This is a genomic window from Streptomyces sp. NPDC058195 (assembly GCF_042883525.1).
Classification (GTDB): Bacteria; Actinomycetota; Actinomycetes; order Streptomycetales; family Streptomycetaceae; genus Streptomyces.
In genome coordinates, this window is sequence record NZ_JBHVVM010000004.1 from 1 (window position 1) to 56,710 (window position 56,710).

The 56,710-nt window shown below is 72.8% G+C and carries 52 protein-coding genes and 1 pseudogene (1 of these 53 cut by a window edge); 43 read left to right on the plus strand and 10 right to left on the minus strand.

The genetic code is table 11. The features are described 5' to 3' along the window. A pseudogene (locus tag ACFVWY_RS06015) lies at positions 1 to 592 on the plus strand (hypothetical protein); the annotation flags it as partial. Then, the gene (locus ACFVWY_RS06020) at positions 532 to 1,329 is read left to right on the plus strand and encodes a hypothetical protein (protein ID WP_389868330.1); all 798 of its coding nucleotides are present in this window, start codon (positions 532 to 534) and stop codon (positions 1,327 to 1,329) included. The pseudogene ACFVWY_RS06015 and the gene ACFVWY_RS06020, both read left to right, overlap by 61 nt. Positions 1,330 to 1,393: 64 nt before the next feature. On the opposite strand, the gene ACFVWY_RS06025 is transcribed toward ACFVWY_RS06020, so the two are convergent. Further along, entirely contained in the window at positions 1,394 to 2,677 is a 1,284-nt protein-coding gene (locus ACFVWY_RS06025) for a DUF1015 family protein (protein ID WP_389867759.1), read from the minus strand. Positions 2,678 to 2,748: 71 nt separating this feature from the next. Here ACFVWY_RS06025 and ACFVWY_RS06030 point away from each other — a divergent pair, with 71 nt between their 5' ends. Together ACFVWY_RS06030 and ACFVWY_RS06035 are read left to right on the plus strand one after the other, a co-directional pair. Next, positions 2,749 to 3,777, plus strand: a complete 1,029-nt coding sequence (locus ACFVWY_RS06030) for an HAD hydrolase-like protein (protein ID WP_389867761.1) — start codon at positions 2,749 to 2,751, stop codon at positions 3,775 to 3,777. Between the two features lie 140 nt (positions 3,778 to 3,917). Then, entirely contained in the window at positions 3,918 to 4,736 is an 819-nt protein-coding gene (locus tag ACFVWY_RS06035; RefSeq protein WP_389867763.1) for an ABC transporter ATP-binding protein, read from the plus strand. 59 nt (positions 4,737 to 4,795) lie between these two features. On the opposite strand, the gene ACFVWY_RS06040 is transcribed toward ACFVWY_RS06035, so the two are convergent. Beyond that, a complete protein-coding gene (locus ACFVWY_RS06040; protein WP_389868332.1) occupies positions 4,796 to 5,143 on the minus strand; it encodes an SCP2 sterol-binding domain-containing protein in 348 nt (115 codons plus the stop codon). A gap of 43 nt (positions 5,144 to 5,186) precedes the next feature. On the opposite strand from ACFVWY_RS06040, the gene ACFVWY_RS06045 reads away from it, so the two are divergent. From ACFVWY_RS06045 to ACFVWY_RS06070, 6 genes are all read left to right on the plus strand, one after another. Further along, a complete protein-coding gene (locus ACFVWY_RS06045) occupies positions 5,187 to 5,477 on the plus strand; it encodes a hypothetical protein (RefSeq protein WP_389867765.1) in 291 nt (96 codons plus the stop codon). Between the two features lie 7 nt (positions 5,478 to 5,484). Next, the gene (locus tag ACFVWY_RS06050; RefSeq protein ID WP_389867766.1) at positions 5,485 to 6,300 is read left to right on the plus strand and encodes a TlyA family RNA methyltransferase; all 816 of its coding nucleotides are present in this window, start codon (positions 5,485 to 5,487) and stop codon (positions 6,298 to 6,300) included. Between the two features lie 17 nt (positions 6,301 to 6,317). Next, positions 6,318 to 7,220, plus strand: a complete 903-nt coding sequence (locus ACFVWY_RS06055; protein ID WP_389868334.1) for an NAD kinase — start codon at positions 6,318 to 6,320, stop codon at positions 7,218 to 7,220. 106 nt (positions 7,221 to 7,326) lie between these two features. Beyond that, positions 7,327 to 9,072, plus strand: coding sequence for a DNA repair protein RecN (gene recN, locus ACFVWY_RS06060; RefSeq protein WP_389867768.1), 1,746 nt, complete (start codon positions 7,327 to 7,329; stop codon positions 9,070 to 9,072). Positions 9,073 to 9,139: 67 nt separating this feature from the next. Further along, entirely contained in the window at positions 9,140 to 9,907 is a 768-nt protein-coding gene (locus ACFVWY_RS06065; protein ID WP_389867770.1) for a hypothetical protein, read from the plus strand. 253 nt (positions 9,908 to 10,160) lie between these two features. Further along, entirely contained in the window at positions 10,161 to 11,255 is a 1,095-nt protein-coding gene (locus ACFVWY_RS06070) for a glycosyltransferase family 4 protein (protein ID WP_389867772.1), read from the plus strand. Positions 11,256 to 11,264: 9 nt separating this feature from the next. Here the strand turns inward: ACFVWY_RS06070 and ACFVWY_RS06075 are convergent, their stop codons facing one another. Further along, positions 11,265 to 12,890 (minus strand): PucR family transcriptional regulator, encoded by a 1,626-nt coding sequence (locus ACFVWY_RS06075; protein WP_389867774.1) that lies wholly within the window; start codon positions 12,888 to 12,890, stop codon positions 11,265 to 11,267. A gap of 265 nt (positions 12,891 to 13,155) precedes the next feature. Between ACFVWY_RS06075 and ACFVWY_RS06080 the strand changes: the two genes are divergently transcribed. Next, positions 13,156 to 14,043, plus strand: a complete 888-nt coding sequence (locus tag ACFVWY_RS06080; protein ID WP_389867776.1) for a sulfurtransferase — start codon at positions 13,156 to 13,158, stop codon at positions 14,041 to 14,043. A 9-nt stretch (positions 14,044 to 14,052) separates the two neighbouring features. Here ACFVWY_RS06080 and ACFVWY_RS06085 read toward each other — a convergent pair whose 3' ends face one another. Further along, positions 14,053 to 15,855 carry a glycoside hydrolase family 15 protein gene (locus ACFVWY_RS06085; RefSeq protein ID WP_389868336.1) on the minus strand — a complete coding sequence of 601 codons (1,803 nt, stop codon included), beginning with the start codon at positions 15,853 to 15,855 and terminating at the stop codon, positions 14,053 to 14,055. 418 nt (positions 15,856 to 16,273) lie between these two features. Between ACFVWY_RS06085 and ACFVWY_RS06090 the strand changes: the two genes are divergently transcribed. The 14 genes from ACFVWY_RS06090 (at position 16,274) to ACFVWY_RS06155 (ending at position 31,570) form a co-directional block, all read left to right on the plus strand. Beyond that, positions 16,274 to 17,935, plus strand: a complete 1,662-nt coding sequence (locus ACFVWY_RS06090) for a CTP synthase (RefSeq protein WP_389867778.1) — start codon at positions 16,274 to 16,276, stop codon at positions 17,933 to 17,935. A 92-nt stretch (positions 17,936 to 18,027) separates the two neighbouring features. Continuing rightward, positions 18,028 to 18,654, plus strand: coding sequence for an NUDIX domain-containing protein (locus ACFVWY_RS06095; RefSeq protein WP_389867780.1), 627 nt, complete (start codon positions 18,028 to 18,030; stop codon positions 18,652 to 18,654). Positions 18,655 to 18,853: 199 nt separating this feature from the next. Next, complete coding sequence (locus tag ACFVWY_RS06100; RefSeq protein ID WP_389867782.1) at positions 18,854 to 20,914, plus strand: tetratricopeptide repeat protein; 2,061 nt, start codon at positions 18,854 to 18,856, stop codon at positions 20,912 to 20,914. Positions 20,915 to 21,057: 143 nt separating this feature from the next. Continuing rightward, positions 21,058 to 22,173, plus strand: a complete 1,116-nt coding sequence (gene ald / locus ACFVWY_RS06105) for an alanine dehydrogenase (RefSeq protein WP_389868338.1) — start codon at positions 21,058 to 21,060, stop codon at positions 22,171 to 22,173. A gap of 369 nt (positions 22,174 to 22,542) precedes the next feature. Then, positions 22,543 to 23,658 carry a ParA family protein gene (locus ACFVWY_RS06110; protein ID WP_389868340.1) on the plus strand — a complete coding sequence of 372 codons (1,116 nt, stop codon included), beginning with the start codon at positions 22,543 to 22,545 and terminating at the stop codon, positions 23,656 to 23,658. Next, the gene (locus tag ACFVWY_RS06115) at positions 23,655 to 24,272 is read left to right on the plus strand and encodes a hypothetical protein (protein ID WP_389868342.1); all 618 of its coding nucleotides are present in this window, start codon (positions 23,655 to 23,657) and stop codon (positions 24,270 to 24,272) included. The genes ACFVWY_RS06110 and ACFVWY_RS06115 overlap by 4 nt, the downstream gene beginning before the upstream one ends. 110 nt (positions 24,273 to 24,382) lie before the next feature. Continuing rightward, positions 24,383 to 25,399 carry a segregation/condensation protein A gene (locus tag ACFVWY_RS06120; protein WP_389867784.1) on the plus strand — a complete coding sequence of 339 codons (1,017 nt, stop codon included), beginning with the start codon at positions 24,383 to 24,385 and terminating at the stop codon, positions 25,397 to 25,399. After that, positions 25,396 to 26,043, plus strand: coding sequence for an SMC-Scp complex subunit ScpB (scpB, locus tag ACFVWY_RS06125; protein WP_389867786.1), 648 nt, complete (start codon positions 25,396 to 25,398; stop codon positions 26,041 to 26,043). The genes ACFVWY_RS06120 and scpB overlap by 4 nt, the downstream gene beginning before the upstream one ends. Beyond that, positions 26,043 to 27,164: a pseudouridine synthase gene (locus ACFVWY_RS06130; protein ID WP_389867788.1), complete on the plus strand. Its 1,122-nt coding sequence runs from the start codon at positions 26,043 to 26,045 to the stop codon at positions 27,162 to 27,164. The genes scpB and ACFVWY_RS06130 overlap by 1 nt, the downstream gene beginning before the upstream one ends. Positions 27,165 to 27,295: 131 nt before the next feature. Next, positions 27,296 to 27,949, plus strand: a complete 654-nt coding sequence (gene pnuC / locus ACFVWY_RS06135; RefSeq protein ID WP_389867790.1) for a nicotinamide riboside transporter PnuC — start codon at positions 27,296 to 27,298, stop codon at positions 27,947 to 27,949. Further along, the gene (locus tag ACFVWY_RS06140) at positions 27,946 to 29,025 is read left to right on the plus strand and encodes an AAA family ATPase (RefSeq protein WP_389867792.1); all 1,080 of its coding nucleotides are present in this window, start codon (positions 27,946 to 27,948) and stop codon (positions 29,023 to 29,025) included. Before pnuC ends, ACFVWY_RS06140 begins: the two co-directional genes overlap by 4 nt. Continuing rightward, positions 29,022 to 29,756 (plus strand): NUDIX domain-containing protein, encoded by a 735-nt coding sequence (locus ACFVWY_RS06145; RefSeq protein WP_389867794.1) that lies wholly within the window; start codon positions 29,022 to 29,024, stop codon positions 29,754 to 29,756. The genes ACFVWY_RS06140 and ACFVWY_RS06145 overlap by 4 nt, the downstream gene beginning before the upstream one ends. Further along, positions 29,753 to 30,775: an ADP-ribosylglycohydrolase family protein gene (locus tag ACFVWY_RS06150; protein WP_389867796.1), complete on the plus strand. Its 1,023-nt coding sequence runs from the start codon at positions 29,753 to 29,755 to the stop codon at positions 30,773 to 30,775. Before ACFVWY_RS06145 ends, ACFVWY_RS06150 begins: the two co-directional genes overlap by 4 nt. A 3-nt stretch (positions 30,776 to 30,778) precedes the next feature. Beyond that, positions 30,779 to 31,570 carry a DNA polymerase beta superfamily protein gene (locus ACFVWY_RS06155; protein ID WP_389867797.1) on the plus strand — a complete coding sequence of 264 codons (792 nt, stop codon included), beginning with the start codon at positions 30,779 to 30,781 and terminating at the stop codon, positions 31,568 to 31,570. Here ACFVWY_RS06155 and ACFVWY_RS06160 read toward each other — a convergent pair. After that, positions 31,567 to 32,322 (minus strand): DNA polymerase beta superfamily protein, encoded by a 756-nt coding sequence (locus ACFVWY_RS06160; RefSeq protein WP_389867799.1) that lies wholly within the window; start codon positions 32,320 to 32,322, stop codon positions 31,567 to 31,569. The two genes, ACFVWY_RS06155 and ACFVWY_RS06160, sit on opposite strands and share 4 nt — an antisense overlap. 135 nt (positions 32,323 to 32,457) lie before the next feature. Here ACFVWY_RS06160 and aroH point away from each other — a divergent pair, with 135 nt between their 5' ends. From aroH to der, 5 genes are all read left to right on the plus strand, one after another. Continuing rightward, positions 32,458 to 32,820: a chorismate mutase gene (gene aroH, locus ACFVWY_RS06165; RefSeq protein WP_389867800.1), complete on the plus strand. Its 363-nt coding sequence runs from the start codon at positions 32,458 to 32,460 to the stop codon at positions 32,818 to 32,820. Then, complete coding sequence (locus ACFVWY_RS06170) at positions 32,817 to 33,902, plus strand: prephenate dehydrogenase (protein WP_389867801.1); 1,086 nt, start codon at positions 32,817 to 32,819, stop codon at positions 33,900 to 33,902. Before aroH ends, ACFVWY_RS06170 begins: the two co-directional genes overlap by 4 nt. Before the next feature lie 121 nt (positions 33,903 to 34,023). After that, the gene (gene cmk / locus ACFVWY_RS06175) at positions 34,024 to 34,725 is read left to right on the plus strand and encodes a (d)CMP kinase (RefSeq protein ID WP_389867803.1); all 702 of its coding nucleotides are present in this window, start codon (positions 34,024 to 34,026) and stop codon (positions 34,723 to 34,725) included. Beyond that, the gene (locus ACFVWY_RS06180; RefSeq protein WP_389867805.1) at positions 34,683 to 35,387 is read left to right on the plus strand and encodes a lysophospholipid acyltransferase family protein; all 705 of its coding nucleotides are present in this window, start codon (positions 34,683 to 34,685) and stop codon (positions 35,385 to 35,387) included. The genes cmk and ACFVWY_RS06180 overlap by 43 nt, the downstream gene beginning before the upstream one ends. Positions 35,388 to 35,451: 64 nt before the next feature. Beyond that, complete coding sequence (gene der, locus ACFVWY_RS06185; protein ID WP_389867807.1) at positions 35,452 to 36,921, plus strand: ribosome biogenesis GTPase Der; 1,470 nt, start codon at positions 35,452 to 35,454, stop codon at positions 36,919 to 36,921. 97 nt (positions 36,922 to 37,018) lie between these two features. Here der and ACFVWY_RS06190 read toward each other — a convergent pair whose 3' ends face one another. Beyond that, entirely contained in the window at positions 37,019 to 37,405 is a 387-nt protein-coding gene (locus tag ACFVWY_RS06190; protein WP_389867809.1) for a hypothetical protein, read from the minus strand. A 137-nt stretch (positions 37,406 to 37,542) separates the two neighbouring features. Beyond that, positions 37,543 to 38,334, minus strand: a complete 792-nt coding sequence (locus ACFVWY_RS06195) for a hypothetical protein (RefSeq protein ID WP_389867811.1) — start codon at positions 38,332 to 38,334, stop codon at positions 37,543 to 37,545. A 365-nt stretch (positions 38,335 to 38,699) separates the two neighbouring features. Here ACFVWY_RS06195 and ACFVWY_RS06200 point away from each other — a divergent pair, with 365 nt between their 5' ends. The 4 genes from ACFVWY_RS06200 to ACFVWY_RS06215 all read left to right on the plus strand — a co-directional run bounded on the left by ACFVWY_RS06200 (position 38,700) and on the right by ACFVWY_RS06215 (position 42,454). Continuing rightward, positions 38,700 to 39,983, plus strand: a complete 1,284-nt coding sequence (locus tag ACFVWY_RS06200) for a glycosyltransferase (protein ID WP_389867813.1) — start codon at positions 38,700 to 38,702, stop codon at positions 39,981 to 39,983. Beyond that, a complete protein-coding gene (locus ACFVWY_RS06205; RefSeq protein ID WP_389867815.1) occupies positions 39,980 to 40,825 on the plus strand; it encodes a transferase in 846 nt (281 codons plus the stop codon). Before ACFVWY_RS06200 ends, ACFVWY_RS06205 begins: the two co-directional genes overlap by 4 nt. A 61-nt stretch (positions 40,826 to 40,886) precedes the next feature. Next, positions 40,887 to 41,846: a helix-turn-helix transcriptional regulator gene (locus ACFVWY_RS06210; protein ID WP_389867817.1), complete on the plus strand. Its 960-nt coding sequence runs from the start codon at positions 40,887 to 40,889 to the stop codon at positions 41,844 to 41,846. A 392-nt stretch (positions 41,847 to 42,238) separates the two neighbouring features. Further along, entirely contained in the window at positions 42,239 to 42,454 is a 216-nt protein-coding gene (locus tag ACFVWY_RS06215; RefSeq protein WP_389867818.1) for an I78 family peptidase inhibitor, read from the plus strand. 106 nt (positions 42,455 to 42,560) lie between these two features. On the opposite strand, the gene ACFVWY_RS06220 is transcribed toward ACFVWY_RS06215, so the two are convergent. After that, complete coding sequence (locus ACFVWY_RS06220) at positions 42,561 to 43,589, minus strand: phosphatase PAP2 family protein (protein WP_389867820.1); 1,029 nt, start codon at positions 43,587 to 43,589, stop codon at positions 42,561 to 42,563. Between the two features lie 532 nt (positions 43,590 to 44,121). Between ACFVWY_RS06220 and ACFVWY_RS06225 the strand changes: the two genes are divergently transcribed. After that, positions 44,122 to 45,831: an MFS transporter gene (locus tag ACFVWY_RS06225; RefSeq protein ID WP_389867822.1), complete on the plus strand. Its 1,710-nt coding sequence runs from the start codon at positions 44,122 to 44,124 to the stop codon at positions 45,829 to 45,831. A gap of 74 nt (positions 45,832 to 45,905) precedes the next feature. Then, a complete protein-coding gene (locus tag ACFVWY_RS06230; protein ID WP_389867824.1) occupies positions 45,906 to 47,102 on the plus strand; it encodes an acyl-CoA dehydrogenase family protein in 1,197 nt (398 codons plus the stop codon). 106 nt (positions 47,103 to 47,208) lie between these two features. Here the strand turns inward: ACFVWY_RS06230 and ACFVWY_RS06235 are convergent, their stop codons facing one another. Then, positions 47,209 to 47,646: a cell division protein SepF gene (locus tag ACFVWY_RS06235; protein WP_389867826.1), complete on the minus strand. Its 438-nt coding sequence runs from the start codon at positions 47,644 to 47,646 to the stop codon at positions 47,209 to 47,211. 367 nt (positions 47,647 to 48,013) lie between these two features. Here ACFVWY_RS06235 and ACFVWY_RS06240 point away from each other — a divergent pair, with 367 nt between their 5' ends. The 7 genes from ACFVWY_RS06240 (at position 48,014) to ACFVWY_RS06270 (ending at position 56,613) form a co-directional block, all read left to right on the plus strand. Then, a complete protein-coding gene (locus tag ACFVWY_RS06240) occupies positions 48,014 to 49,180 on the plus strand; it encodes a DUF5685 family protein (RefSeq protein ID WP_389867828.1) in 1,167 nt (388 codons plus the stop codon). Positions 49,181 to 49,656: 476 nt separating this feature from the next. Then, positions 49,657 to 51,489: an FAD/NAD(P)-binding protein gene (locus ACFVWY_RS06245; RefSeq protein WP_389867830.1), complete on the plus strand. Its 1,833-nt coding sequence runs from the start codon at positions 49,657 to 49,659 to the stop codon at positions 51,487 to 51,489. An 88-nt stretch (positions 51,490 to 51,577) separates the two neighbouring features. Then, on the plus strand, positions 51,578 to 52,645 hold the full coding sequence (locus ACFVWY_RS06250; protein WP_389867832.1) for an LLM class flavin-dependent oxidoreductase: 1,068 nt from the start codon (positions 51,578 to 51,580) through the stop codon (positions 52,643 to 52,645). Next, positions 52,642 to 53,943, plus strand: a complete 1,302-nt coding sequence (locus tag ACFVWY_RS06255; protein WP_389867834.1) for an NtaA/DmoA family FMN-dependent monooxygenase — start codon at positions 52,642 to 52,644, stop codon at positions 53,941 to 53,943. The genes ACFVWY_RS06250 and ACFVWY_RS06255 overlap by 4 nt, the downstream gene beginning before the upstream one ends. Positions 53,944 to 53,947: 4 nt before the next feature. Then, the gene (locus ACFVWY_RS06260) at positions 53,948 to 54,763 is read left to right on the plus strand and encodes a DUF1684 domain-containing protein (RefSeq protein ID WP_389867836.1); all 816 of its coding nucleotides are present in this window, start codon (positions 53,948 to 53,950) and stop codon (positions 54,761 to 54,763) included. 253 nt (positions 54,764 to 55,016) lie between these two features. Then, positions 55,017 to 55,916 carry a S1 family peptidase gene (locus tag ACFVWY_RS06265; RefSeq protein ID WP_389867838.1) on the plus strand — a complete coding sequence of 300 codons (900 nt, stop codon included), beginning with the start codon at positions 55,017 to 55,019 and terminating at the stop codon, positions 55,914 to 55,916. 217 nt (positions 55,917 to 56,133) lie between these two features. Then, positions 56,134 to 56,613: a hypothetical protein gene (locus tag ACFVWY_RS06270; RefSeq protein ID WP_389867839.1), complete on the plus strand. Its 480-nt coding sequence runs from the start codon at positions 56,134 to 56,136 to the stop codon at positions 56,611 to 56,613. 30 nt (positions 56,614 to 56,643) lie between these two features. On the opposite strand, the gene ACFVWY_RS06275 is transcribed toward ACFVWY_RS06270, so the two are convergent. Continuing rightward, positions 56,644 to 56,710 carry the 3' portion of a DUF4231 domain-containing protein gene (locus tag ACFVWY_RS06275; RefSeq protein WP_389867841.1) on the minus strand. The gene runs 860 nt beyond the window's last position, so 67 of the gene's 927 nt are visible here — the last part of the coding sequence; the start codon falls outside the window, past its right edge — the gene reads right to left on this strand; it ends in the stop codon at positions 56,644 to 56,646.

Consider the following 56,710-nt stretch of genomic DNA (forward strand, 5'->3'; position numbering starts at 1 on the left):
CGTCGTGATGACGACCGGCCGCGTGGCCCGCGCCGTGACGATGACAGCCGTGGTGGCGGCTACCGCCGCGACGACAACCGGGGCGGCGACAGCCGTGGTGGTTACGGTGGCGGTGGGTTCCGTCGTGACGACAACCGCTCCTCCGGCGGTGGTGGTGGGTTCCGTCGTGATGACAACCGCCCCTCTTCCGGTGGTGGTGGGTTCCGTCGTGACGACCGGGACCGTGATCGTGGTCCGCGTCGGGATGATGAGCGTGGTGGGTTCCGTGGTCCGCGTCGTGATGACGACCGGCCGCGTGGCCCGCGCCGTGACGATGACAGCCGTGGTGGCGGCTACCGCCGCGACGACAACCGGGGCGGCGACAGCCGACGGGACGGCGACCGTGGCGGGTTCCGCCGCGACGACAGCCGGCGCGATGGCGGATTCCGTGGGCAGCGCGACGACCGTGGCGGCCGGGGCGGCTACCGCGGGCGTGACGACCGTGGAGGGTACGAGAGGCGCGACGATCGGGATCGCGAGCCCATCAAGCGGCTGCCGATCCCCGAGGACGTCACCGGTGACGAGATCGACAAGGATGTGCGGCAGGAGCTGATGAGCCTGCCGAAGACCCTGGCCGAGGACGTTTCGCGCAACCTCGTCATGGTGGCCCGGCTGATCGACGAGGACCCGGAGCAGGCGTACGCGTACGCGCGGATCGCGCTTCGGCTGGCCTCGCGGGTGGCAGCGGTGCGGGAGGCGGCCGGCTTCGCCGCGTATGCCACGCAGAAGTACTCGGAGGCGCTGGCGGAGTTCCGGGCCGCCAAGCGGATGACCGGTTCCGTGGAGCTGTGGCCCGTCATGGCGGACTGTGAGCGCGGGCTCGGGCGGCCCGAGCGGGCGCTGGCGATGGCCGGTGAGCCCGAGGTGCAGAAGCTGGACAAGGCCGGGCAGGTGGAGATGCGCCTGGTCGCCGCCGGAGCGCGGCGGGACATGGACCAGCTCGACGCGGCCATCGTCACGCTGCAGAGTTCCGAGCTCGCGTCGAGCGCCGTCCACCCGTGGACGGCCCGGCTGCGCTACGCGTACGCCGACGCGCTGCTGGCGGCCGGGCGTGAGAACGAGGCGCGCGAGTGGTTCGGGAAGGCGCTGGAGGCGGACAAGGACGGCTCGACCGACGCGTCCGACCGGCTCGCCGAGATGGACGGTGTGGAGTTCGTCGACGCCCTCGACGAGGACGGCGACGACGAGACCGTGAGTCCGGCACCGGCTGCCGGTGCCGCCGCGGACGAGGACGAGGACCGCGAGGACGACCGTACGGACGGCGACAAGGACCGTACGTCCGAGGCGTGAGGCCATGAGAGAGGGCGGCATCCCGGAAGGGGTGCCGCCCTTTTTTGTTGCCTGCGCCCCTGGCTCAGCCCAGGTCGAGATCGAGGCTGCGCAGGACCAGACCGGTGGCCGGTTTCGGGCCGAAGGAGGTCGACTTGCGGGGCATGGTGACCCCCTGCCGGGCGAGGTCGCGGACCACCTCCTCGCGTACCGGATGCATCAGGACCGCCGTGGCGTTGTGCCGCTCGGCCTGCTCCACGGCGGCAGCGGTGTCGTGGATGTAGGCGATGTGCTCCGGGGTGTCCGGGATCTCCCAGACACGGTCGAGCAGAGCCGCGTGCAGGACCGTCGCGTCGAGCGCCCGCCAGGCGGGCGGGCGGTCGGCAGGAATCGTGCGCGCCAGCAGCTCGGGTGCGGGGCGGTCGACGAGGTGGAAGCCGCCGTCGCCCGCGAGCAGGAACGCGTTGCCCTCCGCGGCTGCCCCGGCGAGCGCGTCCAGCGCCTCGGGAAGCGGTCCGGGCAGTTCACGCACCCGGAAGAGACCGTCCAGCGCGGTCAGCGCGGAGGAGACCGGGAGGCGGTGCAGCAGCCGGTGAATGGCACGGACCCGGAGCGGGTAGCGGACCGTGTCCACGAGCAGGACCAGGCCGAAGTCCCAGGGACCGGGCACGGTGTGTTCCTGCCAGAGGCGGAGATACGTGGCCCAGCGGTGATGGCCGTCGGCGATCAGTGCCTGGCGGTGGGCGAGATCGGCGTCGATCTCCGCCTGCTCGACGGGGTCGGTGACCGCCCAGAGCCGGTGGCGGTATCCGTCCTCGGTCGTGGTGGTGAGCAGCGGCGGGCGGTCCGTGGTCCGTTCGATGACGGCGGCGGCCCCCGCCTCGCGGCCCTCGCCCCGGTAGGTGAGGAGCAGCGGTTCGAGGTGGGCCGCGGTGGTGCGCATCAGGTCGGCCCGGTCCTCCACGACATGGGCCATCACGTCCTCGTGCGGCAAGACGATGCCGTCGGCCGGGGTGGAGAGCGCCAGCGCCCCGATGACACCGCGTTGCAGCATTTCGGCGTTGCTCTGTTCGTACACGTACAGGGCGGGCTCGTGGTCCGGTGCGAGGACACCCTCGGCGAGCCAGCGCTTCAGGGTCTGTGCCGCCTGCTCGTGACGGGCCGCGGCCGTGTCCGCCTGGGGCAGGATCAGCCGGACGATGTTGTACGGATCGGCGGACTCCAGATGATGGAGGCCATCGGGCCGCACCACGACGTCGTACGGCGGTGAGGTCACCGCGGCGAGACTGCCGACCTGCTCGGGGACGTAGCGCAGCCCACGGAACGGAATCAGACGCAGTCCCTGGCCGGCCGGACCTGATGTGTTCATCCGTGCATGGTAAGTGCGTGGCGGGGATACGCGATGATCTGGGCAGAAGCAGGGAGCGAGGAGCGCAAAGAATGAGTCAGAAGAGCAGGAACCGGCCCAGTGGCAGCAGCGCGGTGCTGAGCAGGGCGTACGACACGGCGCTGCTCGACCTCGACGGGGTGGTGTACGCGGGTGACCGGGCGATCGTCCACGCCGTCGACTCCCTGGCGGCGGCGCGGGACGGCGGGATGCACCTGGCGTACGTCACCAACAACGCCCTGCGGACACCGGACACGGTGGCCGCGCACCTGACCGGGCTCGGTGTCCCGGCGGAGCCCGGCGATGTGATCACCTCGGCGCAGGCGGTCGCCCGGCTGATGGCCGACCAGCTGCCCGCCGGGGCCCGGGTGCTGGTGGTGGGTGGTGAGGGGCTGCGGTCCGCGGTGCGGGAGCGCGGCCTGGTGCCGGTGGAGTCGGCGGACGACGAGCCGGTCGCGGTGGCGCAGGGGTACGGCGGCCCCGACATGGCCTGGGGGCGCTTCGCCGAGGCCGCGTACGCGATCGCGCGCGGGGTGCCGTGGTTCGCGTCCAACACGGACCTGACGATTCCGGGTGCCCGGGGCATCGCGCCGGGGAACGGCGCCGCGGTGGAGGTCGTACGGATCGCCACTGGTGCCGAGCCGCGGGTCGCGGGGAAGCCGTTGCCGCCGATGCACCGGGAGACGGTGCTGCGGACCGGGGCCGAACGCCCGCTGGTGGTCGGCGACCGGCTGGACACCGACATCGAGGGCGCGTTCAACGGTGGCGTGGACTCCCTGCTGGTGCTCACCGGGGTGACGGACGCGGCGCGGCTGCTGGCCGCCGTACCAGAGCACCGGCCGACCTATGTGGACGCGGACCTGCGGGGGCTGCTGACCGGGCAGCCCGAGGTGGCGGCGAGCGGAGGTGGCTTCGTGTGCGGGGGCTGGACGGCATCGGTCCGCGGGGACGCGCTGGCACTGGACGGGGAAGGGGACGCGCTCGACGGGCTGCGGGCGCTCTGCGGGGCGGCGTGGTCGTACGCGGGAGAGGGCTTCTGCGGCCTGGACTCGGGGAAGGCGGTCGCCCGGCTGCGGCTGTAGGAGCGGGGAGAGGACGAGAGGGGAGGGGAGGCCGGTGGCCCCGCACCCCCAGGAAAGGATAGGTTAACCTAACCTAACTTTGTTCTGTTCGGTGTGCCGTCGTCCCGCACCCGATCTCCTCCGGCACCGGGAGTACGACCATGCAGCGCCTCACCGCGGACGCGGTGACCCTCGGTTACGACGGCAGGGTCATCGCGGAGAATCTCTCGGTGGAGATACCCGACCGGTCGTTCACGGTGATCGTCGGCCCCAACGCCTGCGGCAAGTCGACCTTGCTGCGCGCGCTCGCGCGGATGCTGAAGCCGGAGAGCGGGCGGGTGCTGCTGGACGGGCGGGCGATCCACCAGATGCCCGCGAAGAAGGTGGCCCGGACGCTGGGGCTGCTGCCGCAGTCCTCCATCGCGCCGGACGGGATCACCGTCTCCGGCCTCGTCGGGCGCGGCCGGTACCCGCACCAGGGGCTGCTGCGCCAGTGGTCGCCGGAGGACGAACGCGTTGTCGAGGAGTCGATGGCGGCCACCGGGGTCGGCGCGCTCGCAGGCCGGCATGTCGACGAATTGTCCGGAGGGCAGCGGCAGCGCGTCTGGATCGCCATGGCGCTCGCCCAGCAGACGCCGCTGCTGCTGCTCGACGAGCCGACCACGTACCTGGACATCCAGCACCAGATCGATGTCCTCGACCTCTGCGCCGACCTGCACGAGACGCAGGGGCGCACCCTGGTGGCCGTCCTGCACGACCTGAACCACGCCGCGCGGTACGCCACCCACCTCATCGCGATGCGGGACGGCCGGGTGATCGCCGAGGGCGCGCCCGGCGAGATCGTCACGGCGGAACTGGTGGAGCGGGTCTTCGGGCTGCGCTGTCAGGTGATCGACGATCCGGAGACCGGAACTCCGCTGGTGGTGCCCGCCGCGCGCAGGCCGCGCGCCGTCGCCGCCGGGGCACCTGCCGGGAGCTGACACGCCCTGGCGCCCCCGCGTACGGCCGCGGCCCCGACGTAGCCCCTGGCGGCCCCCGCCTACAGCAGCGACCTCAGCTTCAGCAGATCGCGGAAGCCCGCCTCCAGGCGGACCCGGCCCGAGGCCCAGGCGCGGGCGAAGTCCAGTTCGCCGTCGACCATGGCCACCAGATCGTCGCCGGTCATCGCGAGCCGGATCGCCGCCTTCTCGCGGGGCGGTCCCTCGACGGTGTCCAGCACCTGGATCCGGCCATCGGCCAGCCGGCCGGTGAACGTGGCGTCGAGGTCCTTGAGGTGGCAGCTCAGTGAGCGGTCCAGGGCAGCCGCGCTGCGTACGTCGCCGTCGGCCCCCGCGAGACGGTCGGAAAGTCTGTCGAGTGCGCTGCGGCACTCCGCCATGGTCGCCATCATGATCGACCGTACCTCAGCCCTTCGGGGTAGCGTTTCCCGCATGAGCGACTCGATGCCGGAGATGCCAAAGGCGCGGGAACAGGGCGCGGAGCCCGCGCCCGACCCCGCCGCCCCGGCGCCCCTCGGCGTCACGCGCACCTCCACCGGCCACGCCGGAGTGGACGCGGGGCTGGAGCGTCTTGCCGATGCCGACCACCTCCCGGCGGAGGGACACACCGAGGTGTACGAGGATGTACACCGTGGGCTGCGCGACACCTTGACCGCGCTGGACAACGGGCCCACGACCGCACCGGTAACCGCACCGGTGCCCCCGCACGACAACAGGAGCTGAACCGAACGTGGCAGGAGTGGCACGCCGCCGTCTCGACGCCGAACTGGTACGCCGCAAACTCGCGCGCTCACGCGAGCACGCGAGCCAGCTGATCGCCGCCGGGCGGGTCACCGTCGGCGGGAACACCGCGACCAAACCCGCCACCCAGGTCGAGACCAGTGCCGCCGTCGTCGTGACCAAGGACGACAGCGACCCCGAGTACGTCTCGCGCGGCGGGCACAAGCTCGCGGGCGCCCTCGCCGCCTTCGTGCCCCTCGGGCTGGTGGTCGAGGGGCGCAGGGCCCTGGACGCCGGGGCATCGACCGGCGGTTTCACCGACGTACTGCTCAGGGCCGGGGCCGGTCATGTCGTCGCCGTGGACGTCGGTTACGGGCAGCTCGCCTGGTCGCTCCAGTCCGACGACCGCGTCACCGTCAAGGACCGTACCAACGTACGGGAGCTGACGCTGGAGGCGATCGACGGGCGGCCGGTGGACCTGGTGGTCGGGGACCTGTCGTTCATCCCGCTCGGGCTGGTCCTGCCCGCCCTGGCGCGCTGCGCCGCCCCCGGCGCCGACCTGGTCCTCATGGTCAAGCCGCAGTTCGAGGTCGGCAAGGAGCGGCTCGGCAGCGGCGGCGTGGTGCGCAGCCCCGAACTGCGGGCCGAGGCGGTACGCGAGGTCGCGCGCCGGGGCTGGGAACTGGGCCTCGGGGTAAGGGGAGTGACGGCGAGCCCGCTGCCCGGCCCGTCGGGAAACGTCGAGTACTTTCTGTGGCTGCGGGCCGGGGCACCTGAACTGGATCCCGCGGATGTCGACCGTGCAGTGGCGGAGGGGCCTCGTTGACGACGAATGCGGCAGACATGGCGGACACGGCACGAACCGTTTTTCTTCTGGCGCACACCGGCCGGCCGGCCGCGATCCGCAGTGCCGAACTGGTCGTGCAGGGACTGCTCCGCAGTGGCCTGGGCGTCCGGGTGCTGGCCAGCGAGGCGGCGGACCTGCCGCTGCCGTCGGCCGTCGAGACGGTCACGGACGCCACGCCCAGGGCCGTGGACGGCTGTGAGCTGCTGATCGTGCTCGGCGGGGACGGGACGCTGCTGCGCGGCGCCGAGTTCTCCCGCGCCTCGGGGGTGCCGATGCTGGGCGTCAACCTCGGCCGGGTCGGCTTCCTCGCCGAGGCCGAGCGAGACGATCTGGACAAGGTCGTCGACCGGGTCGTCACCCGGGCCTACCAGGTCGAGGAGCGCATGACGCTCGACGTCGTGGTGCGCACCAACGGCGATATCGTCCACACGGACTGGGCGCTCAACGAGGCGGCCGTGCAGAAGGTGTCGCCCGAGCGGATGCTGGAGGTCGTCCTGGAGATCGACGGCCGGCCCGTGACCGGGTTCGGCTGCGACGGGATCGTCTGCGCGACCCCGACCGGATCGACCGCGTACGCCTTCTCGGCGGGCGGGCCCGTCGTCTGGCCCGAGGTCGAGGCGCTGCTGATGGTGCCGATCAGCGCCCACGCGCTGTTCGCCAAGCCGCTGGTCACCTCCCCCGCCTCGGTGCTCGCCGTGGAGGTCCAGCAGCACACCCCGCACGGGGTGCTCTGGTGCGACGGGCGCAGGACCGTGGAACTCCCCGCCGGGGCACGGGTCGAGGTGCGGCGCGGGGCGGTGCCGGTACGGCTGGCGCGGCTGCACCACGCCTCGTTCACGGACCGGCTGGTCGCGAAGTTCGCCCTGCCGGTCTCGGGGTGGCGCGGCGCCCCGCACTGACCGGCGGACGTTCCCCCGGAGGTGTTGCGCGGACCCGGTGTGTACCCGGGAGAGTGAGCCCCGGGGCGGGGTCCGTCGCACATCGGTCTTCGGACCTCGTAAGGTCGTGTCCGTGTTGGAGGAGATGCGGATACGGTCGCTCGGAGTCATCGACGACGCGGTGGTGGAGCTGTCACCCGGTTTCACCGCCGTGACGGGCGAGACCGGTGCGGGCAAGACCATGGTCGTCACCAGCCTCGGGCTGCTGCTCGGCGGGCGGGCGGACCCGGCCCTGGTACGGATCGGAGCCAAGGCCGCCGTCGTGGAGGGGCGGATCACGGTGTCCGAGGGGGACGCGGCCGCCCTGCGGGCCGAGGAGGCCGGGGGCGAGATCGAGGACGGCGCGCTGCTGATCAGCCGTACCGTCTCCGCGGAGGGGCGGTCCCGGGCGCATCTCGGCGGCCGGTCCGTGCCGGTCGGGGTGCTCTCCGAACTCGCCGACGAGCTCGTCGCCGTGCACGGTCAGACCGACCAGCAGGGCCTGCTCAAGCCCGCCCGGCAGCGGCAGGCGCTCGACCGGTACGCGGGCGACGGAGTCACCCGGCCGCACACCGCGTACGCGGCGGCCTACCGTCGGCTGCGGGCGGTCGTGACGGAGCTGGACGAGCTGACCACGCGCGCCCGCGAACGCGCCCAGGAAGCCGATCTGCTGCGCTTCGGGCTGGGCGAGATCGCCGCGGTCGAACCTCTGGCCGGTGAGGACGGCGAGCTGGCCGCCGAGGCCGGGCGGCTCGGCCACGCGGAGGCGCTCGCCTCCGCCGCGTCCCTCGCGCACACCGCGCTCGCGGGCAACCCGGAGGACCCGGAGGGCGTGGACGCGACGACCGTGGTCGCGGCCGCCGGGCGGGCGCTGGACGCCGTGCGCGCCCATGATCCGGCACTGGCGGCGCTCGCCGACCGGATCGGTGAGATCTCGATCCTGCTCTCCGACGTGGCGGGTGAACTGGCCGGATACGCCGACCAGTTGGACGCGGACCCGCGGCGGCTGGCCGCGGTGGAGGAGCGCCGCGCCGCGCTCACCACGCTCACCCGCAAGTACGGCGAGGACATCGGTGCGGTGCTCGCCTGGGCCCAGGAGGGGGCCGTCCGGCTCACCGAGCTGGAGGGCGACGACGACCGGATCGGCGAGCTGACCGCCGAGCGGGACGCGTTGCGGGCCGAACTCTCCTTCCTCGGACAGGAGTTGACCGACGCTCGCAACCGGGCGGCGGCGCTCTTCGCCGAGGCGGTGACCGAGGAGCTGGCCTCCCTGGCGATGCCGCACGCCCGGGTTTCCTTCGCGGTCCGGCAGGTCGAGGCGGCCGACGAGGCGTCCGGCATCGACATCGACGGCCGGAGCGTGGACTACGGGCCGTCCGGCGCCGACGAGGTCGAGCTGTTGCTGGCCCCGCACCCCGGCGCCCAGCCGCGGCCGATCGCCAAGGGGGCCTCGGGCGGTGAGCTGTCCCGGGTGATGCTCGCCGTCGAGGTGGTCTTCGCGGGCGCCGACCCCGTACCCACGTACCTCTTCGACGAGGTCGACGCGGGCGTCGGCGGCAAGGCGGCGGTCGAGGTTGGGCGGCGGCTCGCCAAGCTCGCCCGGTCCGCCCAGGTCGTCGTCGTCACGCATCTGCCGCAGGTCGCGGCCTTCGCGGACCGGCAGCTGCTGGTCGAGAAGACCGTCGACGGGGCGGTGACCAGCAGCGGGGTCACGGTCCTGGAGGGCGAGGACCGGGTGCGCGAGCTGTCCCGGATGCTCGCGGGCCAGGAGGACTCCGAGACGGCACGGGCCCACGCGGAGGAACTGCTGGCGGCGGCCCGGTCGGACGGCTGACCCCTTCCCCTGGTAGACAACGGCCCGCCGGAACCCTCCGGCGGGCCGTTCTCGTAGGCTGGCGCGCATGGGAGCAGCGTTCAGCAGGACCGTGGCGGCCGGAGCCGCCGCCGCGGTGGTGGCGGGCGGGGTGTACCGGGTGCTGCGGGCCAGGCCGCGCCCGTACGGACGGCGCGTCAACCACGCGGGCCGCACCGTCGACCTCTGCGCGGGCCCGGCCGTCGCGCTCGGGACCGTGGCCGGTGCGGCGGTCCTTCCGCTGCCGCCCCGCACCCGGTGTGCCGCCGCCCTCGCGGTGCTGGCCGCCGGGGCGTGCGGCGCCTACGACGACGCGGCCGGTGCGGGCGATCCGCGCAGGGGCCTGCGCGCCCATCTCGGCGCGCTGCGGGACGGCGAGGTGACCAGCGGCGCGGTGAAGCTCCTCGGGATCGGCGCCGCCGGGCTCATGGCGGCGTCCCTGCTGAAGGACCGGCCCGTGGACCGGGTGCTCGGCGCGGTGGTGATCGCCGGAACCGCACATCTGGTCAATCTGGCGGACGTACGGCCCGCGGCGGCCGCCGTCACCGTGATCGCCCTCGGAGCCCCCGGACTGCCGGGCGGGCTCGCCGCCGCACCGGTCGGTGCCATGGCCGCGCTCTTCGCCGAGGACCTGGGGGAGCGGACGATGCTCGGGGACACCGGGGCGCATGCCCTGGGTGCCGGGCTCGGGGCCGCGATCGTCGCGGGCCGGGGCAGGGCGGGCCTCGTCGCGCACGCCGCCGGTCTGGTCGCGCTGGCGGTGTACGGCGACCGGGACGGAATCGGGCGTTTCGTCCGGGCGGTGGCGGACCGCTGAGCGCGCGGGGCGGGCGCCCCCGCTCTCGCGCGACGGACGACGGACGACGGCAGGATCGTGGGACACGTCGGCGGTGTGCGCCTGCACGGCAGGCAACAGCGCGCCGATTTCTCACCCGTACGGGTGGTAGGCGATGTCCGGAAGTCGCGGTCCGGGCCGTGACGGCCGCCCGGCCGTGCCGGAACGCGCGTACGGACTGGCATCCTTGGCGATGCCCTCACCACCGACTCGGGAGCCCCGGGAGCCATTCAACGTGTCACAGCTGCGTACGGTCCAAGTCCTGGGCGGCGGCAGCGCGGGCAGCAGCGCCCACGTCTGCTCGCTGACCGCTGGGCTCATCGCGAGAGGTGTGCACGTCACCGTCTGCGCCCCGGCCGAACTGGACCGCGCCTACGACTACTCCGGCGCGGGCGCCCTGTTCACACCCGTACCCCGGCGCAGCGACCCCGTCTCCGTCGCCGCCCTGCGCAACGCCTGCACGACGGCGGACCTCGTTCACGCGCACGGCCCGCACGCCGCCGTGCGCGCCGCTCTCGCGCTCGGCGGGCGGAGCGTCCCCCTGGTCGTCACCTGGCACGCCCGCGCCCATGTCGTCGGGGCCCGCCGCCGACTGGTCCGGGTGATGGAGCGAAAGGCCGCCCGAGCGGCGGCGGTTGTGCTCGGCACCACGTCGGACCTGGTGGACCGGGCACGCCGGAGAGGGGCGCGCGACGCCCGGCTCGCGCCGGTCTCGGCTCCCGCGCCCCGGCTGCCCGACGGGGCGCGGGCGGATAAGACGCGGGCCGAACTCGGCGCGGTGGAGCGGCCGTTGGTCGTCGCCTGCGGAAGCCTCGTACCGCATCACGGCTACGGAACCCTGCTCGACGCCGCACGGATGTGGCGGGACCTCGACCCCGAGCCGCTCCTGGTCATCGTGGGCGAGGGGCGGGAGCGGTCCGCCCTGCAGCGCCGGATCAGGGGCGAGGAACTGCCGGTCCGGCTCGTCGGAGGCCGTGAGGATCACGCCGAACTGCTGGCCGCGGCGGATCTGGCCGTACTGTCCAGCAGCTGGGAGGCGCGCTCCGTGCAGGCCCAGGAGGCGCTGCGGCTCGGCGTCCCGCTGGTCGCCACCGCGGTCGGCGGCGTGCCCGATCTGGTGGGTGAGGCGGCGGAGCTGGTGCCGTACGGCAACGCGGAGGCGCTCGCGCGCACGGTGGCCCGGCTGCTCGGCGATCCCTCGCGGCGTGCGGTGATGGCGGCCACCGGGCTCGCGCAGGCCGCGAGCTGGCCGACGGAGGACGACACGATCGCCCAAGTGCTCAGCGTGTACGACGAGTTGACCCAGCCGCTGGCGGTGCGGACGCGCTGAGCGTCCTGCCTACTCGGTGTGGCGGCGGGCCCGCAGAGCCAGGCTCAGGGCCAGCACCGCCTGCGGGTCGTCCAGATCGGTGCCGAGCAGCTCCCCGATCCTGGCCAGCCGGTTGTACAGGGTCTGACGGTTCAGATGCAGCTCCCGCGCCGTCTCCGCCTTGCGGCCCGCGTGCGCCAGGTACGTCTCCAGCGTCGGCAGCAGCGCCGGGCGCGAGGTCCGGTCGTGGTCCCGCAGCGGCCCGATCGCCCGGTCCACGAACGCGGCCAGGTCCGGGTGGTCGCGCAGCCGCCACAGCAGCAGGTCGATGTCGAGGCGCCGGGCGTCGTACCAGGGCCGGTCGCCGAGCCCGTGCGCGGCCGTCGCCGTCTCGGCGGCGTGCCGCAGGCTCGCACCGGCCGTCGCCCAGCCGCCCGCCACCCCGACCACCACGACCGGGGGCCGTGATCCGGCCCGCTCCAGACCGGCCCGCTCCACCCCGGCCCGCAGCGCCGTCGCGACCCGGTCCGCGACGGCCGTGCGCTCCGACTCGGACCGCAGCCCCAGCAGTACCGGCACCCGGCCCTCCACCGGCCGTACGCCCAGCAGCACCGGCACCCCGACCGACGAGAGCTCCTCCAGCACCGCCCGGGCCAGCGACGCCCAGTTCCCGGACGCCGAAAGCTCGGGGGCCAGCCGCATCACCACGGGCAGCAGCGGCATCGCGCCAGGTTTGAAGCCCAGGACCCGGGCCTGCGCGGGCGCGTCCTCCGGGGTGATCCGGCCCTCGGCGAGGTCGGAGAGGAAGTCTCCCCTGCCCCGGGCGGCGAGCTCCTCCTCCTGGCGGGCCTGCATCAGGACGACGGCGAGGATGCCCGCCGCCCGCTCCGCCGCCATCCGGTGCACCGGCACCAGCGGCCCGGACACCGCCAGCAGCACCAGCCGGGCCCGTACCGAACCGGTGCCGGGACCGCCGCCCGGCACGTCCACCAGCACCGAGCCGGTGGGCGGTGCCTCACGGGCCTCCCGGCCCCCGCGCATCCCGTCCCACACCTGGAGCGGATCGGCGCCGACCGGGCCGGACCCGGGCCCGGCCGCGTACAGCAGCTGGCCGTCCGCCGTTTCCAGGAAGACGGGGTTGGCCGCGAAGTCCGCCAGGATGCCCAGCACCTGCGGCACCCCGCCACCGCCGAGCAGTGCCTCCGTGCACCGCCGGTGCACGTCCTCGGCCTGCCGCAGCAGGGCGTAGTGGCCGTTGACGATCTCGGTGTGGACCTCCTCCGTCACCGCCACGAACGGCACCTCGCGGTGCAGCTGCACCAGCGGCAGCCCCGCGGCGCGGGCGGCGTCCACGATCGAGGCCGGCAGACGGCTGAAGCGCGGTCCGAGCTCCACCACCAGGGCGGCGATCTGTCGGTCGGCGAGCCTGCGGACGAAGGCTCGCTGCTCGGCCGGACGGGTGCCGAGCCCGAGCCCCGTGGTGAGCAGCAGCTCACCGCCCTTGAGCAGCGAGGCGATGTTCGGGACCTCGCCCGCGTGCACCCAGCGCACCGTGCGGTTCAGCCGGTCCGCGCCCGCCACCACCTCCGGGAGCCCGCCACGCAGCCCCGGCAGCTCCAGGGCTCGCTGCACAGTGATTCCGCCTTGGGTCTCCACTTGCTTCAGCCTCGTACTTCCACGTGATCCGACGGATGTTCACCCTGATTTTCGCCCTGATTCAGGACGGTACCGGCACCCGGCGCCCGGGGCGCCGCCGGGGGAGCCGCCGGAGGGAGCCCGTACCCCTGGTGAAGACGGCGCTGATCAGCCTGATTCGTGCCCGGGACGGCGCTGTTGACACGGGACGAGCGCCGCTGCGATCTTGTGGGCGCCGCGCGGTCCGGGCGGCCCCGGTATCCGCCGAAGCGATCTTGGAGCAGATGTGGGCGACGACGACGTGAGGGCGTACGCGGGCGGGCGGGGGCCTTTCGGGCCGCTTGTCGGGGCGGACTGGCTGGCACCGCGCGTCGGCGCCCCGGACGGGCCGGTGGTCCTCGACGCCTCGGTCGGGGCGCACCGGGGCAGTGAGCGGCGCATTCCCGGCGCACAGACCTTCGACATCGACGGGGCGTTCTCCGACCCCTCCGCGCCACTGCCGCACACGATGCTCGGCGCCGACCGGTTCAGCGAGGAACTGAGCGCCCTCGGCGTGAACGACGGCGACACCGTCGTCGTGTACGACGGCGCGGGCGTCTATTCCAGCGCGCGGGCCTGGTGGATGCTGCGGGCCATGGGCTTCGACCGGGTCGCGGTGCTCGACGGGGGTCTGCCCGCCTGGATCGCCGCCGGGCTCCCGCTGGAGAGCACCCCGCCCGCGCCCCCGGCGGCGCCCGGCGACTTCACCGCGCGTCCGCGCGCCGGGATGTTCGTCACGGCCGACGAGGTGGCGCGCGCCCTGACCGACCCCGCCGCGGTGGTCCTCGACGCCCGGTCCCAGGAGCGGTACGCGGGAACCGTCGCCGAACCCCGGCCGGGGCTGCGCGCCGGGCACATGCCGGGGGCGCTCAACCTGCCCTTCGGCTCGCTCCAGCGCGAGGGCCGGATGTGCCCGGCGGACGAGCTGCGCGGTGCCCTCGCCGCCCGCGCCCAGGAGCGCGAGCGGCTGGTCCTCAGCTGCGGATCCGGGGTCACCGCCTGCGTCCTGGCCCTGGCGGCGGAACTCGCCGGGTACCGCGGGCAGGCGGTGTACGACGGCTCATGGAGTGAGTGGGGGCTGCCCTCGGGGCGGCCCGTGGAGACCGGGGCGGACGGGCTCGCGCCCGCCCCGTGACCGGGCTCCTCAGCCGACGTACGCCCCGCTCGCGGTCAGCCGCAGCGCCGTGTCGATCAGCGGCACGTGGCTGAACGCCTGCGGGAAGTTGCCCACCTGGCGCTGGAGCCGGGGATCCCATTCCTCCGCGAGCAGGCCCAGGTCGTTGCGGAGGGAGAGCAGCCGCTCGAAGAGCTGGCGGGCCTCGTCGACCCGGCCGATCATCGCCAGGTCGTCCGCCAGCCAGAACGAGCAGGCCAGGAACGCGCCCTCGTCGCCCTCCAGGCCGTCCACCCCCGCGTCCTCGCCGGACGTGGGGTAGCGCAGCACGAAGCCGTCCTCGGTGGACAGCTCCCGCTGGATCGCCTCGATCGTGCCGATCACCCGCTTGTCGTCCGGCGGCAGGAAGCCCATCTGCGGGATCAGCAGCAGCGAGGCGTCCAGCTCCCGCGAGCCGTAGGACTGGGTGAAGGTGTTGCGCTCCTCGTCGTAGCCCCGCTCGCAGACGTCGCGGTGGATCTCGTCGCGCAGCTCGCGCAGCCGCTCCACCGGGCCCTCCGCGTCGCCGGAGTCGATGAGCTTGATGGTCCGGTCGACGGCGACCCAGGCCATCACCTTGGAGTGCACGAAGTGGCGGCGCGGACCGCGGACCTCCCAGATGCCCTCGTCCGGCTCGTCCCAGTGCTTCTCCAGGTACTCGATCAGCTTGAGCTGGAGGCCCGTCGCGTAGTCGTTGCGGGTCAGGCCGGTCATGTGGGCCAGGTGCAGCGCCTCGGTGACCTCGCCGTACACATCCAGCTGGAGCTGGCCCGCCGCGCCGTTGCCGACCCGGACCGGGGCGGAGTTCTCGTAACCGGGCAGCCAGTCCAGCTCGGCCTCGCCCAGCTCGCGCTCGCCCGCGATGCCGTACATGATCTGGAGGTTCTCCGGGTCACCGGCCACCGCCCGCAGCAGCCACTCGCGCCAGGCGCGGGCCTCTTCGCGGTAGCCGGTGCGCAGCAGCGAGGAGAGGGTGATCGCGGCGTCGCGCAGCCAGGTGTAGCGGTAGTCCCAGTTCCGGGAGCCGCCGATGTCCTCCGGCAGGGAGGTGGTGGGGGCGGCGACGATGCCGCCGGTCGGCGCGTACGTCAGGGCCTTGAGGGTGATCAGGGAACGGACCACGGCTTCGCGGTAGGGCCCGTGGTACGTGCACTGTTCGACCCACTCGCGCCAGAAGTCGGCGGTCGCGTCCAGCGAACCGTCCGGGTCCGGCAGGCCCGGCGGCCCGTGGTGGGAGGGCTGCCAGCTGATCGTGAACGCGATCCGGTCGCCCGACGCCACCGTGAAGTCGGAGTACGTCGTGAGGTTCTCGCCGTACGTGTCGGCGGAGGTGTCCAGCCATACGGAGTCCGGGCCCGCGACGGCGACCGTGCGCCCGTCGACCTTGTGCACCCACGGGGTGACCCGGCCGTAGCTGAACCGCATCCGCAGCTCCGAGCGCATCGGCACCCGGCCGCTGACCCCTTCCACGATCCGGATCACCTGCGGGGCCCCGTCACGCGGCGGCATGAAATCGGTCACCCTGACCGTGCCCCGGGGGGTGTCCCACTCCGATTCCAGGATCAGGGAGTCCCCGCGGTAGCGGCGGCGGTCCGCGGCCCGCGGTCCCTCTCCGTCCGCCGGTGCCGGGCCGAGGCGCCAGAAGCCGTGCTCCTCGGTGCCGAGCAGTCCCGCGAAGACGGCGTGCGAATCGAAGCGGGGAAGGCACAGCCAGTCCACTGTGCCGTCCCGGCAGACCAGCGCGGCGGTCTGCATGTCTCCGATGAGTGCGTAATCCTCGATGCGCCCGGCCACGTGCATCTCCAGTCGAACGGCCATGGAGCCCCATAGGGCATTACTGCGGGAAAAGAGGTCGTCGCAAGGGGGGTGTTACGGGGAAACGTGCAAATAAACCTGCGACGCGTCACCTCGCCCGGGGCGAGTGGTCCGAGCAGGATACGACGCACACCGATGATCCGCGCGACGGTCTTGACAACCGGACAGGTCCGAACGGGTGTGTGTACGGACACCCGTGGTGATCATGCGAGGTGGCGGTACGGGCGCCGCCGGAAGCGGCGCCCACTCGGCGCTGTTACCCTGGTAGCCCGTGGACCGGTGGTCGTCCGCAACCGCAGACGAGGCCCCCGAACCGCAGCGACGGCACCTCCGGAGTCTCCGGACGGCACAGCCGGTACGCACCTCACGATCGCGACCACGGGAGCCCCCTTTGGCTATGCAGCCCACATCCACGACGACCAAGCACATCTTCGTCACCGGGGGTGTCGCCTCATCCCTCGGCAAGGGTCTGACTGCCTCCAGCCTCGGTGCCCTGCTCAAGGCGCGTGGCCTCCGGGTCACCATGCAGAAGCTCGACCCGTACCTCAACGTCGACCCGGGCACGATGAACCCCTTCCAGCACGGTGAGGTGTTCGTCACCAACGACGGCGCCGAGACCGACCTGGACATCGGCCACTACGAGCGCTTCCTCGACGTCGATCTCGACGGCTCGGCCAACGTCACCACCGGCCAGGTCTACTCCCAGGTGATTGCCAAGGAGCGGCGCGGCGAGTACCTCGGCGACACCGTGCAGGTCATCCCGCACATCACCAACGAGATCAAGCACCGCATCCGCCGTATGGCCACCGACGACGTCGACGTCGTGATCACCGAGGTCGGCGGCACGGTCGGCGACATCGAGTCGCTGCCGTTCCTGGAGACCGTCCGCCAGGTCCGCCACGAGGTCGGCCGGGACAACGTCTTCGTCGTCCACATCTCGCTGCTGCCCTACATCGGCCCGTCCGGCGAGCTCAAGACCAAGCCGACCCAGCACTCCGTCGCCGCGCTGCGCAACATCGGCATCCAGCCCGACGCCATCGTGCTGCGGGCCGACCGCGACGTACCGACCGCCATCAAGCGCAAGATCTCGCTGATGTGCGATGTCGACGAGGCGGCCGTGGTGGCCTGCGTGGACGCCAAGTCGATCTACGACATCCCGAAGGTGCTGCACACCGAGGGCCTGGACGCCTACGTCGTGCGCAAGCTCGACCTGCCCTTCCGCGACGTCGACTGGACGACCTGGGACGACCTGCTGGACCGGGTCCACAACCCCGACCACGAGGTCACCGTCGCGCTCGTCGGCAAGTACATCGACCTGCCGGACGCCTACCTCTCGGTCACCGAGGCCATCCGGGCCGGTGGCTTCGCGAACAAGGCGCGGGTCAAGGTCAAGTGGGTCGCCTCGGACGACTGCAAGATCGCGGCGGGCGCCGCGAAGCAGCTCGGCGACGTCGACGCGATCTGTGTCCCCGGCGGCTTCGGCGACCGCGGTGTCGACGGCAAGATCGGCGCGATCCGGTACGCCCGCGAGAACAAGCTGCCGCTGCTCGGCCTCTGCCTGGGCCTCCAGTGCGTGGTCATCGAGGCCGCGCGCAACCTCGCGGAGATCCCCGACGCCAACTCCACCGAGTTCGACGCCGCCACCGCGCACCCCGTCATCTCGACGATGGAGGAGCAGCTGGCGTACGTCGAGGGCGCGGGCGACCTCGGCGGCACCATGCGGCTCGGCCTCTACCCGGCGAAGCTCGCCGAGGGCTCGCTGGTCCGCGAGGCCTACGAGGACCAGCCGTACGTGGAGGAGCGCCACCGCCACCGCTACGAGGTCAACAACGCCTACCGGGCCGAGCTGGAGAAGAAGGCCGGTCTGGTCTTCTCCGGCACCTCCCCGGACAACAAGCTCGTCGAGTACGTCGAGTACCCGCGCGAGATCCACCCCTACCTGGTCGCCACCCAGGCGCACCCGGAGCTCCGCTCCCGCCCGACCCGCCCGCACCCGCTCTTCGCGGGTCTGGTCAAGGCGGCCGTCGCGCGCAAGACCGGTGCCGCCCCGGGCAAGTAGTCCAAGGGCGCACAGGCATTAACGTTGACCGGGGTACGGATCCGTGAAGGACACCGTGCCCCGGTTTCCGTGTTTTCCGTGGGAGGACGTAGATGGGTTTCCAGGACACGCCCGAGGAGTGGCAGGTCACCGCGACCGAGACGCCCTTCACCGGCAACAAGACCAGCGTCCGCACCGACGAGGTGGTGATGCCGGACGGCACCGTCGTGCGCCGTGACTACCAGGTCCACCCCGGTTCGGTCGCCGTGCTCGCGCTCGACGCGGACGGCCGGGTCGTCGTGCTGCGCCAGTACCGTCACCCGGTGCGCCACAAGCTCTGGGAGATCCCGGCCGGACTGCTCGACGTCCCCGGTGAGAACCCGCTGCACGCCGCCCAGCGCGAGCTGTACGAGGAGGCCTACGTCAAGGCCGAGGACTGGCGGGTGCTGACCGACGTCTACACCACGCCGGGCGGCTGCGACGAAGCCGTACGGATCTTCCTCGCCCGTGACCTCTCCGAGGCCGACGGGGAGCGCTTCGAGGTCTCCGAGGAGGAGGCCGACATGGAGCTGGCCCGGGTGCCGCTCCAGGAGCTGGTCCGGGGGGTGCTCGCGGGGGAGCTGCACAACAACTGCCTGGTGGTCGGCGTCCTCTCGCTCGCGGCGGTCCTCGCGGGTGACGGGATCGACTCGCTGCGGCCGGCCGAGGCGCCCTGGCCGGCCCGCCCGTTCGTGGCCTGACGGTCCACCGGGACCGTTCCTGATCCCTCACGGTCCTTCCTGATCCCTTGCGTGATCCTTCGATCGGACAAGCCACTGATCCGATCGGGGGATCCTCACGGCACGCTCCGCCGGAAACGCCCGCACGCCTGAACTACGCTCGGAACGCCCTGACCGGAGTCCCGGAGGGCGACGCGTGCAGCGAAGTGGAGCGTGGCCCGTGACGGATCAGGCGGTGGACACCAGCGGCCCGGTCGAGGCGGCGGGAACCGAGGAGCCGTCCGGCGCCGCCCTCCCCCGATTCCTCGGCCGCGACCGCGAGTTGAAGGCGCTGCGTGCCGACGTCGGACACACCGGACTGGACACCCTGGCCGGCCGCAAGGCCGCCCGCGCCCGGGTCCTGCTGATCGCCGGACGCCCCGGCTCCGGACGTACCGCGCTCGCCGCCGAGCTGGCCCGCGGACTGCTCGCCGAAGGCGGACACCCCGACGGACTGCTGCGTGTCCGGCTCACCGAGCCCGGCGGTACTCCGGTCCCCACCGAGCGCACCGCCCGCGAACTCCTCGGCCAGCTCGGTGTGACCGGCCCGCCCGGCGCGGACGGGGACGAGCTCTCCGGAATGGTCCGCGACGAGCTGGCCGGGCGCCGCGCCCTGCTGTTCCTGGACGACGCGGTCGACGCCGAACAGGTCGACCCGCTGCTGCCGGACAACCCGGACTGCCTGGTCGTCGCCACCTCCGGGGGCCCGCTGACCGGCATCCCGGGTGTCCGTCCCTGCACCATCGGCGGGCTGGAGGCGGGCCCGGCCGTGCGGCTGCTGGCCCACACGATCGGCGAGGTCCGGATCACCGTTGATCCGCAGACCGCCGAGAGCCTCGTGCGGGAGTGCGGCGGGCTGCCCGCCGCGCTGGCCCTGGCCGGCGGCTGGCTCGCCGCGCACCCGATGGCATCGGTCGCCGACGTCGTCCGGCGGCTGCGCGAGCTGCCGGACGACGCCGAGCCGTCCGGTTCCCGCCCGCTGGCCCGTGCCTTCCGGCTGGCGCATGACGCGCTGCCGCCGGTGTCCGCCCGGCTGCTGAGGCTGCTCGCCCTCGCGCCCGCCGGGCTCGTCGACGCCCACACCGCGTCCGCGCTGGCCGGCTGCTCCGTATCGGCCGCCCAGCAGATCCTCGACGACTTCGTGGCGCTGGGGCTGCTGCACGGTGACGGGGCCGACCAGCCGGAGTACGAAGTGCCCGGCTGCCTCGTGCCGCTGCTGCGCGAGCTGCTGTCGGCCCGGGACCGGCCGGCGGAGATCCAGCTGGCCAGGGCCCGGATGCTGGAGCGGACCGTACGGCTGCTGCAGTCCTGCCGGGCGGTCACCGAGCCCGAGGGTTCCCCGGTCCGCCACCGGCTCGCCGGACTGCCCAGGTCGCTGCGCTTCCCCGGGCCGGAGGCCGCCGCCGCATGGCTGCGGGCCCGTCGGCCCGCCCTGCTGGCCTCGGCCCGGATCGCCGTCGAGGACGGTGAACTCGACACGCTGGCACGGAGGTTGGTGGCCGCGCTGGTGCGGGCGCTGGCGGTGCACGAGGGCACCGAGTCCGCCGCCCCCGAGCTGTACGGGCTGCACGGCCTGGTGCTGGCGGTCGCCGAGCGGCGCGGGCTGGCGCGTGAGCAGGCCGCCGCGCTGCTCAACCTCGCCGACCTCGACGCCAGGACCGGCCGCACCCAGGAGGCACTGGCCCGCTACCGCGCCGCGCTGGACGCCGGGCGGGCCGCGAAGGACCCCTACGCCACCGGCCGCGCGATGGAATCCGTAGGTGGCGCCTACGCGGAACTCGGGGACTTCCACCGGGCCTCCGACTGGTACGGCCGGGCGCTGGCGCAGCGGCTCACGCAGGGGGAGCGGGCCGAGGAGGCGCGGCTGTACGGGCGGCTCGGAGCGGTGCACACCTATGCCGGGCGGTACGGCGAGGCGCTGCGGAACTGGCGTGCCGCGGCGGCGGGCTACCGCAGGCTCGGGGACGTACCGGCCCAGGCGCGGGCGCTCAGCGAGGTGGCGCGGGTGCAGGAGTACGCGGGGCGGCCGCAGGAGTCCCTGCACACCTGCCAGGAGGCCGTCGAGTGGGCCAGGCGGGCCGGGGACGTACGGCTTCAGGCGGCCCTGGAGCTCCGGCTGGCGGACACGCTCGACCGGCTTGGCGACCCGGCGGCGGCCGGGCTGCACCGGGGTGTGGCGGACCGACTGCTGAATCAGAAGGGTGTGACCTGCGAAATCCGTAGTGCTCTCACAGAAAAATAATGCTTTGTAAGGCTAGACAGTACGAAACCCTTCATTAGAATGGCTGTGCCGCGTGTGTTCGCGGTGTCTCCAATTACGTAGCGTCTATCCGGGTATGTATTGCTATGTCCGGATAATCCTCTGAGTCAAGGACCGTGATCGACGTGAAGGTCGGCATCCCCCGCGAAGTCAAGAACAACGAGTTCCGCGTGGCGATCACGCCTGCAGGTGTGAACGAGCTCGTCCGCCACGGCCACCAGGTCGTCGTCGAGAAGGGCGCCGGTCTCGGCTCCTCGATCACGGACGAGGAGTACACCGCCGCCGGAGCGCAGATCCTCGCCACCGCCGACGAGGTCTGGGTCGCCGCCGACCTGGTCCTCAAGGTCAAGGAGCCGATCGCCGAGGAGTACCACCGCCTCCGCAAGGACCAGACGCTCTTCACCTACCTGCACCTCGCCGCCTCCCGCGAGTGCACCGACGCGCTGCTCGCGTCGGGCACCACGGCCATCGCCTACGAGACGGTCGAGACCGCGACCCGCGCCCTCCCGCTGCTCGCCCCGATGTCCGAGGTCGCGGGCCGCCTCGCCCCGCAGGTCGGCGCCTACCACCTGATGCGCTCGGCCGGCGGCCGCGGCGTGCTGCCGGGCGGCGTCCCGGGCACGGCGGCCGGCAAGGCCGTCGTCATCGGCGGCGGCGTCTCCGGCTGGAACGCCACGCAGATCGCCGTGGGCCTCGGTTTCCACGTCACGCTGCTCGACAAGGACATCAACAAGCTCCGCGAGGCGGACAAGGTCTTCGGCACCAAGGTGCAGACGGTCGTCTCCAACGCCTTCGAGCTGGAGAAGGCCGTCGTCGAGGCCGACCTGGTCGTCGGTGCCGTGCTCATCCCCGGCGCCAAGGCCCCGAAGCTGGTCACCAACGAGCTCGTCGCCAAGATGAAGCCCGGAAGTGTCCTTGTCGACATTGCGATCGACCAGGGCGGCTGCTTCGAGGACTCGCACCCGACGACGCACGCCGACCCGACCTTCAAGGTCCACAACTCGGTCTTCTACTGCGTCGCGAACATGCCGGGCGCGGTGCCGAACACCTCCACCTACGCCCTCACCAACGCCACGCTCCCGTACATCGTGGAGCTCGCCAACCGCGGCTGGGTCGAGGCGCTGCGCCGCGACGCCGCGCTCGCCAAGGGCCTCAACACCCATGACGGGCAGGTCGTTTACCGCGAGGTGGCCGAGGCGCACGGCCTCGAGTACGTCGAGCTGAGCTCGCTCCTCGGCTGACGGGTCAACCTCCTTCGTCAACCTCGTGTGTCCGGCCGGACCTTGCCGAGCAAGGTCCGGCCGGAGGCATGTCCGGACCGTGCCCGGTCCGTGTGCGACTCGTCTCGAACGCGCACCTTCGACCGATTCGTACACCCGGGAAACGTGCACCCTGGTGGCTGCGTGCCCTTGACAGCGGGGTGTTCGATTGCCGACACATCGGGCCGGGTCCGGCGGATTGTGTTGCTGCGGAGCGGTGACACGCCATAGAGTCGCCAATCGTCGGCATGGTGCCACGCTGACCTATCGATAAGTTTCCTGGTCACATCCAAGGAGGTAAGACGACTTGTGAATGAGTCGACATTTACTCCCGGGGGTGTCCATCCAGGTCTGCCCGCACGGGGCCAGAGCCCGACCGGGCTGGAGGCTGTCGGCTCCGTCGCTGTCCGCACCTTCGCCACCCAACAGCACATGACGACAGCCCCCCAGATGATGGACGGCCTACACGTGAACGCCATGGCCGGCAACGAGAGTGGCCGGGACACCGCCCACTTCGCCGACTTCGACGAGCCCCAGGGGCACTTCTACGACCCCGACGCCGAGTACGAGCCCGATCCGGAGTACGCGGCCACCCTCGCGCCCGACGCCGCCCGGCAGCGCCGCGAGCGGATCGGTCCGACCGGCCGCCCCCTGCCCTACTTCCCGATCCCGGGCCCGCTGACCGATCACGGCCCCGCGAAGATCATCGCGATGTGCAACCAGAAGGGCGGCGTCGGCAAGACCACGTCGACCATCAACCTGGGTGCCGCGCTCGCCGAGTACGGGCGGCGCGTCCTGCTCGTCGACTTCGACCCGCAGGGAGCCCTGTCGGTCGGACTCGGCGTCAACCCGATGGAGCTCGACCTCACCGTCTACAACCTGCTCATGGAGCGGGGCATGTCGGCCGACGAGGTCCTGCTGAAGACCGCGGTCCCCAACATGGACCTGCTGCCCAGCAACATCGACCTCTCGGCCGCCGAGGTCCAGCTGGTCAGCGAGGTGGCCCGGGAGTCCACGCTCCAGCGCGCCCTGAAGCCGCTGCTGGCCGACTACGACTACATCGTGATCGACTGTCAGCCCTCGCTGGGCCTGCTCACGGTGAACGCCCTGACGGCCGCTCACAAGGTCATAGTGCCGCTCGAATGCGAGTTCTTCGCCCTGCGCGGAGTGGCGCTGCTCACCGAGACCATCGAGAAGGTCCAGGAGCGGCTCAACCCCGATCTGGAGCTCGACGGCATCCTCGCCACCATGTACGACTCCCGAACGGTGCACAGCCGCGAGGTCCTCGCGCGCGTCGTCGAGGCGTTCGACGACCACGTCTACCACACGGTCATCGGGCGCACCGTGCGTTTCCCGGAGACCACCGTCGCCGGTGAGCCCATCACCACGTACGCCTCCAACTCGGTCGGTGCCGCGGCCTATCGCCAGCTCGCCAGGGAGGTGCTCGCCCGGTGTCACGCCGAGTGAGTCTGCCCGGGGCCGACGAACTGTTCCGTACCACCGGGGGGATGGGGCTCCAGGCCTCCTCGCCGGTGGAACGGCGGCGCAAGGCGAACAGCGAGGCCCGTGTGCCCGCTCCGGCCGGGGAGGGCGATGCCACGGCGGACGGCGCGGGAACGGAAGCGGAGCGGGCCACCGGCGCCGCCGGGCGCGAGGAGCACTCCGCGGCCGACGCCGACGCGGGGGAGTCGCGCAGCCGCGGCGGTGACGGCGACCGGCTCGGGACGGCCGCGCCGACCGGGCGCGGTGCCCAGCGCGCGGTGCCCGCGGCCGCTTTGCCCGCCGCCCAGGAGGCGGCCCCCGCCCCTGTCGTCCAGCAGCAGCGCGGGCGCGGCAGCGGGAGCGGACGCGGTTCGAACCGCCGCCCCAGTGGCCGCGAGCGGCACGACGAGAAGATCACGGTCTATGTCTCGGCCGAGGAACTGATGGACCTCGAACACGCCCGCCTGGTGCTGCGCGGCGAGCACGGGCTGGCCGTCGACCGCGGGCGGATCGTCCGCGAGGCGGTCGCGGTGGTTCTGGCCGACCTGGAGTCGCGGGGCGACGCGAGCATTCTCGTACGGCGGCTGCGCGGCCGCTGACGGGCACGGCGCCGGTAGCCTGCCCGGGGGGCGGCCGCCGGACGAGCGGTGCGGCCCCTCCCGTACGGGCCACGGCCCGCCGCCCGCATCCCGCTTTCCCCTGGACCTTCATGCCGACGACCGACGAGCCCGCCCGCGCCCGCCGCCGCCCCCTGGGGCGCGGTCCGGGCGGCGCGGCGGCGCCGGAGCGGGCCACCACGTCAACCTCCGGGAATCCTGAGGCCCCTGAGGTCACCGAGGCGCCTGAAGCTCCCAGGTCCCCCGGGGCGCCCGGAGCTTCCGAGGCGGCCGGGACGCCCGCGCCCGGCGGGTCCGGGGACGACGGGCGGTTCACCGTCCGGCTGGCCAACTTCGAGGGGCCGTTCGACCTGCTCCTCCAGCTCATCGCCCGGCACAAGCTGGATGTGACCGAGGTCGCCCTGTCGAAGGTCACCGACGAGTTCATGGCGCACATCCGCGCGATGGGGCCGGACTGGGACCTGGACCAGACCACCGAGTTCCTGGTCGTCGCCGCGACGCTGCTCGACCTGAAGGCGGCCCGGCTGCTGCCCACCGCCGAGGTGGAGGACGAGGCGGACCTGGCCCTGCTGGAAGCCAGGGACCTGCTCTTCGCGCGGCTGCTCCAGTACCGCGCGTACAAGCGCATCGCGGAGATCCTCAGCGAGCGGCTGGCCTCGGAGGGGCGGCGCTTCCCCCGTACCGTCGGGCTGGAGCCGCACCACGCCGAGCTGCTGCCCGAGGTCGTGATCAGCATCGGGGCGCGAGGGTTCGCCGAGCTGGCCGTGAGGGCCATGCAGCCGAGGGCCGCGCCCCAGGTGTACGTCGACCACATCCACGCGCCGCTGGTCAGCGTGCGCGAACAGGCGGGGATCGTGGTGGCGCGGCTGCGCGAGGCGGGCGAGGCCAGTTTCCGTACGCTCACCAAGGACGCCCCGGACACCCTCACCGTCGTCGCCCGGTTCCTCGCGCTGCTGGAGCTGTACCGGGAGAAGGCCGTCGCGCTCGACCAGGCCGAGGCGCTGGGGGAGCTGCTGGTGCGCTGGGCCGGGGGAGAGGACGCCGGGCCCGTGGTCACGGACGAGTTCGACAGCGAGGCGCGGGACGCCGAGGAGGACGCACAGGCATGAACCAGCAGGAGACGAGCGGCCCCGCCGTCGCGGACCTCGGCCTCAGGCCCGCCCTGGAGGCCGTCCTCATGGTCGTCGACGAGCCCGCCACCGAGGAACACCTCGCCAAGGTGCTGGAGCGGCCCCGCAGGGCCGTCGCCGACGCACTGCGCGAGCTGGCCGACGAGTACACCGCGCAGCGCCGCGGCTTCGAGCTGCGGCTGGTCGCGGGCGGCTGGCGCTTCTACACCCGGCCCGCGTACGCGGCGGCCGTCGAACGCTTCGTCCTGGACGGCCAGCAGGCCCGGCTGACCCAGGCCGCGCTGGAGACCCTCGCGGTGGTCGCGTACCGTCAGCCGGTCAGCCGTTCCCGGGTCTCCGCGGTCCGCGGCGTGAACTGCGACGGGGTCATGCGGACCCTGCTCCAGCGCGGTCTGGTGCAGGAGGCGGGCACGGAACCCGAAACAGGTGCGATCCTGTACAGGACGACGAACTACTTTCTGGAGCGGATGGGCCTGCGTGGCCTGGATGAGCTCCCGGAGCTCGCGCCCTTCCTCCCCGAGGCGGACGCGATCGAGGCTGAGACGCTAGAGGGTGTGCCGTCGTTCGATCCGGACGCACCGGACACCCCGGATACCCACGCAGACGACAAGACGGAATTTTGATGCGAAGCAGTGGCAGGAACAGCGGAAGCGGCAGCAGCGGCGGCAGTGGCGGCCGGAGCGGCGGCGGCCGGAACCCCCGTGGCGCGGGCGCCGGGCGCGACGGCAGGCAGGAGCAGCGCCCCCGCCGCCCCCGGCCCGAGGAGCGTCGCTACGACGTGGGCTCCGGCGAGCAGAGCGGTGACGGCCCCCGCAAGGGCCGCGGCGCCGCGGCCCGGGGCGGCGCCAAGGGCGGCCCCCGGACCCCGCAGCCGGGCGGCGCCCGCAGCGGCGGCGGTCAGCGGCGCCAGGGCGCCCCGTCCCGCCCGCGCGAACTCGACGCCAAGATCGAACAGCGCAACCGGGACCGGTACGCGAACAAGCCCGAGATCACGACGCCCAAGACGCACCCCGGCGCCGAGCAGGAGGGCGAGCGGCTGCAGAAGGTCCTCGCCCGCGCCGGCATGGGCTCGCGCCGCGCGTGCGAGGAGCTGATCGACCAGGCCCGTGTCGAGGTCAACGGCGAGATCGTGGTCGAGCAGGGCATGCGTGTCGACGTGCACAAGGACGAGATCAAGGTCGACGGCCTGACCGTCGCCGCCCAGTCCTACCTGTTCTTCGCGCTGAACAAGCCGGCCGGTGTCGTCTCCTCGATGGAGGACCCGGACGGCCGCCAGTGCCTCGGCGACTACGTCACCAACCGGGAGACCCGGCTCTTCCACGTCGGGCGGCTGGACACCGAGACCGAGGGCATCATCCTGCTCACCAACCACGGTGAGCTGGCCCACCGCCTGACCCACCCCAAGTACGGGGTGAAGAAGACCTACCTGGCGGCCATCCAGGGCCCGCTCCCGCGCGACCTGGGCAAGCGGCTCAAGGACGGCATCCAGCTGGAGGACGGGTACGCCCGCGCCGACCACTTCCGGGTCGTCGAGAACACCGGGAAGAACTACCTGGTCGAGGTCACCCTCCACGAGGGCCGCAAGCACATCGTCCGCCGGATGCTCTCCGAGGCGGGCTTCCCGGTCGAGCGGCTCGTGCGCACCGCCTTCGGGCCGATCCCGCTGGGCGACCAGAAGTCCGGCTGGCTGCGGCGCCTGACCAACACCGAGGTCGGCATGCTGATGCGCGAGGTCGGCCTGTAGGCCCCCGGACGTCCGCTCCACGGCCCGCGGCCGGTTCCTGTCTCCGAAATCCGGACAGGAACCGGCCGCGGGTCTTTTCTCCTGCCCCTCACCGCTTTATAGTCAGTATGACTATTAAGAAGGAGGCGGGCGTGAGTCTCGCGGAATACCTCGACCCCCTGCAGCAGCCCCTGATGACGGTGCTCGGCACCCCGGTCAGCTGGACCGAGGTGCTCGGTTTCGGCAGCGGGGCACTCTGCGTGTGGCTCGTGGCACGCCAGCACCTCGCCAACTGGCCGATCGGCATCGCCAACAACGTCTTCTTCATCCTGCTGTTCACCCAGTCCGGTCTGTACGCCGACGCCGGCCTCCAGATCGTCTTCATCGCCCTCGCCGCGTACGGCTGGTGGACCTGGACCCACGGGGGTGGACCGGGCTCACCGGACCTGCCGGTGCGCCGCACCACGCGCACCGAATGGACCTGGCTGCTCGTGGCGGGGGCGGTGGGGACACTCGCCCTCACCGGCCTGCTCGCCCGCGCCACCGACTCGACCGTGCCCTTCTGGGACGCCCTGACGACCGCGCTGTCCCTGACGGCGACGTACGGTCAGTGCCGCAAGCTCGTCGAGTCCTGGTGGCTCTGGATCGCCGCCGACGTGGTGTACATCCCGCTGTACGCGTACAAGGAGCTCTACCTGACCTCGCTGCTGTACTGCGGGTTCCTGGCGCTCTGCCTGACCGGTCTGCGCAACTGGCGCCGCGATCTGGCCGGACAGCGGCGCGAGCCCGTGGGAGCGGCGGCGTGAAGCGCTTCGGGCACGGGCTGGTCCTCGGCAAGTTCTACCCGCCTCACGCGGGCCACCACCACCTGGTCCGCACCGCGCGGGACCGTTGCGAGCGGCTGACCGTCCTGGTCTGCGCCGCCTCCGTCGAATCCGTGCCGCTCGCCGACCGGGTGGCGTGGATGCGTGAGGTGCACCCGGACGTGAGGGTCGTCGGCGCCGTCGACGACATCCCCATGGACGTCCACGACCCGGCGGTCTGGGACGCGCACATGGCCGTTTTCACCGCGGCCGTGCCCCAGCCGGTGGACGCCGTCTTCACCTCGGAGACGTACGGGGCCGAACTGGCCCGCAGGTTCGGCGCCGCCTCCGTCTGCGTCGACCCGGACCGCGCTCTCTTCCCGGTCTCCGGCACCGCCGTCCGCAAGGACCCGGTCGGCTGCTGGGACTTCCTGGAGCCGCCCGTACGGGCCGCCCTCGCCCGCCGGGTCGTCGTGCTCGGCGCCGAGTCCACCGGCACCACGACCCTGGCCCGCGCCCTCGCCCGGCACTACCGCGCCCGCGGCGGGATCTGGGCGCGGACCGCCTGCGTCGACGAGTACGGGCGGGAGTTCAGCGAACGGAAACTGGCCGCGCTGCGCTCCCGTCACCCCGGCGCCCAGTGGGAGGACGTCGTCTTCACCACCGACGACTTCCCGCTGATCGCCCAGGTCCAGAACACCAGGGAGGAGGAGGCCGCGCGGACCGGTTCGCCGGTCCTCTTCTGCGACACGGACTCCTTCGCCACCACCGTCTGGCACGAGCGGTACGTCGGCGGGCGCAACCCGCTCGTCGAGCGGACCGCCGACCGGGTCCGCCACCACCTGTGGCTGCTCACCGACCACGAGGGCGTCGCCTTCGAGGACGACGGGCTGCGCGACGGCGAGGAACTCCGCCCCTGGATGACCGACCGCTTCCGGGCCGAACTCACCCGCACCGACAGGCGGTTCGTCGAAATCACGGGCACCCGCCAAGAGCGCCTGGCCACCGCGGTCGCCGCCGTCGACGCACTGCTCGCCGACAGCTGGCGGTTCGCCCCGCCCCTGCCGGAGAACCGATGAACGCCCGCGCTCCCGAGGGCTACGACCCGCACGCCTTCGAGCCCTTCGCGGTCACCGTCGACCTCGCCGTCTTCACGGTCCGCGGCAGCCGGCTGCACGTCCTGCTCGTCGAACGCGGCGAGGAACCGTACAAGGGCTGCTGGGCACTGCCCGGTGGCTTCGTCCTGCCCCGCGAGTCCGCCGGGAGCGCCGCCCGCCGGGAGCTCGCCGAGGAGACCGGACTGACGGAGAACGCGGTCAGCGCCTTCCACCTGGAACAGCTGCGCACCTACAGCGAGCCGGACCGCGACCCCAGGATGCGGGTCGTCTCGGTCGCCTACGCCGCCCTCGTCCCCGATCTGCCCGAGCCGCGCGGCGGCGGGGACGCGGCCAGCGCCCAGTGGTGGGACGCCGCCGCACCCGGCCCGCTCGCCTTCGACCACGACCGCATCCTCGCCGACGCCCACGACCGGATCGGCGCCAGGCTTGAGTACAGCTGTCTGGCCACCGCCTTCTGCCCGCCCGAATTCACCCTGGGAGAACTCCAGCAGGTGTACGAGACGGTCTGGGGCGTCGAGCTGGACCGCCCCAACTTCCGGCGCAAGGTCCTCGCCACGCCCGGCTTCGTCCAGGCCGTGGAAGGGGCCCCGCGCCGGACCGGCGGACGGGGAAAACCGGCCGCGCTCTACCGGGCGGGTGCCGCCACCACGCTGCACCCGCCACTGCTGAGACCGGAAGGAAGAAGCACGTGATCGTGACCAGGACCATCACCAAACAGGCCGCCACCGGCGCGCTCACCGGGCTGGCGCTCGGCGACGCGCTGGGCTTCCCGACCGAGTTCAACAACGTGCCGTCGATCCTCGCGAAGTGCGGACCGTGGCGCACCATGCGGCTGCCGAAGCCCGCGTTCGTCACCGACGACACCCAGATGACGCTGGCCCTGGCACGCGGCATCCGCACCGCCACGGACCGGGGACTGCTCACCGCGCTGCGGCTGGCCCGCCCGGTGCGCGAGGAGTTCGTCGACTGGTACCACTCGCCCGACAACAACCGCGCCCCCGGCCGCACCTGCATGACCGCCTGCCGGCTGCTCGACAGCGACCGGCTCTGGCAGGAGGCCAGCCAGACCGGTTCCAAGGGCTGCGGCGCCAACATGCGGGTCGCGCCGGTCGGACTCGTCCCCGGCCTGAGCGAGGAACAGCGCTCCGGGGCCGCCCAGTTGCAGGCCGCCCTCACCCACGGCCACCCGACCGCGCTCGCCGCGTCCGACCTGACCGCCCGCGCCGTGTACCTGCTGGCGCAGGGAGCCGAACCGACGGGCCTGGTCGGACAGCTGCGCTCCTACGCGTACGAGAACAGCGGCCGGTACCTCACGCGCTGGCTCGGCGACCTGTGGCGCCACGCGGGCGACCCCTCGCCCGAGCGGTACATCCAGCGCGGCTGGGAGGAGTGCCTCACCGCCCTCGCCCGCGTCCAGGACGCCCTGCGCGACCCGTCCCCGGAGACCGACCCCTGCGAGCGGACCGGGGACGGCTGGATCGCCGAGGAGGCCCTGGCCACCGCCCTGCACTGCTTCCTTCTCTTTCCCGAGGAACCCGTCACCGCACTGCGCCGCGCCGCCTGCACCCGGGGCGACTCGGACTCCCTGGCCTGCCTGACCGGCGCGTTCGCCGGAGCCCACCTGGGCGCGGGAGCCTGGCCCAAGGAGTGGGCGGAGCGGATCGAGTACCGCAGCGACCTGCTGGCACTGGGGGCGCTCTGGGATTCTTGAGCCATGCGCACACAGAACGAACAAGCCGACGGACACCTTGAGCGAGCCGGGCTGCCGGTCACGGACTTCGGCCCGGTTCTCGCCCAGGAGCGCCATCCGCTGCTGTTCGCCACGGTATCGGGGGCACATCTGTACGGGTTCCCCTCCGCGGACTCGGACGTGGACCTTCGGGGGGTCCATCTCCTGCCCGCGGAGGATCTCGTGGGGCTGCGCGGGGCCGAGGAGACGCGCTCGCGGATGTGGGACGCGGACGGCGTCGAGATGGACCTCGTCACGCACGACCTGCGCACGTTCGTCCGGCTGATGCTGAAGCCGAACGGCTACGTGCTGGAGCAGCTGCTCTCGCCGCTGGTCGTGCGCACCAGCGAGATCCACGCGGAGCTGCTGGCCCTGGCTCCGGACGTGCTCACCCGCAACCACGCCCACCACTACCGGGGATTCGCCGGCACCCAGTGGCGGCTCTTCGAGAAGACCGGCGAGCTGAAGCCGCTGCTGTACACGTTCCGGGCGCTGCTCACCGGAATCCACCTGATGCGCGCCGGTGAGGTGCTGGCCCATCTGCCGACCCTCCTCGGGGAGGTGCCGGCCCCGGCCTACCTGCCCGGCCTGATCGAGGCGAAGGCCGGGGCCGAGCACGGGGCAGCGGGGGAGGAGGCCGGGGCCGTGGCGGCCCGGGACGTCGAGGCGCTGCACGGGGTGCTGGACCGGGCCCAGGCCGGCTCGCGGCTCCCGGAGACGGCCGGAGGGTTCGACGCGCTGCACGATCTCGTGGTGCGGGCGCGGCTGGGGCGTTAGGGCCTGTCGTCGCCCTGCCGTCCGCTGGCCGGGGCCCGGTCCGCACGCCCGGCCGTGTCCGGCCAGGAAGCGGAGGCCCGGCGGACGCGGACCAGGAAGTCCTCCACCCGGGCCCGGTCCGGCTCGGGCGGAAGCGGGGAGCCTCCCGCCGCCTCGTCGTTCTCCCCGGCGAGGCGGGTCATCCGGCGCTCCACCTCCGCCCACGGCACCTCGCCCCGCTTCACCGCCAGCAGCTCCTCGCGGGCCGCGCCCACCTCGATCGTGAGCTCGCCGGTCCGCAGCAGGTCCAGCCCGGAGGCCAGCAGGCGCAGCAGATGCATGGCGTGCTTCCAGCGCGGTGCCCCGTACCGCCGTACGTCCGCCTCCAGCTTTGCGCGCTGGCTCGCGGCGTACCGCACGAAGGACTGATGGGCCCGCCGGGAGAGGAAGGCGCCGCGCAGGGCGAGCAGCTCGCGGCCCACGGCGTCGGCGTGCTCCACCAGCGGCGAGTGCAGGCACTCCAGCACATTGGGGTTGGCGCGCAGCGCCAGCTCGCAGAAGCGCTCCAGCTCCCAGGAGAACTGCTCCGGCGCCGGGCCGTCGACATGCGTCGGCGGCTTCTCGAACCGCCAGAACAGCGGGGTCGGCGCGAGGAACACCCCGCGCAGGTCGGTGTCGCTCTCCTCGGTGGCGAGCCCGAAGGCGCGTGAGCCCATCACACAGGAGTAGACCGTGTGGTCGCGGACAAGGGCCTCGGGGCCGGGAACGATCATGCGGGCGAGCGTACGGGAGCGGAAACGGCTTGCGCCGGTGATTACGGACAGCCCTTAGGCTGACCGGTAAGGATCACGCGGCCGGGCAACCGCCGCACGCTGCGAGCAACGCTACGAGCAACCGAGGAGCACCCCGTGGTGGTACGAGCGGTCCGCGGCGCGGTCCAGCTGGACCGGGACGAGTCCGGGCACATGAACGAGCGGGTCGGTGCCCTGCTCACCGCCGTCCTGGAGCGCAACCACCTCGTCGCGGACGACCTGATCAGCATCTGGTTCACCGCCACCCCCGACCTGCACAGCGACTTCCCGGCCGCCGCCGCGCGCGGCCTCGGTATCGTCGACGTACCGCTGATCTGCGCCCAGGAGCTGGACATCACGGGGGCGATGCCCCGCGTGGTGCGGGTCCTCGCGCATGTCGAGACCTACCTTTCCAAGTCCGAGATCGCCCATGTGTACCTCGGTGCCACCGCCGCACTCCGCAAGGACATCGCCCAGTGAGAACCGCCGTCGTCATCGGAACGGGCCTCGTCGGCACGTCCGCAGCCCTCGCCCTCGCCGGTCGCGGCATCCAGGTCCACCTCCGCGACCACGACCCCCGGTCGGCCCGCACCGCGGCCGCGCTGGGCGCGGGTACGGACGAGGCGCCCGAGGGCCTGGTGGACCTGGCGATCATCGCCGTGCCGCCCGCGCATGTGGCCCCGGTGCTCGCCACCGCCCTCCGGGACGGCGTGGCCCGCGGCTATCTGGACGTCGCCAGTGTGAAGGGCGGCCCCCGCCGCGAGCTGGAGGCGCTCGGCCTCGACCTCACGCGGTACATCGGCACGCACCCCATGGCGGGCAAGGAGAGGTCGGGCCCCCTCGCCGCCAGCGCGGACCTGTTCGAGGGACGGCCCTGGGTCCTCACACCGACCCGGGACACCGACACCGAGGTGCTCAACCTGGCCCTTGAGCTGGTCGCGCTCTGCCGCGCCGTCCCGGTCGTGATGGACGCCGACGCGCACGACCGGGCCGTCGCCCTGGTCTCCCACACCCCGCAGCTGATCTCGTCGATGGTCGCCGCCCGCCTGGAGGAGGCCGACGAGACCGCCGTACGCCTCTGCGGCCAGGGCATCAGGGACGTCACCCGGATCGCCGCCTCGGACCCCCGGATGTGGGTGGAGATCCTTGCCGCCAACCCCGGCCCGGTCGCCGACGTGCTCGCCGGGGTCGCCGCCGACCTGGAGGAGACGGTACGGGCGCTGCGCGGTCTGGAGTCCGAGGACGACGACCGGCGCCGGGCGGGCAGCGAGGGCATCGAGGACGTCCTGCGCCGCGGCAACGCGGGCCGGGTCAGGGTGCCCGGCAAGCACGGCACGGCCCCCACCGCGTACGAGATGGTCTCCGTGCTCATCAGTGACCGGCCGGGCGAACTCGCCGGGATCTTCGCCGACGCCGGACGGTCCGGGGTCAACGTCGAGGACGTGCGCATCGAGCACGCCACCGGGCAGCAGGCCGGGCTGGTGCAGCTGATGGTCGAGCCGAGCGCGGCCCCCGCGCTGAGCGCCGCGCTGCGCGAGCGCGGCTGGTCGATACGGCAGTAGCGGCGGGCGCCGGTCGCCGGTTGTCCACAGGGGTGAACGGACCCGCCCCGGCACTCGGTAACCTTGTGCGGGGGCGGGTTCGCACACGCCCCCGTCCCGCACACCCCGTGTTATCAGGAAGGTGTCCACCACCGTGGAAACCCGTACGGCCCCGGCCGCAGTGATCGTAGCCATCGACGGGCCCTCCGGCACCGGCAAGTCGAGCACGTCCAAGGCCGTCGCCGCGCAGCTCGGCCTGAGCTACCTGGACACCGGCGCCCAGTACCGGGCGATCACCTGGTGGATGCTGAACAACGGCGTCGACGTGCAGGACGCGACGGAGGTGGCCACCGCGGCCGACAAGCCGGTGATCGTCTCCGGCACGGACCCCGCCGCCCCCACGATCACCGTCGACGGCGAGGACGCCTCGGGCCCGATCCGCACGCAGGAGGTCACCTCCAAGGTCAGCGCGGTCAGCGCGGTCCCCGAGGTGCGCACCCGGATCACCGAGCTCCAGCGCTCCATCGCCGCCGCGGCCGGAGGGGGCATCGTGGTCGAGGGACGGGACATCGGCACCACCGTCCTGCCCGACGCCGACCTGAAGATCTTCCTCACCGCCTCCCCGGAGGCCCGCGCCGCCCGGCGCAGCGCCGAGGTCAGGGGCGCCGACCTGGCCGCCACCAAGGAGGCGCTGATCAAGCGGGACGCGGCCGACTCCGGCCGTAAGACCTCCCCGCTGGCCAAGGCGGGCGACGCCGTGGAGGTGGACACCACCGAGCTGACCCTTCAGCAGGTCATCGAGTGTGTCGTCACCCTCGTCGAGGAGAAGCGGGCCTCGCGGTGACCGGAGTCACCAAGGGCTCGCCGCCGCCCACGCCGCGCGGTGCGGCGGTCGGGCGCGGCATCGGCATCGGGCTGATGTACGGACTGTGGAAGCCCCGCGTCCTCGGCGCGTGGCGGGTGCCCGCCTCCGGACCCGTCATACTCGCGGTGAACCACGCGCACAACATCGACGGGCCGATGCTGATGGGCACCGCGCCCCGGCCCGTCCACTTCCTGATCAAGAAAGAGGCGTTCGTCGGCCCGCTCGACCCGTTCCTGCGCGGAATCGGCCAGCTGAAGGTGGACCGTACGACCGTCGACCGCACCGCCGTCACCCACGCCCTGGGCGTGCTGGAGGGCGGCGGGGTCCTCGGGATCTTCCCGGAGGGCACCAGGGGCGAGGGCGACTTCGCCTCCCTGCGGGCCGGGCTCGCGTACTTCGCGGTGCGCAGCGGGGCGCCGATCGTGCCCGTGGCCGTCCTGGGAAGCACCGAGCGGCGCGGACGGTTGATATCGGCACTGCCGCCGCTGCGCAGCCGGGTCGACGTGGTCTTCGGGGACGCCTTCGAAGCCGGTGACGGCAGCGGACGGCGTACACGCAAGGTGCTGGACGAGGCGACGGTACGGATCCAGGGGCGGCTGACCGCCCATCTGGACGAGGCCAGGCGCTTCACCGGGCGTTAAGTAAGACTTGAGTAGTGGGCCGCCTGTTCGCGGCCCATCGATGATGCAAAGAGGAACGGACTTCATGAACGACCAGATTCACTCCGACGGCTCGGAGCACGAGCACGGAGCACTTGGCGACGCCGAGTACGCGGAGTTCATGGAGCTCGCCGCGGAGGAGGGCTTCGACCTCGAAGACGTCGAGGGCGCCATCGACGAGGCCGGTCACGGGCCGCTGCCCGTGCTCGCCGTCGTCGGCCGCCCCAATGTCGGCAAGTCGACATTGGTGAACCGGATCATCGGCCGCCGTGAGGCCGTCGTCGAGGACAAGCCCGGTGTCACCCGCGACCGCGTCACCTACGAGGCGGAGTGGGCCGGCCGCCGCTTCAAGGTCGTCGACACCGGCGGCTGGGAGCAGGACGTGCTGGGCATCGACGCCTCCGTCGCCGCCCAGGCCGAGTACGCGATCGAGGCGTCCGACGCGGTCGTCTTCGTGGTCGACTCGACCGTCGGCGCGACCGACACCGACGAAGCCGTCGTCAAGCTCCTCCGCCGGGCCGGGAAGCCCGTCGTGCTGTGCGCCAACAAGGTGGACGGGCAGAGCGGCGAGGCGGACGCCACCGCACTGTGGGCGCTGGGCCTCGGTGAGCCGCACCCGGTTTCCTCGCTGCACGGCCGCGGCACCGGTGACCTGCTCGACGCCGTGCTCGAAGTGCTTCCGGAGGCCCCGGCGCAGCGCTTCGGCACCGCGGTCGGCGGCCCGCGCCGGATCGCGCTCATCGGCCGCCCCAACGTCGGCAAGTCCTCCCTGCTGAACAAGGTGGCCAACGAGGACCGCGTCGTCGTCAACGAGCTCGCGGGAACCACCCGCGACCCGGTCGACGAGCTGATCGAGCTCGGCGGCATCACCTGGAAGTTCATCGACACGGCCGGTATCCGCCGTCGTGTCCACCTCCAGGAGGGCGCGGACTACTACGCCTCGCTGCGCACCGCCGCCGCCGTGGAGAAGGCCGAGGTCGCCGTCGTCCTGATCGACGCGTCCGAGTCGGTCAGCGTCCAGGACCAGCGCATCATCACCATGGCCGTGGAGGCCGGGCGCGCCCTGGTGATCGCCTACAACAAGTGGGACAAGCTCGACGAGGAGCGCCGCTACTACCTGGAGCGCGAGATCGAGACGGAGCTCGCGCAGGTCGCGTGGGCGCCGCGGGTCAATGTCTCCGCCACCACCGGCCGTCACATGGAGCGGCTCGTCCCGGCGATCGAGACCGCCCTGGCCAGCTGGGAGACCCGCATCCCCACCGGTCGGCTGAACGCCTTCCTCGGTGAGATCGTCGCCGCCCACCCGCACCCCGTCCGCGGCGGCAAGCAGCCCCGGATCCTCTTCGGCACCCAGGCGGGCACCAAGCCGCCGCGCTTCGTGCTGTTCGCCTCCGGCTTCCTGGAGCACGGCTACCGCCGGTTCGTCGAGCGCCGACTGCGTGAGGAGTTCGGCTTCGAGGGCACTCCGATCCACATCTCCGTCCGGGTCCGCGAGAAGCGCGGCCGCAAGAAGTAGTACCGCCGGTCCCATGACAGGGCCCCGGTCCGCCCCGTACGAGAGGCGGACCGGGGCCCTGTCATGGCACCACGGTCCATGGGGCACGGCCGCGGGATCAGAGACCGCGCGAACCCGGAGGCAGAGCGGCCGGACGTCCACGCCCGGAGTGCCGGCCCACCCGCTGCCAGCTGCCGGGGCCCTGGACCCCCGGACCACCGCCGCTGATCCCGCCAGCGGCCCCGCCGATCCCGCCGACCCTCCCCATCCCGTCGATCCCGCCGGTCACGGCGAGCCCGGTGGAGAATCCGGCCGAGTGGCCGGAATGGCCGCTCACCGGGAGACGGCTGCCGAAGAGCCCGAGGCCGAAGGCCATGAAGCCGAGATTCTCCTCACCGCTCCGATCACCCGGCAGCGCCCGGAACGACCGGCGGTACTCGGAGTACAGCGCGTCGTAGATCGGAGTCTGGGACGGACCGCCCGAAGGGTCCTGCGAGGGCCGCATGGCGGGAATCGGGCTCGGACGCTGGTGGGAGGAGTCGTATGAGTGCACGTATCTGCCAACGACCTCGCTCTCCGTCGGATGCGGGCCCGGCGGAGAAATCGCGGCTCGTCGTCGGCGCGGGAGACTGGCCGCCACGATCAGGTCCCGGCCAGCGGCATCGCGGCGGCGACCAGCAGCCCCTCGGCCGCGGCCTTGTCCAGGGCGTCGCGCATCAGGTCCTCGCGGGGCTGCTGGCCGATCGCCCCGGCGGGGGCGGCGTAGACCAGAACGGTCTGTGACTTGCCGGCCGCCGCCCGCCAGCCCTCGGTGACCTGGAGCGGCGTATGGGCCTGCCACCACGCGACCGGCGCGCCGCCGTCGGTGCCCGGCTGGAGCACGGCGTGCAGCTGGCCCATGGCGAGCAGGATCGACCAGCCGGGCAGCGCGGCGGGCGCCTCCTCCATCCGGTGGACCGAGTGGAATCCCTGCTCGATCAGCAGCTGGAGGAACTCGTCGCCCTGACTGCCGTCCGTGCCCGGACGGGCGATCGCGCCGGTCGGCTCGACGACGAGGGCCGGGTGGAGGTCGTCGTCGATCAGAACGAGACCGCTGGTGATGCCGAGGACGGCCTGCTCGCCGGGGAGGCCCTGCGGCAGCGCCGCGCCGCCGCGCTCGTCACCGGTGATGCTGCGTACGGCGCCCTGCAGCTGCTCCTCGGCGACCTGGACGACCTGGGAGGGGATGCACGTCGCGTGGGCGAAGGCGAGGACCGCCGTCTCGTCACCGACGAAGAGCACCGTGCTGGTGCGTTCCTGCTCGGAGTCGCCTGGGGTGCGGCAGGAGGTGCAGTCGTAACTGCCCGGGGCGCTGCCCCCGGCCAGCAGCCGGTCTGCTTCGGCATCGCCGATCTCGGCGCGAACGTCCTCGCTGACGTCGAGCATGCGCGGCACGGGTGGCTCCTCGAACTCGGTGCGTGCGCCGGGAGGTTCCCGGCTCATGGATAGGACAACGGGAGATCCATGGCCGGGGTCACGCGGGAAGGGGAACGTAATCGAACCAACTGGCGTGGAGGGTGAATATCCGGACCCGGACGGGTGTTTGATACCCGTTCATCCCGTTCTTGTGAAGGCGCGGCATGACCGATGTGATCGACTCGCGGATACACCCAGCCCTTAATACGGCGACATAACCGGAAAGTTGACGTGCCTGCAGTTGGCCGGAACTTGTCTCATTCGGAGTGAACCGCCCACCGGCCTGAGCCGTCCTGCCCAGTGCAGCCGCCGCTGATCAGCCGAACCGGGAGACATGGCGTTCCATGCACATTTCCTTCCTGCTCCACAACGCCTACGGGGTCGGGGGCACGATCCGCACGACGTTCAACCTCGCCGGGGAGCTGGCCGGGCACCACGATGTCGAGATCGTCTCGGTCTTCCGCCACCGTGACGTCCCCGCGCTGGGCGCACCCGAGGGCGTGCGCATGAGCCACCTCGTCGACCTCCGGAAGAAGAGCCCGGCGTACGACGGCGACGCCCCCGACTACGCCCGCCCGGCGGCCGTCTTCCCGCGCGGTGACAGCAGGTACGGGCAGTACAGCAGGCTGAGTGACGCACGGCTGGCGGCGCACCTGCGCTCCCTGGAGGCGGACGTCGTGGTCGGCACCCGCCCCGGGCTCAACGTGCACCTCACCCGGCAGGCCCGCCGCGGCCCGGTCCTGATCGGCCAGGAACACCTCACCCTCGACAGTCACGGCTACCGGCTCCGCCGTGAGATCGGGCACCGGTACGCCCTGCTCGACGCGATCACCACCGTCACCGAGGCCGACGCCCGCGGCTACCGGTCCGGCTTCAGGCTGCCCGGCGTACGGATCGAGGCCATCCCCAACAGCGTGCCCGCGCCGGCCGTCGCGCCCGCCGACGGTGACCGCACATGGGTGATCGCCGCGGGACGGCTGCACAAGGTCAAGCGGTACGACCTGCTCGTACGGGCCTTCGCCGACGTGGTCGCCGTCCGCCCGGACTGGCGGCTGCGCATCTACGGGGGCGGTGACGCGACCGGCAACGAACGGCAGACGCTGCTCAGCCTCGTCGCCGAACTGGGGCTGCACGAGCACGTGCTCCTGATGGGCCCGGTCAACCCGCTGGAGGCCGAATGGCCCAAGGGGTCGATCGCGGCGGTGACCTCGGACCGCGAGTCCTTCGGGATGACCATTGTCGAGGCGATGCGCTGTGGGCTGCCGGTCGTCGCCACCGACTGCCCGCACGGTCCCCGCGAGATCATCGACGACGGCACCGACGGGCGTCTGGTGCCCGTCGGGGACACCGCGGCGGTCACTGGTGCCCTGCTCGGCCTGATCCAGGACGACGCGGCACGCCACCGCGCGGGGCGGGCCGCGCTGGAGGCCTCGCGGCGCTTCGACCCGGCGGTGATCGCCGAACGTCACGCACAGCTCTTCGCCGAACTCGCCTCGCGCGGCCCGCGCACCCGCTCGCACGGCGCGGTGAGCACCGCCGTGCACCGGGCCAGGGGCACCGTAATGGACGGGGCGTACGCCCTGCGCTACAAGGCAGCCGCCGTGATCCGCAAGGGGAAGACCGCATGACCACCACCGAGCGACGCGCGCCCCGGGCCGACTGCACCGTGGCACCCGACGGCCGGATCACCTTCGACCTCGACGTTCACGGTGCCGGGCGCACCGAGGCGCCCGAACTGCTGCTCCGGCTGCGCGGGGCCAGGGGCCCGGACGCCCAGACCGTACGGCTGCCGCTCGGTGCGCTGGACGACGGGCGGCTGCGCGCGGTGCTGCCCGCCACGGCCGAGTACGCGGAGGGCCGCTGGGACGTCCACCTGCGGGAGGCGGACGCGGGCGACGACGGGGCGGTGGCCGTCGAGCCGGGGATCAGGGACCTGCGACGGCTCGTCGACCCCGCTCCGGGCACCGGGCGCGTCGCGGTCCGCATCCCGTACCCGACCCTCGACGGGCGGCTCGCGGTGCGCTGCTGGCTGCGGGCACCGCACGCCGAGGCCGGGGCGGTGACCCTCGACGGGGCCTCGATGACCGTCCAGGGACGGCTCCACGGGGCGCGGGTGCGCGACGGCGCACAGGCGGAGGCCCGGCAGCCCGGGGCCGCCGGGCGGGTCGTGCGGGCGCCGGTCACCGCCAGCGGCGAGGACGGGACCTTCGCCTTCACGCTCCCGCTGGACCGGCTGGCCGACGGACCCGTCACGGCCCAGCAGCTGTGGACGCTCTGGCTGCTCCCCGGGGGGACGGAGGAGGGGCCGGGGACCGGCGTACGGGTCTCCCGCATCCTCGACGACATCTGGGACCGCAAGAAGATCCACGTCTATCCCGGTCGCAGTACGGGGCCGGGCACCCGGGCCACCCCGTGTTACTCTACCGACAACGATCTCTGCGTACGGCTCGAACCCGAACCGGCTGGCTGAGCCCTCCTGGACGGCCGCCTCGCGGACACAGGCTGTCCGCAAGCCCTGGCAGACTCGCCCCATGTTGGAGACCTCGGCACGACTGCTGCGTCTGCTCTCACTGCTCCAGGCCCACCGCGAATGGTCCGGAGCCGATCTCGCCGATCGGCTCGGGGTCACCCCGCGGACCGTCCGCCGCGACGTCGACAAGCTGCGGGACCTGGGCTATCCGGTCAACGCCAGCCCCGGCACCGGCGGCGGCTACCAGCTCGGCGCCGGGGCCCAGCTGCCGCCGCTGCTCCTGGACGACGAGGAGGCCGTCGCCGTCGCGGTCGGCCTGCGCACCGCGGCGGGCCACGGTGTCGAGGGCATCGGCGAGACCTCCGTACGGGCCCTGGCCAAGCTCGAACAGGTGCTGCCGGACCGCCTCCGGCGCCGGGTGAACGCGCTGAACACCTTCACCGTGCCGATGCTGCGCGGGCCCGGGGGCCCGGTCGCCGACGCGGGCGTGCTGACCGAGCTGGCCGCGGCCTGCCGCGACGCCGAGCGGCTGCGCTTCGCTTACCGGGGCCACTCCGGCTCCGCCTCCCGGCGCACCGTCGAGCCGCACCGGCTGGTGTGCACCGAGCGCCGCTGGTACCTGGTCGCCTGGGACCTGGACCGGGAGGACTGGCGTACGTTCCGGGTGGACCGGATCACTCCCACCCCGCCGCACGGCCCGAGGTTCGTCCCCCGCGAGGGCCCCGCCGAGGATCTGGCCGCCTATGTCTCGAAGGGGGTCTCCATCCAGGCGTACCCGGCGCGGGCGGTGATCCGGCTGAAGGCGGGGATCGAGCGCGCGAGCGAACGGATCTCGCCGTCGGCCGGGGTGCTGGAGGCGGTTGACGCCGACACCTGCCTGCTGCGCACCGGGGCGCACGGGGTGGAGGTGCTGATCATCCACGTGATGATGATGGGCTTCGACTTCGAGGTGGTCGAACCCCCGGAGCTCCAGGACGCGATCCGGGTACTGAGGGACCGGCTGTCCCGGGCCCTGGGCTGAGCACGCCCGGGAGGGTCCGGGGAGAGAGACCGGGAGAGTCCGGGGGAGTCCGGCACTTCGGTACGAAATATTGTGACCAGAGGATAAGGGGGCCATAAGGAAGCGTGAATTCCCGGCGGCCCGCTCATTTACGAGGGGCATTCGGTGCGGGAATTCCATGCTCCCGGCGCGGGGTATTCCGGTCCGATTTCCGGCCTTGCGTGTGATCGTTCTCCGGCTTGTGTGATTACTGTGTGTCCGATGCCCGGAGGCGGTGTCCGTGCGGCGGGATTCATCCGGGACACGTGTCGTGATCCTGTGACACAAGCGTGACCGGCAGGGGATGTGGGGATGCCGGTCACCGTGGGCCGCCCGGCTTCCGCCACTGCTCGCGGCGGCTTACGGTGAGGGACATGGCACCCCTACCGACCCCGCCCGCCCAGCCCGACGACGCCCCCGGACAGTACGTCGGCCTCTCCGCCGAAGCCGCCGAGCGGCGCGCCCGCAGCCGTGGCTGGAGCACCGTCAGATCCCTGCCGCCGGGCACGGTCATCACGATGGAGTTCCGGAGCGGACGGATCAACTTCGAGGTCGACGGCTCTGTCGTCACCCGCTGCTGGCTCGGCTGAGGCACGCGGAGGACCCCGGAACGCGGGAAGGCCCCGACCGGAGTCGGGGCCTTCCCGCGTTCCGGGGGAGCGGTGGTGCGTACCGGCCCCCGTGGGCGGCCGGGTCTCAGCCGCCTGCCACCGGCCTGGCGGGTGCCGTACCGCCGCGCGGGGTGCGGTCGGCGTGCGGCGGCCGACGACTGCCGGCCGGGGTGACCGGGGTCCGCTCCGAACGCACCAGGTGCGGCGGATGGGAGGTGTGCGGGCGCGGGCGCCCGCCCGTGCCGTTCGCGGCGACCGGCTCCAGCGGCGGGCTCTGGGCCGTGGTGCGCGCCAGGTTCTGCGCCGGGACCTCACCGCTGTCCTGCTGCGGCAAGGGCACGGTCAGGGGACCGCCCACCGCGACCGGGGCGGATGGAGCGGGACGGCCCAGCCCCAGGATCTCGCGCTGGGCGAAGATCCAGGCCTCGGCCCGGGTGATCAGCGGCTCCACCCAGGGCAGCCCCAGCATGATCAGGAGCCCGGCGGTCCAGCCCAGCAGAACATCGCTCAGCCAGTGCGTACCGAGATAGACGGTGGTGAGGCCGACGCCGAGCGAGACGATGGCCGACATCGCCGAGAGGTACCGCCGGGCCCTTGGAGTGGTGGCCAGATAAGCCAGGATTCCCCAGGTCACCACCGCGTTGGCGGTGTGCCCGGAGGGAAATATGTCGCCGCCGGCGAAGAGTTCGGCGGAACCGATCTGCGTCGCGTAGTGCGGGCCCAGGCGCCCCAGGCCGATCTTGACCGCGCCGACCGTCACGTTGAGCAGCAGCAACGCCGCACCCAGCGTCAGCAGCGGCCGCAGCGTGTGCTGCCGCCAGGAGCGCCAGCCGAGCCAGCAGGCGACCATGGTGGCGGTGGGTCCGCGCTGGCCGAGCACGACGTAGTAGTCGAGGAACGCGTGGATTTCCGGCCACTGCTGGTACGGCCGGAACAGCATGACCTTCCAGTCCAGCGTCACCAGCCAGGATGAGACCAGCACGGCCACGACGATGGCGAGATAGAACGCCAACGTCCCGCCGAAGAGCGCGATGCGGTGACGGCTCATCCGCGGTGGCTCTATCTTCGGCGGCTCCGGCTCCCGGTCCAGCCGGGCAAAGATGTCGGTACGCACCCAATCGACGTTACAGCGCGTTAGTGCGGCACCAGGGCGATCCGGTCTCTTCGTGATGACGATGTGATGTGGACTATGTCTCAGTGAGGTCTTAATTCCTGACCCGTGCGGGTATCCGGGCGGGCCTTCCCGCTATTGATTTCGCACGCATTTCGGAAGGGTGTTTGGCTGCGGGCAGAAAAGCTCAGGAGGTGCCGGTATGAATGTATCCGGCCCCCGAAAGGGAGGGAACGGAACGTGCCGGTCCGGTCACCCGCCGCTCCCGGGCCGGGCCCGGCGGCCGGTCCGCGGAGGCGGCCGAGTACCGTCCTGTGCCGGGTGCGGGGGTGTCCTCGCAGGTCCCGGCGCCGGTCCGGCGTGGCCTACGCCACATCGTGCGGCCCGGACGGGTATGGGATGGAGCACGTGTGGGGGCTCCGAACTCGCGTACGCTGACGCATCACTCGCCCGTCGATGCCGGGCCATGAGGGACGGCGAACGGCCGCGCCCCCGGTTGGACCGCCGCGCGCGAGGGACCTTGGGAGGTACATGCATGTCCGGGACGACCGCAGCCCGATTCCGGCTGCGCCCATCGGACGACGGTGCCCATCGATGGGTCGTCCTCATCGTCCTCTGCCTCAGCCTCCTGCTCGTGGCGCTCGACTCCACCGTGCTCCACGTCGCCGTACCCGCCGTCACCGAGGACCTGCGGCCGGACGCGGGCGCCCTGCTCTGGATCGTCGACGCCTACCCGCTGGTCTGCGCCTCGCTCCTGGTCCTCTTCGGCACCCTCGGTGACCGGGTCGGCCGCCGCCGGGTGCTGCTGCTCGGCTACGCCCTCTTCGGCGCGGCCTCCGCGCTCGCGGCGATGGCCGGGAGCCCCGGCGTCCTCATAGCGGCGCGCGCCCTGCTCGGGGTCGGCGGCGCGATGATCATGCCCGCGACGCTGTCGATCCTCCGGCAGGTCTTCCCCGACCGGCGCGAACGGGCCGTGGCGATCGGCATCTGGAGCGCGGTCGCGGCGGTGGGCGCCGCCGCCGGACCGGTCGTCGGCGGCTTTCTGGTCGAGCACTTCTGGTGGGGCTCGGTCTTCCTGATCAACGTTCCGCTGATGGCGCTGGTCCTGCCGGCCGGGCGGCTGCTCCTGCCCGAGTCGCGCGGCAGCCATGACGGCCCGTGGGACGTGCTGGGCGCGCTGATGGCTGCGGCCGGGGTGCTCGGAGTGGTCCTCGGGGTGAAGCGGGTGGGCACCGGTGAGGGGGCGCTGACCTTGGCCGCGCTCGCTCCGCTGCTGATCGGGGCGGTGCTGCTCGTCGTGTTCGTACGCCGTCAGAAACGGCGCGCGAACCCGCTGATCGACATCGGGCTGTTCTCTCGGCCCGCCTTCTCCACCGCGGTGGGCTGCATCGTCCTGGCCATGCTGGCCCTGGTCGGGCTGGAGCTCATAGCCGTCCAGTACCTCCAGCTGGTTCTCGGCCTGAGTCCGCTGGAGACGGGCCTGCGGCTGCTGCCGCTCACCCTCGCCGCCATGGCCGCGGGCGCCACCGGCTCGTACACGCTGCGCCGCCTCGGTCCGCGCCGGATGGTCGGCTGGGGCTTCGTGCTCACCGCCGTATCGGTGCTGGTGCTGACCGTCATGGGCCAGCACGACCGGCCCCTCCTGCTGGCGGTGGCCTTCGTCTTCCTCGGCTTCGGACTCCAGTGCACGCTTTTCGGGGCGTACGAGTCCATGCTCAGCGACGCCCCCGCCGACCGTGCGGGCGGGGCGGCGGCGATCGGTGAGACCTCGTACCAGCTGGGTGCGGGCATGGGGATCGCCCTGCTCGGCAGCGTCATGAACGCCGCCTACGCGCCCGGACTCTCGAAGCTCACGGAAGCCGGCGTACCGGCCGGGGCCCGTGCCGCCGCCACCCATTCGCTGGGCGAGGCCTACCAGGTGGCTGACCGGCTGGGCGGGTCGCTGGGCGCACTGCTGCGCTCCACCGCCCGTGCCTCCTTCGTCACGGGACTGCACGTCACGCTGCTGGTCAGTGCCGCCCTGCTGCTGGCCGGGGCGTTCGCCGCGCTGCGGCTGCCGCGGCGGATGGACTGCCCGCCGCCGGTGCCCGGGGAAGCGCGGGATCCGGCCGCCGCCCAGACGGTGCGCGAGAGCGTCGAGGCCCCGCGCGAAAGCCCCGAGGCCAGCCGTGCGCAGCGCCCCCTGCCACGGCCCGACCGGTGCCGACCCGCCGGGGCGACCGGCTCTGGACGGGCGGCGCACTGAGCCGTAACGTCGGGGCGAGTTCGTAACTACCACTGCTAGTTTTTAGTGTCGCGCGAGCCGCCGGAGGCATCCACATGTCCACCACCGAGCCCTCGAAGCTCCCCCCCTTCGACCCCGCCGACCCGCTCGGCATCGACGATCTGCTCGGCGCCGAGGACCTCGCGATCCGCGCCACCGTCCGTGACTGGGCCGCCGACCGGGTCCTGCCGCACATCGCCGAGTGGTATGAGAACGGCGAACTGCCCGGCATCCGGGAGCTGGCCCGCGAGCTGGGTTCGCTCGGCGCGCTCGGGATGTCCCTCCAGGGATACGGCTGCGCGGGCGCCACCGCCGTCCAGTACGGACTGGCCTGCCTGGAGCTGGAGGCCGCCGACTCGGGCATCCGCTCCCTGGTCTCCGTGCAGGGCTCGCTCGCCATGTACGCCATCCACCGCTTCGGCTCCGAGGAGCAGCGGCAGCGCTGGCTGCCGGGCATGGCGGCCGGTGAGATCATCGGCTGCTTCGGGCTCACCGAGCCGGACCACGGCTCCGACCCGGCGGGGATGCGGACCCATGCCCGCCGCGACGGCGGGGACTGGGTGCTCAGCGGCCGCAAGATGTGGATCACCAACGGCTCGGTCGCCGGGGTCGCTGTGGTCTGGGCGCAGACCGGCGACGGCATCCGCGGATTCGCCGTGCCGACCGACACCCCGGGCTTCTCGGCTCCGGAGATCAGGCACAAGTGGTCCCTGCGCGCCTCGGTCACCAGCGAACTGGTCCTCGACGAGGTGCGGCTGCCCGCCGATGCGGTGCTCCCGGGCGTCACCGGCCTGCGCGGTCCGCTCAGCTGCCTCAGCCATGCCCGGTACGGCATCGTCTGGGGCGCCATGGGCGCGGCCCGTGCCAGCTTCGAGGCGGCGGTGGACTACGCGCGGACCAGGGAGCAGTTCGGGCGGCCGATCGGCGGCTTCCAGCTGACCCAGGCCAAGCTCGCGGACATGGCCGTGGAACTGCACAAGGGCATCCTGCTCGCTCACCACCTGGGCCAGCGGATGGACGCGGGCAGGCTCCGCCCGGAGCAGGTCAGTTTCGGGAAGCTCAACAATGTGCGGGAGGCGATCGAGATCTGCCGTACCGCGCGCACGATCCTCGGCGCCAACGGGATCTCGCTGGAGTACCCCGTGATGCGCCACGCGACGAACCTGGAGTCGGTGCTCACGTACGAGGGGACCGTGGAGATGCACCAGCTGGTGCTGGGCAAGGCGCTCACCGGCCTGGACGCCTTCCGCTAGGAGGCGGCGTCCCGTCCGCCCCCGGGCCGTCCGTCCTCAGGCCGTCCGTCCCCGGATCGGCTGTTCTCGGGCCGTCCGTCCTCGGGCCGTCCGGCGAGCACCCTGCTCAGCTCTGGTTGAAGAAGCCGTCGGTCCGTCGGCCGGCGGCTTCGGTGACGATCTGGGTGTCGGCCGGGGTCAGCAGGAAGACCCGGGTGGCCACACGCTCGATCGAGCCGCGCAGCCCGAAGATCAGGCCGGCGGCGAAGTCGACGACCCGCTTCGCGTCCGTGGGGTCCATGGTCGTGAGGTTGACGATCACGGGAACGCCGTCCCGGAAGAGCTCGCCGATGGCCCGCGCGTCCCGGAAGCTCTCCGGGGTCACGGTGGCGATCCGGCGGTCCGTCTCCTCGGCGGCCTCCGCCGCGACCTGCACCCGAGGGTCCGTCACCCAGGCGGGGCCGGTCCCGGTCTGCGCGCCCTCGGCGTACTCGTCGTCGTAGTACCGCTCGTCGTTGTCCTCCACGAGGCCCAGCCAGGCACTTGCCTTGCGCACCGATCCCATGGACGCCTCCTCTCACCGCGGTTCCGTGATGTCCGCATCTCTTTCGTCTCCCTATGGTCGTCCATGATGCGGATCGTGCGCCAAGTGGATAGTCGGCGCGCAGGGGTTTCGTGACGGTACTGGTGCAGAGGATCTGTCGATTCGTCAGGGTTTCTCCCGCATCGGGAGTCTGAAGAAAAGAAAATGTGATGCTTCGGACCGTACGGGTGATGCCGGGGGCGTACCGGTGGGGGAACGCTCGAATACGATGCCTGTCGCCCGGCCGTGTGAGCCCGGCGCACGGATGAACGACTCTCGGGGGACCGTCGTGTTCGGAATAGTCAGGCCCTGTACCCACCGCCTGTCCGAGGGGCTCAGGACCGAGTGGATGGCGCACCTCTGCGGACTCTGCCTCGCGCTCCGCTCCGACCACGGTCAATTCGCCAGGATCGTGACGAACTATGACGGGCTGATCGTCTCCGTCCTGACGGAGGCTCAGTCCGAGCGCACCACTGGATGGCGGCGCACGGCGGGCCCCTGCCCGCTGCGCGCCATGCGCACCGCCCCGGTCGCCCAGGGCGAGGGGGCCCGGCTGGCCGCCGCAGTCTCCCTGGTCCTCGCCTCCGCGAAGGTCCGCGACCACGCCGCGGACGGGGACGGCCTGCTGAGGCGCCGTCCGGTCGCGGCCGCCGCCCGCAGGGTCGCCGCGGGCTGGGACCGGGCCGGTGCGCGCGCCGGTGCCCGGCTCGGCTTCGATACGGCACTGCTGGTGGACGCCGTCGACCGGCAGACCGGTATCGAGCTGGCCGCCGGACCCGGCACCCCGCTGCTCACCGTCACCGAACCCACCGAGACCGCCACCGCGGCCGCCTTCGCCCACACCGCGGTGCTCGCCGGGAAGCCGCAGAACGCGGAGCCGCTCGCCGAGGCGGGCCGCCTCTTCGGGCGCCTGGCCCATCTGCTGGACGCCGTGGAGGACCAGGCGGCCGACGCCGCGGCGGGCGCCTGGAACCCGCTGACCGCGACCGGCACCTCGCGCGCCGAGGCGCGACGGCTCTGCGACGACGCGCTGCACGGGGTGCGGCTGGCACTGCGCGACGCCGAGTTCACCGACGCCGAACTGGCCCATGTGCTGCTCGCGCACGAGCTGCGCCGGTCGGTGGACCGGGCCTTCGGCACCGAGGCGTGCTCGCACCGGGCGGGCGGCGTGCTCCTGGACGGGACGGGCGCGGGGGCCAGTGCCCGGCCGGACGGATCCTTCGGACCGCCGCCGGGCAATCCGTACGCGCCGGGGCCCGGCGGCCCCGCGAGCCCGCCGCGGCCACCGGAACCGCCGCGCGACCGGCGTGGTCTGGTCGCCGGATGCCTGGTCTGGGCGGGACTGGCCTGTACGTGCCAGATGTGCTGCGGCACGTTCGAGGACCCGTGGGGCCGTCAGCCCCGTGAGGGCCTCTGCAACAACTGCGACTGCGGAGACTGCTGCGAGGCTTGTGACTGTTGCAGCAACTGCGGGAGCTGCTGTGAAGGATGTGACTGCTGCGATTGCAGCTGCTGAACCGCACGGAGAGACACGGCGCGGTACGGCGAGGGGAGGGGCAAAGCTGCGTTGTGTGCCGAAGGCACCGGGGGCGCGGCACCCGGGCGCCGTACGGGGCCCGAGGCGAGAAGACGTAGAGGCGCAGGGGGCTGGCTCAACAGGAGGCGGACCACACGCGACCGAAGTCGATGTGGGAGCGCCTGACCAGCCGCTGCTGCGCATACATAGCCCCAGTGGAACAGGCATCCGATGAGCCGTCAACTGGGCCTGGACGTACGGCTCACAGTGTGGACGGGCATTGACAATCCGGCGCCGTCGGCGCTTGTCTCGGGGGCGGACCGGCGCTGAGGGGCCCGGTCCGCGTTGTGTGACGGCCGAAGGCACACCCGTGTCCGCTCTCTGCATCCACGGAGCCTTCGCATGCCCGCGCAACCCCCTGCCCCCGCCCCAGCCCCGGCCCGCCTCCTCCCCGTGTGCGCCCCAGCGGGTGCCCGGTGAGCGGGACACCGGCGCTCGTCGTCATAGGCGCCGGACCCAGCGGCACCGGACTGATCGAGCGCATCGCCGCCAACGCCCCCGGCCTGTACGGCGACCGCCCGCTGACCATCCACGTCATCGACCCGCACCCGCCCGGCGGCGGACGGGTCTGGCGGCACGACCAGTCTCCGCTGCTCTGGATGAACTCCCGGGCCGAGGACGTCACCATGTTCACCGACGACACGGTCCGCATGGCGGGGCCGGTCCGCCCCGGGCCCGCGCTGCACACCTGGGCCGGGGAGGTACGCGGCGGGCGCGCGAGGACCCCGGACGGGACGGGGGCGGACGCCGGACTCCTCGACGGGATCGCAGCCCTGGCCGATGACGGCTTCCCGGACCGCCGGGTGCAGGGCGCCTATCTGCGCTGGGTGTACGAGCGGGCCGTGGCCGCCCTCCCGGAACGCGTCGCCGTCCACTGGCACCGGGGCAGCGCCGTACGGGTCTCCGGGTCGCGCGAGGGCCGCCAGCGGGTCTGGCTGGAGGGGCGCGGCACGCCGCTGCTCACCGACGCCGTCGTCCTCGCCGTCGGCCACCTCGAAGCCGAACCCGATCCGGAACAGGCGGAGTTGGCCGACTTCGCGCACCGGCACGGCCTTCTCCACCTGCCGCCCGACTTCACCGCCGACAGCGATCTGAGCGCCGTGCCGGCAGGGGAGCCGGTCCTCGTGCGCGGCTTCGGACTCGCCTTCGTCGACCTGATGGTGCTCCTCACGGAGGGCCGTGGCGGGCGCCACGCGGACGGCACGTACCTGCCGTCCGGCAGGGAGCCGGTGCTGTACGTCGGATCGCGCCGGGGCGTCCCCTACCACTCCAAGATCGGTTACGGCTGGCAGGGCGAGAAGCCGCCGCTGCCGCGCTTCTTCGGCCCGGACCGGATCGAGGCGCTGCTGACGGCGGACGGGCCGCTCGACTTCCGGCGCGATGTGTGGCCGCACATCGCCAAAGAGCTGGGTCACGCGCACTACCACCGGCTCTTCACGGCCCACCCCGAGCGCACCACGGGCGGCCGGGCCGCCTTCGAGCGGCGGTACGCCGCCGCGGACCCGGCGGGCGGTGAACTGGCCGCGCTCGTCGCCGCCGCCGTCCCCGACCCCGCGGACCGGCTCGGTCTCGACGCGCTCGACCGCCCGCTGAGCGGGGTGCGCTACCCCTCCCACGACGCCTTCCAGAAGGGGATGCGCGGCTACATCACCGCCGACCTGGCACGCCGCCACGACCCCGCGTACAGCCCGGACCTCGCGGTCTTCCTCGGACTGCTCTCCGTCCACGGGCAGCTGGCCCGCCTCGGCGACCCCGGGCACTGGTGGCACGGATTCTTCGGCTTCCTCGCCTCCGGCCCGCCCGGACCCCGGCTGCACCAGCTCCTCGCCCTCTCCAGGGCCGGAATCGTGCGGTTCCTCGGCGCCGGGATGACCGTCAGCGCCGAGGAGCGGCGCGGCCTCTTCCTGGCGGGCAGCACCACCGTCACCGGCCCGCGCACGGCGGCCCGCACCCTGATCGAGGCCCGGCTGCCCGATCCCGCCCTGCAACGCACCCGCAGCCCGCTGCTCCAGGAGCTGTACGCGGACGGGGCGGCCGTCACCGCCACCGGACTGCTCGCTGTCGACCCCGGAACCGGCCACGTCCTGGGCCGTGACGGCCGGCCGCACCCGCGCCGCTTCGCGCTCGGCCCGTACACCAGCGCGCGCACCGGCGCGGTGTTCACCCGGCCGCGCACCGGCGGCCCGGCCTTCCGGCGGAACGACGCGACCGCCCGTGCGGCACTCACGTTCCTGAGGGACCTCGCCTGAGGGAGCCCGCCCGCGGCGAGAGCCAGCCACACCCGCGGCCCGGGGCCCGCAAGCCCCGAGCCGCCCCACCGACCCGAGAGGTACACCCATGCCCCCGACCGCGCCCCTGCACCTCGCCGCCGAGATCGGCGGCCCGCCCCGCTACGACCCCGGGCACTACACCGGCCTCGCCCGGCTCGCCGAGCACGGTGCCCTCGACTTCGTCACGCTCGGCGACTCCTTCGCCCGACCGGGGCCCGACGCGCTCGCCGTACTCGCCCGGGTCGCGCCCGCCACCCGCCGGATCGGCCTGGTGCCCACCGTCACCACCACCCACACCGAGCCGTTCCACGTGTCGTCCGCCGTGGCCACCCTGGACTGGGTGAGCCGGGGCCGGGCGGGCTGGCGGGCCGACGTGTCGACGACGAAGGCCGAGGCCCGGCTGTTCGGCCGCCGCCCCGCGGCACCCGCCGACGCCCTGTGGCGCGAGGCGGGGGAGTGCGCTGACGCGGGCGCCCGGCTCTGGGACAGCTGGGAGGACGACGCCGAGATCAGGGATGCCGCCACCGGTCGCTTCATCGACCGCGGCAAACTGCACCACATCGACTTCGAAGGCGTCTTCTTCTCCGTCAGGGGACCGGCGATCGTGCCCCGGCCCCCGCAGGGCCGCCCGGTGATCGTGGTCGACGCGACGGGCGGCCCGGCCCGCGAGACCGCCGCCCGCCACGCCGACGTCGCCCTGGTACGGGCCACCACCCCCGAGCGGGCGGCCGGGGCCCGCGCCGAGGTGTGCCGACGCGCCGCGGCGTACGGGCGCGACCCCGCAGCGCTCCGGGTCCTGGTGGCGCTCACCGTGGACCTCGGCGACGCCGAGCGTGCCCCGGAGCACGGGCTGGAGTCCGGGCCGCCGCTGGCCGCGGGCGGCTCGTACTTCCGGGGCGGTCCGGTGGACCTCGCCGAACTGATCACCCGCTGGCACCGGGCGCGGGCCGCGGACGGCTTCCACCTCACACCCATCACCCCCGGGCGCGACCTCGAACGGATCGTCAACGGCACCGTGGCCCTGCTCCAGCACCGCGGTCTGTTCCGCACCTTCTACCCCGGCGGCACCCTGCGCGAGCACCTCGCACTGGCCCGCCCCGCCAGCCGGTACGCCACCCAGGGAGGACGGGCATGACCACCGCGCCCCGGCAGATGCACCTGGCCGCCCACTTCCCGGGTGTCAACAGCACCACCGTCTGGGCGGACCCCCGCGCCGGGAGCCAGATCGACTTCGCCTCCTTCGAGCACCTCGCCCGCACCGCGGAACGGGGCACGTTCGACTTCTTCTTCCTCGCCGAGGGGCTGAGACTGCGCGAACACAAGGGCCGCATCCACGACCTGGACGTGGTCGGCCGCCCCGAATCCCTCACCGTGCTCTCCGCGCTCGCGGCCGTCACCAGCCGGATCGGCCTCGCCGCCACCCTCAACGCCACCTTCAACGAGCCGTACGAGCTGGCCCGGCGCCTCGCCACCCTCGACCACCTCAGCGAGGGCCGGGCCGCCTGGAACGTGGTCACCTCGCCGGACGCCTTCACCGGCGAGAACTTCCGGCGCGGCGGCTATCTCGACCGGGCCGACCGGTACACCCGGGCCGCCGAGTTCGTGGCCACCGCCCGGGAACTGTGGGACAGCTGGACGCCCGCGGGCACCCCGCGCCCCTTCCGGCACCACGGACGGCACTTCGCCGTCGAGGGCGAGTTCACCGTGCCCCGCTCCCCGCAGGGCCGCCCGGTCGTCATCCAGGCCGGGGACTCCCCCGAGGGCCGCGAGTTCGCCGCCTCCGCCGCCGACATCGTCTTCACCCGCCACGCCACCCTGGAGGAGGGCCGCGCCTTCTACACCGATGTCAAGTCACGGCTGGCGAAGTACGGCCGGACCCCCGACGAGCTGAAGATCATGCCCGGGGTCACCTTCGTGCTCGCGGACAGCGACGCGGCGGCCCACGAGAAGGCGGCCGAGATCCGCCGCCGACAGGTCTCCCCGCAGAACGCGCTGCTGGCCCTGGAGCAGGTCTGGGGCCGCGATCTCTCCTCCTGCGACCCCGACGGCCCGCTGCCGTCCATCGACCCCGACCCCGGGGCCGCCCTGTCGCAGGGCCGGGCCGGGCACGGCGATCCGCTCGCCGTCGCGGCACGCTGGCGGGCGCTGTCCGAGGAGAAGGGGCTGTCGATCCGGCAGACCGTCATCGAGACGACGAGCCGGCAGTCCTTCATCGGCAGCCCCCGTACGGTCGCGGACCAGCTCACCGGGTTCGTCGCCGCCGGGGCCGCCGACGGGTTCATCCTCGTACCGCATCTCACCCCCGGTGGCCTGGACGACTTCGTCGACCGGGTCGTCCCGCTCCTGCGGGAGCGCGGAGTGTTCCGTACCGCGTACACCGGCAGCACGCTGCGGTCGCACCTGGGGCTGGCCGAGCCGGTGTGGAAGGGTTGACCCCATGAGCACGGACGCACCACAGCCGCACGGAGCCGAACAGGCGGCACAGGACTGGAATCACTGGCACGAGGAGCGCACCGCCACGGTCGCCGGACCCTACGGACCGCTCTCCCTCACGGGCACCCACTGGCTCTCCGGCCACCCGGAGGGGAACATCCCCGGGGTGACCGGGCAGTGGCGGGAGGACGACGGGGCGGTCGTGCTCAGCGCCTCGGCCGAGGACGGGCTGACCGTCGACGGCGAACCCTTCACCGGCCAGGTCCGCCTCACCGCCGACCGTGGCCCGATCAGCACCTCGCGCGTCGCCCACGGCCGCCGACGGCTGGTCCTGCTGAGCAGGGAAGGGCTCTGGGCGGTACGCGACTTCGATCCCGACTCCCCGGCCCGGCGCGCCTTCCGGGCCATCGAGGCCACCCCGTACGACCCGCGCTGGGTGTTCCCGGGCACCTTCCGCCCGTACGACAGCGCCCGCACGGTCCGGGTCGAGAACGCCGACGGGGCGGAACGCGGTCTCGGGCTCGCCGGAGAGATCGCCTTCGAGGCGGACGGTGCCGGGCACACCCTGCGGGTCGCGGTCGAGCCGGACGGCTCGCTCTGGGCGGTCTTCGCCGACGCCACCAGCGGGAACAGCAGTTACCGCTTCCGGTTCCTGCGGCCCGCGGCGCCCGCCGGGGACGGCAGCGTGACGGTCGACCTCAACCGCGCGCTGCTGCCGCCGTGCGCCTTCGCCGACCACTTCATCTGCCCCTTCCCGCCGCCCGGCAACACCCTCTCCCTCGCCGTCGAGGCGGGGGAGCGCAACCGTGTGGACGGCTGACACCACGTCATAGATCCCCGGAACCACGGCCCCCGGCGCCACCTGCGCCGCCGGGGCCGTTTTCCGGACGGGCGGAGATCGCCGGCCAACGGGCCCTCTTGCGTGAAAAGTTGACGCCTTGAATACTCCCTCGCAGCGCTTGTCAGGAGCACGGCATGCCCGCGGCGCGGGTTCCCGCCGTGCCGACGACTGCGCCTCACGGGTCCGGCCACCCCACAGGCGGACCCCCGACTTCTCCTTGGGAGGATGAAAAGTGAGGATCAAGCGCACCGCCCCCCTCAGCTCCACCGCCAGGCGCACCCGGGCCGTCGCCATCGCCGCGGGCCTCGTCGCCGTCGCCGCACTGGCCGTTCCCAGCGCCCAGGCCGACTCGCCCACCACCTTCAGCACCCAGCAGCTCTCCGCCGCGAGCGACGCCGTGCTCGGCGCCGATGTGGCGGGCACCGCCTGGAACGTCGACCCGGCGACCAAGAAGCTCGTGGTCACCGTCGACCGCACGGTCTCCAAGGCGGACATCGAGCGGATCAAGGAGTCCGCCGGAGCCAACGCGGGCGCGCTGAAGATCGAGCGCACGACCGGGCAGATCAGAAAGCTCATCTCCGGCGGCGACGCGATATACGCCCCCGGATGGCGCTGCTCCCTCGGCTTCAACGTCCGCAGCGGCAGCACCTACTACTTCCTGACCGCCGGTCACTGCACCGACGGCAACCCGCCCTGGTACACCAACTCGTCGAACTCCACGAGCATCGGCCCGACGACCGGCTCCAGCTTCCCGACCAACGACTACGGCCTGGTCCGGTACGACAACTCCGCGGTCTCCCACGAGGGCACCGTCGGCAGCGTCGACATCACCGGTGCGGCCAACGCCACGGTCGGCATGTCCGTCACCCGCCGCGGCTCCACCACCGGCACCCACAGCGGCTCGGTCACGGGCCTCAACGCCACGGTCAACTACGGCAACGGCGACATCGTCTACGGCATGATCAAGACCAATGTCTGCGCGGAGCCCGGTGACTCCGGCGGCCCGCTCTACTCCGGCTCCAGCGCGATCGGTCTCACCTCGGGCGGCAGCGGTAACTGCAGCTCGGGCGGCACCACGTACTTCCAGCCCGTCCCCGAGGCGCTGAGCGCGTACGGCGTCAGCATCTACTGACGCCTCCGGCACCTCCGGTAACTCCGGCTCCGCCCCTCGAACAGGCGGCCGACCACGCACGGAGCCCTCGTCCGAATGCCGGGCGGGGGCTCCCGCTCGACCCGCGGCATTTGGCATGATGTGGGGCAGGTCGGTCACGCAGGAGCAACGGGGGCGGACGCCGTGCCAGCCGGAGGACTCTCCGGGCCCCCGGCAGACACCTCAGGGGGTTCGGTCCGTGAATCGCATCGGAGTGACCGGTCATCGCACCATTCCGGAAGAGGCCCACGCCCATGTGCTCGCGGGGCTGCGAGCGGCACTCCGCGGTGTCGAAGGGTCGCTGGAGGCGCTCTCCAGCCTGGCGGTGGGGGCCGACCAGCTCTTCGCCGACCTCGCCCTGGCCCGCGGCGCGGACCTCACCGTCGTCATCCCGAGCGGTGACTACGAGTCCTGTTTCGCCGACGCGGTCGAACTCGCCCGCTACCGGGCCCTCAAGGACCGGGCGGTCCGGGAGGTCCGGCTGGACTACCCGCACTCCACCGACGAGGCCTACTACGCGGCGGGCGCCTACATCGCCGACCACTGCGACCGCCTCCTCGCGGTCTGGGACGGCCAGCCCGCCCGCGGTCTCGGCGGCACGGGCGACATCGTGACCTACGCCCGGAGCCTGGGCCGCCCGGTCACGATCATCTGGCGCGACGGTGTCGAACGCGACTGACGGCCCGCCCCGCAGGAAAATGACGGTCCGTCACATCTGGTGACGGGCCAGCCAGTCGGTGTGCTGCGGGGAGACGATGCGCTCGGTCTCGAAGACC

What these genes read in the sequence shown, in the direction of transcription:
- ACFVWY_RS06210 (WP_389867817.1), top strand. Translation starts at nt 40,887, where the DNA reads ATGTTGGAGACCTCGGCACGACTGCTGCGTCTGCTCTCACTGCTCCAG.
- ACFVWY_RS06230 (WP_389867824.1), top strand. Translation starts at nt 45,906, where the DNA reads ATGTCCACCACCGAGCCCTCGAAGCTCCCCCCCTTCGACCCCGCCGAC.
- der (WP_389867807.1), top strand. Translation starts at nt 35,452, where the DNA reads ATGAACGACCAGATTCACTCCGACGGCTCGGAGCACGAGCACGGAGCA.
- ACFVWY_RS06215 (WP_389867818.1), top strand. Translation starts at nt 42,239, where the DNA reads ATGGCACCCCTACCGACCCCGCCCGCCCAGCCCGACGACGCCCCCGGA.
- ACFVWY_RS06190 (WP_389867809.1), bottom strand. Translation starts at nt 37,405, where the DNA reads ATGCGGCCCTCGCAGGACCCTTCGGGCGGTCCGTCCCAGACTCCGATC.
- ACFVWY_RS06145 (WP_389867794.1), top strand. Translation starts at nt 29,022, where the DNA reads ATGAACGCCCGCGCTCCCGAGGGCTACGACCCGCACGCCTTCGAGCCC.
- ACFVWY_RS06130 (WP_389867788.1), top strand. Translation starts at nt 26,043, where the DNA reads ATGCGAAGCAGTGGCAGGAACAGCGGAAGCGGCAGCAGCGGCGGCAGT.
- ACFVWY_RS06025 (WP_389867759.1), bottom strand. Translation starts at nt 2,677, where the DNA reads ATGAACACATCAGGTCCGGCCGGCCAGGGACTGCGTCTGATTCCGTTC.
- ACFVWY_RS06040 (WP_389868332.1), bottom strand. Translation starts at nt 5,143, where the DNA reads ATGGCGACCATGGCGGAGTGCCGCAGCGCACTCGACAGACTTTCCGAC.
- ACFVWY_RS06240 (WP_389867828.1), top strand. Translation starts at nt 48,014, where the DNA reads ATGGCGCACCTCTGCGGACTCTGCCTCGCGCTCCGCTCCGACCACGGT.
- ACFVWY_RS06225 (WP_389867822.1), top strand. Translation starts at nt 44,122, where the DNA reads ATGTCCGGGACGACCGCAGCCCGATTCCGGCTGCGCCCATCGGACGAC.
- ACFVWY_RS06160 (WP_389867799.1), bottom strand. Translation starts at nt 32,322, where the DNA reads ATGATCGTTCCCGGCCCCGAGGCCCTTGTCCGCGACCACACGGTCTAC.
- ACFVWY_RS06250 (WP_389867832.1), top strand. Translation starts at nt 51,578, where the DNA reads ATGCCCCCGACCGCGCCCCTGCACCTCGCCGCCGAGATCGGCGGCCCG.
- ACFVWY_RS06260 (WP_389867836.1), top strand. Translation starts at nt 53,948, where the DNA reads ATGAGCACGGACGCACCACAGCCGCACGGAGCCGAACAGGCGGCACAG.
- ACFVWY_RS06065 (WP_389867770.1), top strand. Translation starts at nt 9,140, where the DNA reads ATGGGAGCAGCGTTCAGCAGGACCGTGGCGGCCGGAGCCGCCGCCGCG.
- ACFVWY_RS06235 (WP_389867826.1), bottom strand. Translation starts at nt 47,646, where the DNA reads ATGGGATCGGTGCGCAAGGCAAGTGCCTGGCTGGGCCTCGTGGAGGAC.
- ACFVWY_RS06255 (WP_389867834.1), top strand. Translation starts at nt 52,642, where the DNA reads ATGACCACCGCGCCCCGGCAGATGCACCTGGCCGCCCACTTCCCGGGT.
- ACFVWY_RS06090 (WP_389867778.1), top strand. Translation starts at nt 16,274, where the DNA reads ATGCAGCCCACATCCACGACGACCAAGCACATCTTCGTCACCGGGGGT.
- scpB (WP_389867786.1), top strand. Translation starts at nt 25,396, where the DNA reads ATGAACCAGCAGGAGACGAGCGGCCCCGCCGTCGCGGACCTCGGCCTC.
- ACFVWY_RS06030 (WP_389867761.1), top strand. Translation starts at nt 2,749, where the DNA reads ATGAGTCAGAAGAGCAGGAACCGGCCCAGTGGCAGCAGCGCGGTGCTG.
- ACFVWY_RS06205 (WP_389867815.1), top strand. Translation starts at nt 39,980, where the DNA reads ATGACCACCACCGAGCGACGCGCGCCCCGGGCCGACTGCACCGTGGCA.
- ACFVWY_RS06055 (WP_389868334.1), top strand. Translation starts at nt 6,318, where the DNA reads ATGGCGGACACGGCACGAACCGTTTTTCTTCTGGCGCACACCGGCCGG.
- ACFVWY_RS06095 (WP_389867780.1), top strand. Translation starts at nt 18,028, where the DNA reads ATGGGTTTCCAGGACACGCCCGAGGAGTGGCAGGTCACCGCGACCGAG.
- ACFVWY_RS06120 (WP_389867784.1), top strand. Translation starts at nt 24,383, where the DNA reads ATGCCGACGACCGACGAGCCCGCCCGCGCCCGCCGCCGCCCCCTGGGG.
- ACFVWY_RS06200 (WP_389867813.1), top strand. Translation starts at nt 38,700, where the DNA reads ATGCACATTTCCTTCCTGCTCCACAACGCCTACGGGGTCGGGGGCACG.
- ACFVWY_RS06035 (WP_389867763.1), top strand. Translation starts at nt 3,918, where the DNA reads ATGCAGCGCCTCACCGCGGACGCGGTGACCCTCGGTTACGACGGCAGG.
- ACFVWY_RS06045 (WP_389867765.1), top strand. Translation starts at nt 5,187, where the DNA reads ATGAGCGACTCGATGCCGGAGATGCCAAAGGCGCGGGAACAGGGCGCG.
- ACFVWY_RS06155 (WP_389867797.1), top strand. Translation starts at nt 30,779, where the DNA reads ATGCGCACACAGAACGAACAAGCCGACGGACACCTTGAGCGAGCCGGG.